The sequence below is a fragment of the Flindersiella endophytica genome, from assembly GCF_054779015.1.
In genome coordinates, this window is record NZ_BAAGYY010000006.1 from 55,866 (window position 1) to 113,536 (window position 57,671).

General features: G+C 69.6%; 51 protein-coding genes (2 of these 51 cut by a window edge). 18 read left to right on the top strand and 33 right to left on the bottom strand.

Annotated features, from left to right (window positions below; genetic code table 11):
- The 6 genes from ACYVF6_RS03870 to hrcA all read right to left on the bottom strand — a co-directional run.
- A protein-coding gene (locus ACYVF6_RS03870) for a hemolysin family protein (protein ID WP_460515782.1) crosses the window boundary here: on the bottom strand, positions 1-1,208 show its 5' portion. It extends 91 nt beyond the left edge of the window; the window shows 1,208 of its 1,299 coding nt (coding positions 1-1,208); its start codon is at positions 1,206-1,208; its stop codon lies beyond the left edge, outside the window.
- Positions 1,208-1,678 (bottom strand): rRNA maturation RNAse YbeY, encoded by a 471-nt coding sequence (gene ybeY, locus ACYVF6_RS03875; protein WP_460515784.1) that lies wholly within the window; start codon positions 1,676-1,678, stop codon positions 1,208-1,210. Before ybeY ends, ACYVF6_RS03870 begins: the two co-directional genes overlap by 1 nt.
- 94 nt (positions 1,679-1,772) lie before the next feature.
- Positions 1,773-2,798: a PhoH family protein gene (locus ACYVF6_RS03880; protein ID WP_460515786.1), complete on the bottom strand. Its 1,026-nt coding sequence runs from the start codon at positions 2,796-2,798 to the stop codon at positions 1,773-1,775.
- A gap of 120 nt (positions 2,799-2,918) precedes the next feature.
- Positions 2,919-3,272 carry a histidine triad nucleotide-binding protein gene (locus tag ACYVF6_RS03885; RefSeq protein WP_460515788.1) on the bottom strand — a complete coding sequence of 118 codons (354 nt, stop codon included), beginning with the start codon at positions 3,270-3,272 and terminating at the stop codon, positions 2,919-2,921.
- Between the two features lie 173 nt (positions 3,273-3,445).
- On the bottom strand, positions 3,446-4,582 hold the full coding sequence (gene dnaJ / locus ACYVF6_RS03890; RefSeq protein WP_460515977.1) for a molecular chaperone DnaJ: 1,137 nt from the start codon (positions 4,580-4,582) through the stop codon (positions 3,446-3,448).
- A gap of 26 nt (positions 4,583-4,608) precedes the next feature.
- Positions 4,609-5,625 carry an HrcA family transcriptional regulator gene (gene hrcA, locus ACYVF6_RS03895; protein WP_460515789.1) on the bottom strand — a complete coding sequence of 339 codons (1,017 nt, stop codon included), beginning with the start codon at positions 5,623-5,625 and terminating at the stop codon, positions 4,609-4,611.
- A 105-nt stretch (positions 5,626-5,730) separates the two neighbouring features.
- Here hrcA and ACYVF6_RS03900 point away from each other — a divergent pair, with 105 nt between their 5' ends.
- Genes ACYVF6_RS03900 through ACYVF6_RS03915 form a run of 4 tightly spaced genes read left to right on the top strand, consistent with a single transcriptional unit; the run spans position 5,731 to position 8,663 of the window.
- A complete protein-coding gene (locus ACYVF6_RS03900; protein ID WP_460515791.1) occupies positions 5,731-6,591 on the top strand; it encodes an MBL fold metallo-hydrolase in 861 nt (286 codons plus the stop codon).
- A gap of 20 nt (positions 6,592-6,611) precedes the next feature.
- Complete coding sequence (locus tag ACYVF6_RS03905) at positions 6,612-7,460, top strand: DUF3097 domain-containing protein (RefSeq protein ID WP_460515793.1); 849 nt, start codon at positions 6,612-6,614, stop codon at positions 7,458-7,460.
- Positions 7,461-7,471: 11 nt separating this feature from the next.
- Positions 7,472-7,840, top strand: a complete 369-nt coding sequence (locus ACYVF6_RS03910) for a DUF4870 domain-containing protein (protein WP_460515795.1) — start codon at positions 7,472-7,474, stop codon at positions 7,838-7,840.
- Positions 7,841-7,883: 43 nt separating this feature from the next.
- Entirely contained in the window at positions 7,884-8,663 is a 780-nt protein-coding gene (locus ACYVF6_RS03915) for an SAM-dependent methyltransferase (RefSeq protein WP_460515797.1), read from the top strand.
- A 167-nt stretch (positions 8,664-8,830) separates the two neighbouring features.
- Here the strand turns inward: ACYVF6_RS03915 and hemW are convergent, their stop codons facing one another.
- Positions 8,831-10,063, bottom strand: coding sequence for a coproporphyrinogen-III oxidase family protein (gene hemW, locus ACYVF6_RS03920; RefSeq protein WP_460515799.1), 1,233 nt, complete (start codon positions 10,061-10,063; stop codon positions 8,831-8,833).
- Between the two features lie 79 nt (positions 10,064-10,142).
- Here hemW and ACYVF6_RS03925 point away from each other — a divergent pair, with 79 nt between their 5' ends.
- The gene (locus ACYVF6_RS03925) at positions 10,143-10,643 is read left to right on the top strand and encodes a hypothetical protein (protein ID WP_460515801.1); all 501 of its coding nucleotides are present in this window, start codon (positions 10,143-10,145) and stop codon (positions 10,641-10,643) included.
- Here ACYVF6_RS03925 and ACYVF6_RS03930 read toward each other — a convergent pair.
- The 5 genes from ACYVF6_RS03930 to ACYVF6_RS03950 form a co-directional block, all read right to left on the bottom strand.
- A complete protein-coding gene (locus ACYVF6_RS03930; protein WP_460515803.1) occupies positions 10,585-12,447 on the bottom strand; it encodes an AMP-dependent synthetase/ligase in 1,863 nt (620 codons plus the stop codon). The two genes, ACYVF6_RS03925 and ACYVF6_RS03930, sit on opposite strands and share 59 nt — an antisense overlap.
- A 118-nt stretch (positions 12,448-12,565) precedes the next feature.
- Positions 12,566-13,414 carry a transglutaminase family protein gene (locus tag ACYVF6_RS03935; RefSeq protein WP_460515805.1) on the bottom strand — a complete coding sequence of 283 codons (849 nt, stop codon included), beginning with the start codon at positions 13,412-13,414 and terminating at the stop codon, positions 12,566-12,568.
- Positions 13,411-14,355 carry an alpha-E domain-containing protein gene (locus ACYVF6_RS03940; RefSeq protein WP_460515806.1) on the bottom strand — a complete coding sequence of 315 codons (945 nt, stop codon included), beginning with the start codon at positions 14,353-14,355 and terminating at the stop codon, positions 13,411-13,413. Before ACYVF6_RS03940 ends, ACYVF6_RS03935 begins: the two co-directional genes overlap by 4 nt.
- Positions 14,349-15,938: a circularly permuted type 2 ATP-grasp protein gene (locus ACYVF6_RS03945; RefSeq protein ID WP_460515808.1), complete on the bottom strand. Its 1,590-nt coding sequence runs from the start codon at positions 15,936-15,938 to the stop codon at positions 14,349-14,351. The genes ACYVF6_RS03940 and ACYVF6_RS03945 overlap by 7 nt, the downstream gene beginning before the upstream one ends.
- A 99-nt stretch (positions 15,939-16,037) precedes the next feature.
- Complete coding sequence (locus tag ACYVF6_RS03950) at positions 16,038-16,640, bottom strand: TetR/AcrR family transcriptional regulator (RefSeq protein ID WP_460515810.1); 603 nt, start codon at positions 16,638-16,640, stop codon at positions 16,038-16,040.
- Between the two features lie 91 nt (positions 16,641-16,731).
- Between ACYVF6_RS03950 and ACYVF6_RS03955 the strand changes: the two genes are divergently transcribed.
- Both ACYVF6_RS03955 and ACYVF6_RS03960 read left to right on the top strand, forming a co-directional pair.
- On the top strand, positions 16,732-17,259 hold the full coding sequence (locus ACYVF6_RS03955; RefSeq protein WP_460515812.1) for a methyltransferase family protein: 528 nt from the start codon (positions 16,732-16,734) through the stop codon (positions 17,257-17,259).
- Positions 17,241-17,933 (top strand): sulfotransferase family protein, encoded by a 693-nt coding sequence (locus ACYVF6_RS03960; protein WP_460515814.1) that lies wholly within the window; start codon positions 17,241-17,243, stop codon positions 17,931-17,933. The genes ACYVF6_RS03955 and ACYVF6_RS03960 overlap by 19 nt, the downstream gene beginning before the upstream one ends.
- On the opposite strand, the gene ACYVF6_RS03965 is transcribed toward ACYVF6_RS03960, so the two are convergent.
- Both ACYVF6_RS03965 and lepA read right to left on the bottom strand, forming a co-directional pair.
- Complete coding sequence (locus ACYVF6_RS03965) at positions 17,909-18,496, bottom strand: CHAP domain-containing protein (RefSeq protein ID WP_460515815.1); 588 nt, start codon at positions 18,494-18,496, stop codon at positions 17,909-17,911. The genes ACYVF6_RS03960 and ACYVF6_RS03965 overlap by 25 nt on opposite strands.
- Positions 18,497-18,601: 105 nt before the next feature.
- Entirely contained in the window at positions 18,602-20,473 is a 1,872-nt protein-coding gene (gene lepA, locus ACYVF6_RS03970; protein WP_460515816.1) for an elongation factor 4, read from the bottom strand.
- A 128-nt stretch (positions 20,474-20,601) separates the two neighbouring features.
- Here lepA and ACYVF6_RS03975 point away from each other — a divergent pair, with 128 nt between their 5' ends.
- The 8 genes from ACYVF6_RS03975 to holA all read left to right on the top strand — a co-directional run bounded on the left by ACYVF6_RS03975 (position 20,602) and on the right by holA (position 27,873).
- Positions 20,602-21,594, top strand: a complete 993-nt coding sequence (locus ACYVF6_RS03975) for an aminoglycoside phosphotransferase family protein (RefSeq protein ID WP_460515818.1) — start codon at positions 20,602-20,604, stop codon at positions 21,592-21,594.
- A 105-nt stretch (positions 21,595-21,699) separates the two neighbouring features.
- A complete protein-coding gene (locus tag ACYVF6_RS03980; RefSeq protein WP_460515819.1) occupies positions 21,700-22,662 on the top strand; it encodes a phosphotransferase family protein in 963 nt (320 codons plus the stop codon).
- A 228-nt stretch (positions 22,663-22,890) separates the two neighbouring features.
- The gene (locus ACYVF6_RS03985) at positions 22,891-23,931 is read left to right on the top strand and encodes an ABC transporter ATP-binding protein (protein ID WP_460515821.1); all 1,041 of its coding nucleotides are present in this window, start codon (positions 22,891-22,893) and stop codon (positions 23,929-23,931) included.
- Complete coding sequence (locus tag ACYVF6_RS03990) at positions 23,921-24,844, top strand: ABC transporter permease (RefSeq protein ID WP_460515822.1); 924 nt, start codon at positions 23,921-23,923, stop codon at positions 24,842-24,844. Before ACYVF6_RS03985 ends, ACYVF6_RS03990 begins: the two co-directional genes overlap by 11 nt.
- A 64-nt stretch (positions 24,845-24,908) precedes the next feature.
- On the top strand, positions 24,909-25,862 hold the full coding sequence (locus ACYVF6_RS03995) for an ABC transporter ATP-binding protein (protein ID WP_460515824.1): 954 nt from the start codon (positions 24,909-24,911) through the stop codon (positions 25,860-25,862).
- Positions 25,859-26,584: an ABC transporter permease subunit gene (locus tag ACYVF6_RS04000; RefSeq protein WP_460515826.1), complete on the top strand. Its 726-nt coding sequence runs from the start codon at positions 25,859-25,861 to the stop codon at positions 26,582-26,584. The genes ACYVF6_RS03995 and ACYVF6_RS04000 overlap by 4 nt, the downstream gene beginning before the upstream one ends.
- A gap of 88 nt (positions 26,585-26,672) precedes the next feature.
- The gene (locus ACYVF6_RS04005; protein WP_460515828.1) at positions 26,673-26,879 is read left to right on the top strand and encodes a hypothetical protein; all 207 of its coding nucleotides are present in this window, start codon (positions 26,673-26,675) and stop codon (positions 26,877-26,879) included.
- Positions 26,863-27,873: a DNA polymerase III subunit delta gene (gene holA / locus ACYVF6_RS04010; RefSeq protein ID WP_460515830.1), complete on the top strand. Its 1,011-nt coding sequence runs from the start codon at positions 26,863-26,865 to the stop codon at positions 27,871-27,873. Before ACYVF6_RS04005 ends, holA begins: the two co-directional genes overlap by 17 nt.
- A 247-nt stretch (positions 27,874-28,120) precedes the next feature.
- On the opposite strand, the gene rpsT is transcribed toward holA, so the two are convergent.
- The 4 genes from rpsT to ACYVF6_RS04030 all read right to left on the bottom strand — a co-directional run bounded on the left by rpsT (position 28,121) and on the right by ACYVF6_RS04030 (position 34,300).
- Positions 28,121-28,381, bottom strand: a complete 261-nt coding sequence (gene rpsT, locus ACYVF6_RS04015; protein ID WP_460515831.1) for a 30S ribosomal protein S20 — start codon at positions 28,379-28,381, stop codon at positions 28,121-28,123.
- 110 nt (positions 28,382-28,491) lie between these two features.
- Complete coding sequence (locus ACYVF6_RS04020) at positions 28,492-30,978, bottom strand: ComEC/Rec2 family competence protein (RefSeq protein WP_460515833.1); 2,487 nt, start codon at positions 30,976-30,978, stop codon at positions 28,492-28,494.
- A 1,160-nt stretch (positions 30,979-32,138) separates the two neighbouring features.
- A complete protein-coding gene (locus ACYVF6_RS04025) occupies positions 32,139-32,801 on the bottom strand; it encodes a helix-hairpin-helix domain-containing protein (protein WP_460515979.1) in 663 nt (220 codons plus the stop codon).
- Positions 32,802-33,445: 644 nt separating this feature from the next.
- On the bottom strand, positions 33,446-34,300 hold the full coding sequence (locus tag ACYVF6_RS04030; RefSeq protein WP_460515835.1) for a DegV family protein: 855 nt from the start codon (positions 34,298-34,300) through the stop codon (positions 33,446-33,448).
- A gap of 86 nt (positions 34,301-34,386) precedes the next feature.
- Here ACYVF6_RS04030 and ACYVF6_RS04035 point away from each other — a divergent pair, with 86 nt between their 5' ends.
- On the top strand, positions 34,387-34,905 hold the full coding sequence (locus ACYVF6_RS04035) for a pyridoxamine 5'-phosphate oxidase family protein (protein WP_460515837.1): 519 nt from the start codon (positions 34,387-34,389) through the stop codon (positions 34,903-34,905).
- Between the two features lie 693 nt (positions 34,906-35,598).
- Here ACYVF6_RS04035 and ACYVF6_RS04040 read toward each other — a convergent pair.
- From ACYVF6_RS04040 to ACYVF6_RS04090, 11 genes are all read right to left on the bottom strand, one after another.
- A complete protein-coding gene (locus ACYVF6_RS04040; RefSeq protein ID WP_460515839.1) occupies positions 35,599-36,744 on the bottom strand; it encodes a hypothetical protein in 1,146 nt (381 codons plus the stop codon).
- Positions 36,741-37,919 (bottom strand): hypothetical protein, encoded by a 1,179-nt coding sequence (locus ACYVF6_RS04045; protein WP_460515841.1) that lies wholly within the window; start codon positions 37,917-37,919, stop codon positions 36,741-36,743. The genes ACYVF6_RS04040 and ACYVF6_RS04045 overlap by 4 nt, the downstream gene beginning before the upstream one ends.
- 139 nt (positions 37,920-38,058) lie before the next feature.
- Complete coding sequence (locus tag ACYVF6_RS04050) at positions 38,059-38,706, bottom strand: response regulator transcription factor (RefSeq protein WP_460515842.1); 648 nt, start codon at positions 38,704-38,706, stop codon at positions 38,059-38,061.
- A gap of 186 nt (positions 38,707-38,892) precedes the next feature.
- Positions 38,893-40,629, bottom strand: a complete 1,737-nt coding sequence (locus ACYVF6_RS04055) for a sensor histidine kinase (RefSeq protein WP_460515844.1) — start codon at positions 40,627-40,629, stop codon at positions 38,893-38,895.
- Between the two features lie 133 nt (positions 40,630-40,762).
- The gene (locus ACYVF6_RS04060) at positions 40,763-41,125 is read right to left on the bottom strand and encodes a DUF779 domain-containing protein (protein WP_460515846.1); all 363 of its coding nucleotides are present in this window, start codon (positions 41,123-41,125) and stop codon (positions 40,763-40,765) included.
- Positions 41,126-41,206: 81 nt separating this feature from the next.
- Positions 41,207-42,493 (bottom strand): GAF domain-containing protein, encoded by a 1,287-nt coding sequence (locus tag ACYVF6_RS04065; RefSeq protein ID WP_460515848.1) that lies wholly within the window; start codon positions 42,491-42,493, stop codon positions 41,207-41,209.
- A 165-nt stretch (positions 42,494-42,658) separates the two neighbouring features.
- On the bottom strand, positions 42,659-44,794 hold the full coding sequence (locus ACYVF6_RS04070; RefSeq protein WP_460515850.1) for a class I tRNA ligase family protein: 2,136 nt from the start codon (positions 44,792-44,794) through the stop codon (positions 42,659-42,661).
- A gap of 130 nt (positions 44,795-44,924) precedes the next feature.
- Positions 44,925-46,025: a hypothetical protein gene (locus tag ACYVF6_RS04075; protein WP_460515852.1), complete on the bottom strand. Its 1,101-nt coding sequence runs from the start codon at positions 46,023-46,025 to the stop codon at positions 44,925-44,927.
- A gap of 77 nt (positions 46,026-46,102) precedes the next feature.
- On the bottom strand, positions 46,103-46,765 hold the full coding sequence (locus tag ACYVF6_RS04080) for a TetR/AcrR family transcriptional regulator (RefSeq protein WP_460515854.1): 663 nt from the start codon (positions 46,763-46,765) through the stop codon (positions 46,103-46,105).
- Positions 46,766-47,099: 334 nt separating this feature from the next.
- A complete protein-coding gene (leuS, locus tag ACYVF6_RS04085; protein WP_460515856.1) occupies positions 47,100-49,583 on the bottom strand; it encodes a leucine--tRNA ligase in 2,484 nt (827 codons plus the stop codon).
- Between the two features lie 212 nt (positions 49,584-49,795).
- The gene (locus tag ACYVF6_RS04090) at positions 49,796-50,179 is read right to left on the bottom strand and encodes a YybH family protein (RefSeq protein ID WP_460515858.1); all 384 of its coding nucleotides are present in this window, start codon (positions 50,177-50,179) and stop codon (positions 49,796-49,798) included.
- 215 nt (positions 50,180-50,394) lie between these two features.
- Here ACYVF6_RS04090 and ACYVF6_RS04095 point away from each other — a divergent pair, with 215 nt between their 5' ends.
- Positions 50,395-53,763, top strand: a complete 3,369-nt coding sequence (locus tag ACYVF6_RS04095) for an AfsR/SARP family transcriptional regulator (protein ID WP_460515860.1) — start codon at positions 50,395-50,397, stop codon at positions 53,761-53,763.
- Between the two features lie 114 nt (positions 53,764-53,877).
- Here ACYVF6_RS04095 and ACYVF6_RS04100 read toward each other — a convergent pair whose 3' ends face one another.
- Both ACYVF6_RS04100 and ACYVF6_RS04105 read right to left on the bottom strand, forming a co-directional pair.
- Positions 53,878-54,108, bottom strand: a complete 231-nt coding sequence (locus ACYVF6_RS04100) for a hypothetical protein (RefSeq protein WP_460515862.1) — start codon at positions 54,106-54,108, stop codon at positions 53,878-53,880.
- 216 nt (positions 54,109-54,324) lie between these two features.
- A complete protein-coding gene (locus tag ACYVF6_RS04105; RefSeq protein WP_460515864.1) occupies positions 54,325-54,591 on the bottom strand; it encodes a hypothetical protein in 267 nt (88 codons plus the stop codon).
- 111 nt (positions 54,592-54,702) lie between these two features.
- Between ACYVF6_RS04105 and ACYVF6_RS04110 the strand changes: the two genes are divergently transcribed.
- Positions 54,703-55,179: a DUF1772 domain-containing protein gene (locus tag ACYVF6_RS04110; protein WP_460515866.1), complete on the top strand. Its 477-nt coding sequence runs from the start codon at positions 54,703-54,705 to the stop codon at positions 55,177-55,179.
- Positions 55,180-55,239: 60 nt separating this feature from the next.
- On the opposite strand, the gene ACYVF6_RS04115 is transcribed toward ACYVF6_RS04110, so the two are convergent.
- Together ACYVF6_RS04115 and ACYVF6_RS04120 are read right to left on the bottom strand one after the other, a co-directional pair.
- Complete coding sequence (locus tag ACYVF6_RS04115) at positions 55,240-56,310, bottom strand: hypothetical protein (RefSeq protein WP_460515868.1); 1,071 nt, start codon at positions 56,308-56,310, stop codon at positions 55,240-55,242.
- 109 nt (positions 56,311-56,419) lie between these two features.
- Positions 56,420-57,671 carry the 3' portion of a cellulase family glycosylhydrolase gene (locus tag ACYVF6_RS04120; protein ID WP_460515870.1) on the bottom strand. It continues 710 nt past the right edge of the window, so only the last 1,252 of its 1,962 coding nucleotides appear in the window; its start codon lies off the right edge, out of view — the gene reads right to left on this strand; the stop codon is at positions 56,420-56,422.

Consider the following 57,671-nt stretch of genomic DNA (forward strand, 5'->3'; position numbering starts at 1 on the left):
CCTTCGGCCAGCAACCGCAGGCCTTCGACGGTGGCCTCGGAGCCCGGGATCGGCACCTTGTCGAGGTACTTCGCGAGCAGGCCGCCCACGCTGTCGACGTCCTCGTCGTCCAGGTCGAGGTCGAACGCCTCGCCCAGCTCGTGGATCGGCAGCCGCGAGCTCACGCGTACCGAGCCGTCGTCGAGCCGTTCGATCGAGCGTGACTCGACGTCGTACTCGTCGGTGATCTCGCCGACGATCTCCTCCAGGATGTCCTCGATCGTCACCAGGCCGGCGGTGCCGCCGTACTCGTCGAGCACGATCGAGAGGTGGATGCGCTGCAGCTGCATCTCGCGCAGCAGCTCGTCGGCGGGCTTGGAGTCGGGAACGTACGCGGCCGGGCGCATGACCTGCTCGACCTTCTCGGTCATCTCCGACTGCCGGTTGTCGTAGACGCGGCGGGTGACGTCCTTGAGGTAGGCGACGCCGACGATGTCGTCGATGTTGTCGCCGATCACCGGGATCCGGGAGAAGCCGCTGCGCAGGGCGAGCGACATCAGCTGACGGAGCGTCTTGTGCTTCTCGATGTAGACGACGTCGGTGCGGGGCACCATGACCTCGCGCACGATCGTGTCGCCGAGCTCGAAGACCGAGTGGATCATCTCGCGTTCGCCGGACTCGATCTGCTGGCTGGCCTCGGCGATGTCGACGAGCTCGCGCAGCTCGGCCTCCGTCGCGAACGGGCCCTCGCGGAAACCCTTGCCCGGCGTGAGCGCGTTGCCCAGCAGGATCAGGAGCTTCGGGAGCGGGCCGAGGACGCGGGTCAGCGCGATCAGCGGCGCGGCGCTGAGCAGGCCGATCGTGTTGGGGTGCTGGCGACCGATCGTGCGCGGGGCGACGCCGACCACGACGTACGAGACGACGACCATGATGCCGGCGGCGGCGAGAACGCCGAGCCACCAGGTCTGGATCCAGTTGAAGACGACCTCGGCGACCAGCACGGTGGCGGTCAGCTCGCAGGCCATCCGGAGCAGGAGCGCGGTGTTGAGGTACTGCGCGCGGTCCTCGACCAGCTGACGCAGCCTTCCCGAGCCGCGCCGGCCGGCGGTGACCTGCTCGTCGGCGCGCGACTTGGAGAACATCGACAGCGCGGCCTCGGCGCACGCCAGCATCCCGGCGACGATCACCAGGACGGCCGCGATGAACAGCAACACCAGCTCGTTCGGCATCAAGCCGGACCGCCTCCCGCGCGCATCGGCTGCCACTCGGCGAGCAGGCGGGCCTGCAGCGCGAACATCTCCTGGTGCTCCTGCGGCTCGGCGTGGTCGTAGCCGAGCAGGTGCAGGATGCCGTGGACGGTCAGCAGGTGCAGCTCGTCGGCGACCGAGTGGCCGGCGTCCTTGGCCTGCTTCTTGGCGACCTGCGGGCACAGCACGACATCGCCCAGCAGTCCGATCGGCGGCTCCTCGCCCTCCCGGCCGGGCCGCAGCTCGTCCATGGGGAACGCGAGCACGTCGGTCGGGCCGGGCTCGTCCATCCACCGTTCGTGGTGCTCGGTCATGGTCGCCTCATCGACCAGGACGATGGACAGCTCGGCCTGCGGGTGCACACGCATCCGGTCGAGGACGAACTGGGCCAGCCTGGACAGCTCCCGCTCGTCGACGTCGAAGCCCGATTCGTTGGCGATGTCGATGCTCATCGCCCTGATTGTCTCGGGTTCGTACTCGACGGGTTCACGAGGGGCTCGACAAGGCCGCGGGGGGTGTGGGGGTCGTCTCCTGTCCCCGCGCCGCTCACGGCCGGCGGCGGGTTCTCGGCACCTCGACCGGCGTGGTGGGCTGGCCGTTGACGTCGGCGCGCTCGGCTTCGTAACGGTCGTAGGCCGCGACGATCCGGCCGACCAGCTTGTGGCGTACGACGTCGTGCGCGGACAAGGAGGTGAAGTGCACGTCGTCGATCCCCTGGAGGATGTCGTGCACGACCTTCAGGCCCGAGGACGTGCCGCCCGGCAGGTCGATCTGCGTCACGTCGCCGGTGACGACCATCTTGGAGCCGAAGCCCAGCCGGGTCAGGAACATCTTCATCTGCTCCGGCGAGGTGTTCTGCGCCTCGTCGAGGATGATGAACGCGTCGTTGAGCGTGCGGCCACGCATGTAGGCCAGCGGAGCGACCTCGATCGTGCCCGCGGTCAGCAGCCGTGGGATCGAGTCGGGGTCGATCATGTCGTGGAGCGCGTCGTAGAGCGGCCGGAGATAGGGGTCGATCTTCTCCGACAGCGTGCCTGGCAGGAAGCCGAGCCGCTCCCCCGCCTCGACCGCCGGCCGGGTGAGGATGATGCGGTTGACCTGCTTGGCCTGCAACGCCTGCACGGCCTTGGCCATCGCGAGGTAGGTCTTGCCGGTGCCCGCGGGGCCGACCGAGAAGATCACGGTGTGCTTGTCGATCGCGTCGACGTAGCGCTTCTGCCCGAGTGTCTTCGGCCGGATCGTACGGCCGCGGTTGGACAGGATGTTGAGCGTGAGCACGTCGGCCGGACGCTCGGACTGGTTGGACCGCAGCATGGCTACGCTGTGCTCCACCGCGTCTGCCGTGAGCCCCTGACCGGAGCGGACGACCACGACCAGCTCGGAGAACAGCCGCTCGACCAGCTCGACCTCCACCGGGTCACCGGTGATCGAGATCTCGTTGCCGCGAACGTGGATCTCAGCGCTGAACGCCTTCTCCACGACCCTCAGGAACTCGTCTCGCGGCCCGAGCAGGCTCACCATCGAAACGCTCGACGGCACTGTCAGCTTTGCGGTGATTGTGCTTTCTGCCATGGGCGGCCGATGCCGGCCTTTACCTCCGTCGACGGGCCAGTTCAATGTGTATGGAAAACCTGCTCAATGGTATCCGTTGATACCCCCGGAGCCCACCGTTTATCGCCCGTGGTAAGGCATCTAGCCGAGCGTGTCGGTGAGCTTACGGCCGCCGAGTACGTGCGCGTGACAGTGCGGCACCACTTGACCACCTTCGTCGCCGGTGTTGAGGACGACGCGGTAGCCGGAGTCGGCGACTCCTTCCTCCGACGCCACCGCAACGCACTCCTCCAGCACCATCTGCAGCGTGGCGGGATCGTTGAACGCGACCGCTCCGACGTCGACCAGGTGCTCCTTGGGTACGACGAGCACGTGCACCGGCGCTTGCGGGTTGGCGTCCCGGAAGGCCAGCGTCTGCTCGGTCTCGCGGATGACGTTCGCCGGGATCTCGCCGGCCACGATGCGGCAGAAGACGCACTCCCCGAACCCGTCCATGACAGCCTCCTCGCTGGAAGCTTATGCCCTCGACCCATGCCAGCGCGGAATGTCCGCGGGGGGCGTGGGGGGTCGTCCCCCCACAGTGACAACGGCTGGGGAACGGCTCGCGCCCACGCGGCGGAGCCGCAAATCGGATACTGCGCGAGCACACTGCTCCTGTCCCCAGCCGCTCAGCGGTCGGACCAGGCTTCCTTGATCCGGCTGAACATCGACTTGCGTGCGCTTGTGAACTGCCCCTTGGCCTTCTCCTCGCCGCGCATCCGGGCGAACTGGTTGAGCAGGTCGCGCTGCGCGGTGTCGAGCTTGGTCGGGGTCTCGACCACCATGTGAACGACGAGGTCACCGCGCGTGGTGCGCGACAGGTGAGGCACGCCCTGGCCCGGCACGCCGATCTCCTGCCCCGACTGGGTTCCGGGCTTGACCTCGACGTCGATGCTCTGCCCGTCGAGCGTCTCGACCGAGAGCGTGGTGCCGAGCGCGGCGACCGTCATGGGCACGGTCACCGAGCAGTGCAGGTCGAAGCCGTGCCGGGTCCACACCTCGTGCGGCACCACGTCGATCTCGACGTAGAGGTCGCCGGCGGGACCACCGCCCGGGCCGACCTCACCCTGACCGGCGAGCTGGATGCGGGTGCCGTCGTCGACGCCGGCGGGGATCTTCACCGTGAGCGTGCGGCGGGACCGGACCCGTCCCTCGCCCACGCACTCGGGACAGGGGTTGGGGATCACCGTGCCGTAGCCCTGGCAGCGCGAGCACGGCCGGGTGGTCATCACCTGGCCGAGGAACGAGCGCTGCACACTGCTCACCTCGCCGCGGCCCTCACAGGCCGGGCAGGTGACGGGGTGGGAGCCGGACGCCGCACCGGCGCCGTTGCAGCTCGGGCAGACCACCGCGGTGTCGACCTGGATCTCCTGGACCGAGCCGAACGCCGCGTCGGCGAGCTCGACCTGCAGCCGCAGCAGGGCGTCCTGGCCCCGGCGGGTGCGCGGCCGCGGTCCACGCGAGCCGGCGCCGCCGAAGAAGGCGTCCATGATGTCGGTGAACGAGAAGCCCTGGCCGAAGCCCGCTCCGCCCGGGCCGGCGCCGGCCGAGGCCAGCGGGTCGCCGCCCAGGTCGTAGACCTCGCGCTTCTTGGGATCGGACAGCACCTCGTAGGCGCGGTTGATCTCCTTGAAGCGCTCCTGCGTCTCGGGGTCGGGGTTGACGTCAGGATGCAGTTTGCGCGCGAGCCTCCGGTACGCCTTCCGGATGTCGTCGGAGGTGGCGTCTCTGGGTACACCGAGGAGCTCGTAGTAGTCCTGGCTCATGCTCTGGGTTGCCTCATGCACCGACTTCATTCTCCTGCGAGGATCTGGCTGACGTATCTGGCGACCGCGCGGACGGCGCCCATAGTGCCCGGATAGTCCATCCGTGTCGGGCCAACGACCCCTAGCGTGCCGACGGCTTCGTCACCTGGACCATATCCGGTTGAGACCACCGATGCCGAGGACAGCTCGACGTAGGGGTTCTCGTGCCCGATTCGTACGCGCACCGCCGAAGGTGCGCTGGCCTCGCCGAGCAGGCGCAGCAGGACGACCTGCTCCTCGAGGGCTTCCAGAATCGAGCGGATGGAGTGATCGAACTCCTGCCCGAACAACGTGAGGTTGCCCGTGCCGCCGACGGCGATCCGCTCGTCTGAACGTTCGACGACCATCTCGACGAACGCGGCGACGACCGCGGCCACCACGGCACGGTCCTCATCGAGGAACTCCTCGGGCAGGTTGACGACTTCCGGCGTCTGGCCGAGGCGCTTGCCGGCGACCCTGCTGTTGAGCCTGGCCCGTAGGTCGCCCAGCAGGTCTTCGCCGACGTCGGAGCGGACGTCTATCACGCGCTGATCGACCCGTCCGGTGCTGGTGATCAGGACCAGCAGCACCCGGGCGGGCGCGAGCGAGACCAGCTCGACGTGGCGTACGTACGAACGGGACAGCGTGGGGTACTGCACGACCGCGACCTGCCGGGTCAGCTGGGCCAGCATCCGCACGGTGCGGCGCACAACGTCGTCGAGGTCGACGGCGCCGTCGAGGAACGCCGAGATCGCCCGCTTCTCGGCCACGCTCAGCGGCTTGACCGTGGTCAGCCGGTCGACGAACAGGCGGTAGCCCTTGTCGGTGGGCACCCGGCCGGCGCTGGTGTGGGGCTGGTGGATGTAGCCCTCGTCCTCCAGCGCCGCCATGTCGTTACGTACGGTGGCCGAGGAGACACCGAGGTTGTGCCGGTCGACGAGCGCCTTGCTGCCGACGGGCTCCTCGGTGTGGACGTAGTCCTCGACGATGGCACGCAGCACCGCGAGCTTGCGTTCGTCGAGCATGAGATCACCTCCCCGGCAGGTTGGCGGGCTACGGGCTTGCCCTCGATTTTGGCACTCACGGGGCCCGAGTGCCAGTCTACGAGGGGCCGGGCCAGACTGGGAGCCATGAGCTGGACCGAACTTGGCAACCGCTGTTACGCACGGCGTTACGAGTCGTTCGACGTTACCGTTGGCGTGATCGCCGGCGCCGACGGGCTACTGGTGATCGACACGCGTGGGTCACTACGGGAGGCCGGCGAGCTGCTGGACGACCTGCGTTCGCTGTCTTCGGCGCCGGTGCGATGGGTGGTCAACACGCACTGGCACTTCGACCACACGTTCGGCAACGGCGCGTTCTCCTCGGCTGTGATCTACGGCCACGAGTCGGTGCCCGGGGTCCTGGATGCCGAGGCGGAGCGGGCGCGGGCCCACCTGTCCGAACGGTCGGAGCAGTGGGCGCGCGACATGGAGTCGCTGGTCGTGGCGCCTCCGACGCGGACGTTCTCCACGCTGGCGGCCATCGACCTGGGCGACCGCGGGGTCGAGCTGGTGCACCCGGGCCTCGGACACACGTCAGGGGACGTGGTGGTGCGCGTGCCGGACGCCGACGTGGTCTTCGCAGGGGATCTGGTCGAGCAGTCGGGGCCGCCGGCCTACGGCGAGGACTCGTTCCCGCTGGACTGGCCGTACACGCTGGAGACGCTCTCCGGCCTCATGACACCGACGACGACGGTCGTGCCGGGGCACGGCGAGCCCTGCGACCTGGAGTTCGTCCGGCTGCAGCATGGTGACGTGCTGGGCGTGGCGGAGCTGATCCGCAAGCTGTACAACTCCGGCGTTCCGGCGGACGAGGCACTGGCCGCCGGCGGGTCCGAGTGGCCCCTGCCGGCCGATCGCCTGGCCGACGCCGTCCAACGTGGCTACGCCCAACTCCGCGACAGCGGCACCGAACCAGGCCCGCGCACCCTCCCCCTCCTGTCGTCCTGAACCCGGTACCGTCACCTTTCGTGGACGGAGATCGCTACGGGAACGACGTGTTGCAGACCGACTGGCGGAAGCCTCCGAAGGGGCGCACCACCGAGGTCGAGGCCGAGATCGATCTGGTGGTCGAGGATCCGAGCAACGACTTCGTGGGCGCGGTCGTCGCGATGGAGCGGGACCAGGTGGTCCTCGAGGACCGGAAGGGCAAGCGGCGCAGCTATCCCTACGGTCCCGGGTTCTGGATCGACGGCAAGCCGGTCGCGCTGACCAAGCCCAAGCCCAGCTCCGCGGCCGCACAGGCGGGTCCGCGGCGTACTGCCTCCGGGTCGATCGCCGTCCAGAACGCCAAGGCGCGCGTCGCGCTCCCCAGCCGGATCTACGTCGAGGGGCGGCACGACGCCGAGCTCGTCGAGAAGGTCTGGGGTGACGACCTGCGCATCGAGGGCGTCGCCGTCGAATACCTCGAAGGCGTCGACGATCTGAAAGCCATCGTCGAGGAGTTCAAGCCGGGCAAGGGAAGGCGGCTCGGCGTACTCGTCGACCACCTCGTCCAGGGCTCGAAGGAGAGCCGGATCGCCGACGACGCCCGCCGCGGGCCGTACGGTGCGCACCTGCTCGTCGTCGGGCATCCGTACGTCGACATCTGGCAGGCCGTCCGCCCCGAACGCGTCGGTCTGAAGGAATGGCCCGACATCCCCCGGAGTGTCAGCTGGAAGCACGGCACCTGCGCCGCCCTGCGCTGGCCGCACGAGGATCAGGCCGACATCGCCCAGGCCTGGAAGCGCATCCTCGCCTCCGTACGCGACTATCGTGATCTCGAACCCGCGCTGCTCGGCCGGGTCGAGGAGCTGATCGACTTCGTCACCTCACCGTAGGGGGAACGAACATGTCGGAACCGCACCACGAAGTCCAGCCGATGCCGTCGGAGACCGAACGCAACTGGGCGCTGGTCTCCCACATCGGCAGCCTGCTCGCGGCCTACATCTTCCTCGGACTGCTCTGCCCGCTGCTGGTCCTGCTCACCAAGGGCAAGGAGTCGTCGTTCGTCCGCGCACATGCCGTGGAGTCGCTGAACTTCCAGATCACGGCGGCGATCGCCGGCGTGATCTCGGCGCTGCTGGTCTACGTCCTGATCGGCATCCTGCTGCTGGTCATCGTCGGCCTGGTCTACATCGTGTTCCTGACCATCGCGACGCTGGAGGCCAGCCGCGGGCGGCTCTACCACTATCCCTTCAGCATCCGGTTCGTACGCTAGACCAGTTGCCGCGACGGCCCGCCGATCGCTAGCGTTCGCGCTGATGCGATCCGAGGAACCGGCCGGGCCGACGGCATACGCGTGGCTCGACTTCAACGCACCGCTGTCCGGCGCCCGTGCGGACCGGCTGGCCAAGACCCTGGCCGCCGGCGGGCCGGGCAACGCACTCGACCTCGGGTGCGGCTGGGGCGAGCTGTTGCTGCGCCTGCTCGCGGCCGCGCCCACCTGCTCCGGCACGGGCGTCGACACCGATCCCTCCTTGCTCGAACGCGCCCGCGGCAACGCCAAAGCCCGCGATCTGGACGACCGGGCCACGTTCGTCGAGGGTCCGGCCGCCGAGCACGAGACGGAGCCGGCCGATGTGGTGATCTGCATCGGCGCCGGCCACGCGTTCGGGGGTACGGCCGAAGCGCTCGCCGCGCTGCACGAACGGACCCGCCCCGGCGGCCGGGTGCTGTTCGGGGACGTCTTCTGGGAGTCCCCGCCCACCGTCGAGCAGGCGGCCAGCCTGGACTCGACGCCGGAGGAGCTCAGCAGCCTGCCCGAGCTCGTGGACCTCGCCATCGCCGCCGGCTTCCGGCCGCTGCGGATCGAGTCCGCCAACCGCGACGAGTGGGAGGCGTTCGAGAGCGGCTACCTCGCCGACTGGGAGCACTGGCTGGTCAGCCACGGCGACCAGCCGGAAGCCAAGCAGATCCGCGCCCAGGCCGACGAGCACCGCGACAACTGGCTGCGCGGCTACCGCACCGTCCTCGGCTTCGCCTACCTCACCCTCGCTCCCGCTCCCGCGCCCGCGCCCGCGCCGGAGGACGCGGAGACCTAGACGATCTATTCCAAGGGGTCGCCGGTCAAGCGCGCGGCGGATGGCGCCGTTCGTGGGGGTGGGCACAGCCGGAGGAGGAGCCAGGAGGGGCCTCCGGCGATCGACGACAACGCAGCCAGCGTGGATGCCAGGCGTCGCGCGTCAGGCGACCCCTTGGAACAGATCGTCTAGTCCCAGCCCAGCAGCCGCCGCACCACGCCGTCGGCCAGCAGGCGGCCGCGCAACGTCAGCACCGCCCGCCCGGACGAAAGCGCCGAAGGCTCCAGCAGGCCCTCGGCCGCCGCTTCCCGCGCCCGCAGCAGTCCCGCACCCGACAACATCTCGACGTCCAGCCCCTCGGCGAGCCGCAGCTCCAGCAACACCCGCTCGACATCCCGTGTGTCGTCGTCCAGAAGCTCACGCGCGTGCGCCGGACTCTCCCCAGCGGCCAGCCGGGAGGCGTAGGCCGCCGGGTGCTTGACGTTCCACCACCGCACGCCGCCCACGTGGCTGTGCGCGCCCGGCCCGACGCCCCACCAGTCGGCGCCGGTCCAGTACAGCAGGTTGTGCCGGCACCGGGCGGCCTGCGAGGTCGCCCAGTTCGACACCTCGTACCAGCCGAAACCCGCCGCGGACAAGGCCGATTCGGCCTGGAGGTAGCGGTCGGCGAGGATGTCGTCGTCGGGCGCGGCCAGCTCTCCGCGCTTGATCCGGGCCGCCAGCTTGGTGCCTTCCTCGACGATCAGCGAGTACGCCGACACATGGTCAGGCCCGGCCTCCACCGCTGCCTCCAGCGAGGCCTGCCAGTCGTCGTCGGACTCCCCCGGCGTGCCGTAGATCAGGTCGAGGTTGACGTGCTCGAAGCCGGCCGCGTGCGCTTCGGCGACGCACTCCTGCGGCCGCCCCGGCGTGTGCCGCCGATCCAGCACCTCGAGGACGTGCGGCCGTACGCTCTGCATCCCGAACGACAGCCGCGTGAACCCCTGCTCGCGAAGCGCGGCGAGGTAGGCCTTGTCGACCGACTCGGGGTTCGCCTCGGTGGTCACCTCGGCGCCCGGGGCCAGACCGAACAGCGAGTCGATCTCGTGCACGATCCGCCCGAGGTCGGAGGCGGTCAGCAGGGTCGGCGTCCCGCCGCCCACGAACACCGTGCTCACTGGTACGCCGGCCGAGCCCAGCACCTGCCGGGCCAGCCGCAGCTCGCCGATCGCCGCCTCAGCGTAGGTCGCCCGCGACGCGCCGGGCTCCGAGCCCAGCTCGGAGGCGGTGTAGGTGTTGAAGTCGCAGTAGCCGCACCGGGTCACGCAGAACGGCACGTGGACGTAGACGCCGAACGGCCGCTCCCCGACGCCGGCCAGCGCGGACTCCGGCAAAGCGCCGGAACGCGGCGCGGGCTCCCCGTCGGGCAGTGTCGATGGCACGGGCCCCAGGCTAACCCCGAGCCAAAGTTCGGTGATCTCCCGGATTGACCCAGCTCAGCTCGCGCTCGACGGTGAAGAGATGCGCACGAAGACGCTGTGGCTGATCACTCTGCTCGCCGCCGCGCTGACGACTGGGCTGGCGTACGCGCACACGCTCGAGCTGCCGCCCAAGCTCGGCTACGGGCCCGACCTCTATCGCGACGTGCAGCACACGATGTACGGCTTCTTCGCCTACGTCGGCGCACCGATCGAGGTCGTCGCCGTGCTCGGCGGCATCGCACTGGCCCTCACCAGCCGGGGCACGCCGCTCGCCCGCTGGACGGTCGCGGGCGCGGCGCTGCTGGCTGCCGGCCTCGCGACCTGGGCTGCCGTCGTCCAGCCGGCAAACGTCGCGATGGCCCGCTGGACCGGCGAGACCCTGCCGGGCACGTGGGAGGCGACCCGAACCCAGTGGGAGCTGGGACACGTCGCCCACTTCACCGTGTTCGGCGCCGGCCTGGTCGTGCTGCTGCTAGGCCTGCTCAGGCATACAACGCTTCCAGCACCTCGGCGTACTGCGCCTCGACGGCCTTCCGCTTGACCTTCAGGCTCGGCGTCATCTCGCCGCCCTCGACGGTCAGGTCGTGGTCGAGGATGACGAACTTCTTGATCGTCTCCCAGCGGTTGAGCTTGACGTTGAGCTCGTCGACCGACTTCTGCACCATCTCGCGGGCCGCGTCGGAGTTGACGATCTCCTCGTACGACTTGCCGGCGAGGTCGTTCTGCTCGGCCCAGACCAGGATGCCGTCCGGGTCGAGCGTGACCAGCGCCGAGACGAACTTGCGGCCCTCGCCGTGGACCAGGAACTGGCTGGCGTACGGGCAGACCGCCTTGAACAGGCCCTCGATCAGCTGCGGCGCGACGTACTTGCCGCCGGATGTCTTGAACAGGTCCTTCTTGCGGTCGGTGATCTGCAGCAGCCCGTCGGAGCCGAGCTCGCCGATGTCGCCGGTGTGGAACCAGCCGTCATCGTCGAGCACTTCGGCGGTGAGCTCGGGCCGGTTGTGGTAGCCGCGCATCACGCCGTGCCCGCGTACGCAGATCTCGCCGTCGTCGGCGATCTTGAGCTCGGTGCCGGGGAACGGCTGCCCGACCGTGCCGAAGCGGTAGCGACCGGGCAGGTTGACGCAGGTCGCCGCGCTGGTCTCGGTGAGGCCGTAGCCCTCCAGGATCAGGATCCCGGCGGCGTGGAACCACTCGGCGATGCCGCTGTTGAGGCCGGCCGCGCCGGAGACGAAGAAGCGCAGCCGGCCGCCGAACCGCTCGCGGATCTTGGAGAACACCAGCCTGTCGGCGAGCTTGTACTGCAGCGCCAGCGCGCCGCCCGGCTCGTTGCCCTTCTGCCGCAGCGCGGACACCTTCAGCCCGACGCCGAACGCCCAGGCGAACAGCTTGGCCTTGACGCCGCCCTCGGACTCGATGCCGGTGACGATCCTCGCGTGGGCCTTCTCGAAGATCCGCGGAGCCGCGGCGACCCAGGCCGGCCTGACGATCGCCATGTTCTCGACGATCTTGTCGACCCGGCCGTCGACGGCGGCGCAGAAGCCGACCGCGAGCTGGGCCGACAGCAGCACCTTGCCGAACGAGTGCGACAACGGCAGCCAGAGGTAGAGCAGGTCGTCCTTGGTGAGGAGGTTGACCGCGTCGATCGCGGCGCCCTCGTAGGTCCAGCAGTCGTGGGTGAGCAGGACGCCCTTGGGCTGGCCGGTGGCACCGGAGGTGTAGATCAGCGTGGCGAGGCTGTCGCCGCTGATCGCCTTGATCGCCTGGTCGACGGCCTCGGGGTTGTCGGCCAGGTGAGCCTCACCGCGCTTCTCGACGTCGGAGAGCGCGTAGATCGGCAGGTCTTCGTTGTCGGGATCGGGGGTGCCGTCGAACGTGATCAGCGCGGTCAGGGCGGGCAGCCCGGCGCGGTGCTCGCGGACCTTCTTGATCTGGGTGTCGTCCTCGGCGAAGACGATCGTGCTCTCGGAGTCGGAGACGATGTAGGCGACCTCTTCGGGCAGCGTCGTGGGGTAGACCGTGGTCGTCGCGGCGCCCGCACACATGATCGCGAAGTCGGCCAGGATCCACTCGTAGCGCGTCGCCGAAGCGATCGCGACCCGCTGCTCGGGCTGGATGCCGAGCGCGATCAGGCCGGCGGCGAGGTGCTTGATCCGGTTGCCGGCTTCGTCCCAGGTGACGGAGGTCCAGTTCTCGTTCTTGTCGGGATAGCGGAACGCTTCCCAGGTGGGGGTGGCGGCCACGCGGTCGACCACCATCTGCGCGACCGTCGCGGAGCGGCTCTCGACCTTGCTCGGATCCGGCCCAGGAAATTCGTGTCCCCAAGTAAGTTCGCTGGTCATCGCGCGCCTCCACCTCTTCGCCACGTCACGCCGACACCGTACGGCAGAACAGTCAAGGTTTGGTAATGAACAACCTTGCTCGACCGGCCAATTTTGCGCAACGATCCTAAGGGCGGGTCTAGGCCAGTCTCGTCAGTTCCACGGTGACCTCGAGGGCGCTGGTGGCGGATCCGGAGTAGAGCCCCTTGAACGGCGCCACGTCGCCGTACTCCCGGCCGCGGCCCACCACGACGTGCCGCACTCCGATCGGCAGCGCGTTCGTCGGGTCGTACGCCGACCAGGCACCATCCCACCACTCGACCCAGGCGTGGCTCTCGCCCGCGACGGTGGCTCCGACCTCCGCCTCCGGCCTGGGGTCGAAGTATCCGGAGACGTAGCGCGCCGGGATGCCCGCCGAGCGCAGCATGGCGATCGTCACGTGCGCGATGTCCTGACAGACGCCCTTGCGCTGTTCCCAGACCTCGCCCACATCCGAGTGCACGCCGGTCGCACCCGGCACGTACTCGATCTCCTCGTGAACGTAGGAGCAGATCGCCAGCGCCGCTTCGCGTGGGCTCAGCGCGTCGACGATCCCGGCCGCCCGCGCGATCATCTCGGCGGTCGCGACCGTACGCGGCGTGGCGTCCAGCCACTCGACGAACCGGCCGCGCACGTCGTCGCCGCGCAGCTCGTCCCACCCGGCACCGGACGACCCGGCCTGCGGCCGGCGATCCTCGGTCTCGACCACGCTGGTGGCCGTGACGCGGAGCCGGTCGTGCGGACGGTGGATGTCGAACGCGTGCACCTGGCTGCCCCAGTAGTCCTGGTACCGCAGCGGCGTCGTCGCCGGGCGGACGTCGAAGCGCGTGTCCAGCGCGCTCTGCCCCGGCTCGGTGAGCGGTGTCATCCGGGCCTCGTTGAACGACGCCACGGCCTGGGTGTCGTAGGCGAACGCCGACTCGTGGCGGATCCGCAGCCGGTACGTCATGCGCTCTCCCGGGCCCAGGCCGGGGTTCGCGTGGTCTGGAAGAACTTCCGGCTCACCAGGTCGCTGACCTCGGAGCAGCAGCGCTCCAGCTCGGTCAGCACGGCCGGCAGGTCGTGGATCAGCTCACCGGGTGCGCGGTACTCCAGCCGGGTCCGCGCCCGCCCGAGCCGGCGCCGGGCGTCGTTGGCCACGCCGGCGCGGGCCGATCCGGGGTCGAGCTCCTCCAGGCACGACTCCGCGGCGGTCAACGCAGCGAACACCGAGCGCGGGAAAAGCCTGTCCAGCAACAAGAACTCCACCACGGCGGCCTCGTCCAGCACACCGCGATACGTGCGCAGGAACGCTTCGTACGCACCGCAGGAGAGCAGCATCGTCGACCACGACGGCCTGCCCTGGCCGGGCGCTCCGGGCAGCACGCGCGTCATCAGCAGCCGCGCGGTCATGTCGACGCGTTCGAGGCTGCGGCCGAGCACCAGGAACGACCACGCCGCGTCCCGGCTCATCGTCGCGTCGACGATGCCGGCCAGCGCGGCGGTACGTTCGCGTACCCAGGTGAAGTACGCGTGCGGGCCGATCCGGTCGGCGCGGCGGCGCGCGTCCGGCAGCGACAGCCAGGTGCTGTTGAGGCTCTGCCAGAACTCACTGGACAGCGTTTCCCTGGCCCCTCGGGCGTTCTCGCGGGCGGCCGCCAGTGCGCCGCTGATCGAGCCGGGGTTGGACGCGTCGAAGCCCAGCAGGTCGAGCACGCGCCGCGCTTCCACCCGGCCGGCAGGCGGTTGCGCTCCCATGACCGCGAGCAGCGAACGACACGCGGCGTCCTCCTCCGCCCACGGGTCCTCGAGCAGCAACTGCAGCTGGACGTCCAGCGTGCGGGCCGTCGAGTCCGCCCGCTCGACGTACCTGCCGATCCAGAACATCGACTCCGCGATCCGGCTCAGCACGGGCGCCTCCCCTGCTGTTGTTGCTGTTGCTGGTCGGACCAGGTGCGGGTCGGACCCTGGTCGGGTGCCTCGACGAACGGGGCGGGGTGTGTGTCGACCAGGCTCGCCACCGCTACGTCGGCCTCGTTGAACTGCTCCTGGCTGGCGACCGGCTCGTCGGCGAGCACCCAGGTATCCTTGGATCCGCCGCCCTGGCTGGAGTTGACGACGAGCTTGCCCTCCGGCAGCGCGACGCGGGTCAGCCCGCCGGGCAGCACCCAGATGTGCTCGCCGTCGTTCACCGCGAACGGGCGCAGGTCGGCGTGCCTCGGGCGGAACCGGTCGCCGACGAACGTGGGGACCGTCGACAGCGAGACCACGCGCTGCGCGATCCAGGCCCGCGGCTCGCGTTCGACCTGGATCCTCAGCCGGGCAAGCGTTTCGTCGTCGGCGTGCGGGCCGATCACCAGACCCTTGCCGCCGGATCCGTCGACCGGTTTGAGGACCAGCTGGTCGAGGCGGTCGAGCACCCACTCCCGTACGTCGGCGTCGCCGAGCCGGTAGGTGTCGATGTTGGGCAGCAGCGGCTCCTCGCCGAGGTAGTAGCGCACCAGCTCGGGAACGTAGGTGTAGATCAGCTTGTCGTCGGCGACGCCGTTGCCCACGGCGTTGGCGAGCGTGACGGTGCCGGCCCTCGCGGCGTTGAGCAGGCCCGCGCAGCCGATTACGGAGTCGGGGCGGAAGTGCACAGGATCGAGGAAGTCGTCGTCGATCCGGCGGTAGATCACGTGGACGGGCCGTTCGCCGCTCGTCGTCTTCATGCGTACCCGGTTGCCCTCGCACACCAGGTCGCGGCCCTCGACCAGCTCGACGCCCATCATGCGGGCCAGCAGCGCGTGCTCGAAGTACGCGGAGTTGTAGACGCCCGGCGTCAGCACGACGACCGACGGATCGGCGACCCCGGCGGGAGCGGCCGCACGCAGCGCGGCAAGCAGCTGTTGCGGGTAGTCCGAAACCGGCAGCACCCGGCCGGCGGCGAACGCCTCGGGGAACACCCGGGTCAGCGCGCGGCGGTTCTCGATGACGTAGCTGACGCCGCTCGGCGTACGCAGGTTGTCCTCCAGCACGCAGAACCGGCCCTGCTCGTCACGGATCAGGTCGACGCCCGACACGTGGACGCGTACACCGTTCGGCGGCTGGATGCCGTGGGCCTCGCGGTGGAAGTGCCGCGAGGTCGCGACCACACGGCGCGGCACGATGCCGTCGTTCAGCACGTCACCGTTGCCGTAGACGTCTTCCAGGAACGCCTCGAGCGCGCGGATGCGCTGCTGCACACCACGTTCGACCCGCGACCACTCCTGGCCGGTCAGCACCCGTGGAACGATGTCAACGGGGAACGGGCGTTCCTCCCCGTCGTAGGCGAACGTCACCCCACGGTCGAGAAACGCGCGGGCGAGCGCCTCGACCCGCGGCTTGAGCTCGTCGCTGCCGAGCGGGCGCAGCGCCGCCAGGATCGGCTCATACGCCTCCCGCGCGGCGCCGGGCTCGGCGAACGTCTCGTCCCAGGCCGCGCCGAGCTGGTAACCCTCGAAGAGATCTGCCATCGCTCTCGGACGGTAGGCGTGCGTTGTTTCGGATGAGTTACTTCACTGTGCCTGTCCACCCCCGCGGCCTCCGGCCGCACGGGCCCACTCGCTCCTACGTTAGTCCGCGGACGGCTCGGTGAGGTAACGCTGGATCGTCGGGCCCAGCCAGCGCACCAGCTCGTCGATGTCAACCGAGGCCAGCGGCTCGATGCGAAGCTGGTAGCGGGCGAACGCGATGCCCATCAGATGGCTGGTGACGAGCTCGACGCGTAGCACCGCGTCCGGAACGCCGAAGTCGGCCGCCAGCCGTTGGGCGATCGGCCCGGCCAGCGAGGCGTGCAGCGTCTGCTTCGCCAGCGGCAGGTTCGCGGCCGACCGCCACAGCGTCAGCAGTGGCTCGAACGCGTCGCCCGTCTCCCAGCCTTCCAGAAAACGCCTGACCAGGCGGTTCCCGATGTCGTCCGGGCTCTCGTCCAGCAGCGTGGACAGCTGGTGCAACGGATGCTCCGGTACGTCGACCACCGAGGCGGTGAACAGGCCGTCCTTGTTGCCGAAGAAGTAGTAGACCATCGCGACGTCGACACCGGCGTCGGCCGCGATCGCCCGCACCGTGGCCTGCTCGTACCCGGCGCGCATGAAGTGGTCGCGCGCGGCGTCAAGGACGCGCTGCTTGTTCTGCTGGCCGGTGCGCCATCGACCGGTTCGCCGGGCTTCCGACATGTGTCACAGCCTACTTCAACACGTGTTGACGTTTGGTGGCGTGCGGCGTACGTTCATTGTTGAACGGATGTTGAAGAAGGAGGCTTCGACAGTGACGGCACGACGGCTCTGGTGGCGGCACCTGCTCTCGGTACTGGTGTTCCCGGCCACGATGACGATCTTCATCCCGGCGGCGATCGCCGCGCTCGGCGGCGTCGACGCACCCGACCTCGGCAGCGCGCCCGGCCTGGCGTTCACCGTCGCAGGCGGTGTGCTCATCGGGCTCGGGCTCTGGATGCTCTGCTGGACGGTGTTCCTGTTCGACCGGGTGGGCGAGGGCACGCTCGGCGTGGGCAACGTGATGGGCCAGCCGGTCAAGCTGGTCGTTCGCGGGCCCTACCGGCACGTCCGCAACCCGATGATGACCGGCGTGTTCAGCATCCAGCTCGGCACCGCGATCGCGACGGCCTCGCCATGGTTGCTCGGCTGGTTCGTCTTGTACTGCACGATCATCGCGATCATGATCCGGAGATGGGAGGAGCCCCATCTCCGCGGGCGGTTCGGCTCCGACTACGAGACCTACCGCAGGCACGTGCCCCGCTGGATTCCACGACTGACCGCATGGGAGGCGAGCAGATGAAGGTGATCGGCGCCGGCTTCGGCCGGACGGGAACGATGTCGCTCAAGGTCGCGCTCGAGCGGCTGGGCTTCGGCCCCTGCTATCACATGTCAGAGATCTTCGAGCACCCCGAGCACGCGGAGCGCTGGGTCGCCGCGGCCAAGGGCGAGATCTCCGACTGGGACGACGTACTCGGCGGCTACGAGGCCACGACCGACTGGCCGGGAGCCAAGTTCTGGCGCGAGTTGATGGACGCCTATCCCGAGGCGAAGGTGCTGCTCAACGTCCGCGACCCGGAGCGTTGGTACACCAGCGTCGAGAACTCCTTCCTCGCGATGCGGCGGCAGATGCCGGAGGGCGAGTTCCAGGTTCCGCCGCCGCAGGCCGAGATGATGCGGCTGATCATGGGTGACACGTTCGGCCATGCCGACGAGCCGATGGGCGGGATCGCTGACAAGGACCATGCCATCGAGGTCTTCCAGCGGCACAACGAGAGCGTGCGGCAGGCCGTGCCGGCCGAGCGGTTGCTGGAGTACGAGGTCAAGCAGGGCTGGGAACCGCTGTGCGCGTTCCTCGAAGTCCCGGTGCCCGCCGAGCCGTTCCCGCATCTGAACGACTCGGCGAGCTTCCAGAAGATGGTGAGCGAACGGCTGAGCGGGACGGCAGGAGATCAGGCGGCGACCGGTGCCACGTAGCCGATGAAGTCGCCGTTGAAGCTGCCCCAGTTGATGTCGTGCTGGGTGATCCGGTTGCTCACGTTGCCGGAGATGATCGAGACGCCGGACGCTCCGACCTCGGCGACCACGCCCAGGTGGTAGGTGCTGCTCGGATCGTTGTCGTCGTCGAACACGGCCACGTCGCCCGGGCGGATGCCGGCCAGCGTCGGGTGCCAGGTGCCGTGTGCCAGGCCGTAGTTGCGGAAACTCTCGGTCGAGGCGTTGAGGCCGCTGACGTTGGCGCCTGCGTACCGCCAGACGTACTTCGCGAAGTCGGCACACCAGGCCTCGCTGCGCCAGCCGTTCGCGCAGCCGGAGCCGGTGCCCCAGTACTTCGCGTAGTAGTTGCAGTTGGATCCCAGCGGGATCTCGACGTTGCGTGAGGTGTCACGGAGCTGCTGGTACGCGATCAGCCGGGCAGCGTCGTGCACGGGCGCCGGCCCGGCGTGCGCCGCCGCGGGTACGAGCAGCATCGAGACGAGCAGGAGGGCGGCGACGGCGGCAGCTGCCGGCGCGGAACGAACGCGGTCAGAGAGTGTCATGACCGCAGCGTGCACGGCATGCGTTGCACGGCGGCTTCACCGCGATGTCACGCCACCCGCAGGCGCGCGCGCCGGACCGGGATCCGAGCTGCCGCCGGCTGGCGGCTACTTCTTGGTCGCCACCTGAGTGGTCTCCCCCGTCGAGAGCGCGGCGATGAACGCCTCCTGCGGCACCTCGACGCGGCCGACCATCTTCATCCGCTTCTTGCCTTCCTTCTGCTTCTCCAGCAGCTTGCGCTTACGGGTGATGTCACCGCCGTAGCACTTGGCGAGCACGTCCTTACGGATGGCGCGAATCGTCTCGCGGGCGATCACCCGGGCGCCGATCGCGGCCTGGATCGGCACCTCGAACTGCTGCCGCGGGATCAGCTCCTTGAGCTTCTGCGCCATCTGCACGCCGTAGGAGTAGGCCTTGTCCTTGTGGACGATCGCGCTGAACGCGTCGACCGGGTCGCCGTGCAGCAGGATGTCGACCTTCACCAGGTCGGCGGTCTGCTCGCCGGTGGCTTCGTAGTCGAGCGAAGCGTAGCCCCTGGTGCGGCTCTTCAGCGCGTCGAAGAAGTCGAACACGATCTCCGCGAGCGGCAGGGTGTAGCGCATCTCGACGCGGTCCTCGGAGAGGTAGTCCATGCCCTGCAGGGCTCCCCTTCGTCCCTGGCAGAGTTCCATCACCGCGCCGATGTAGTCGGACGGGGTGAGGATGGTGGCTCTCACGACCGGCTCGTAGACCTTGTCGATCTTGCCGCTGTTGGGGTACTCGCTCGGGTTGGTGACGACGTGCTCGTCGCCGTCCTCGAGCTCGACGCGGTAGACCACGTTGGGCGCGGTGGAGATCAGGTCGAGGTTGTACTCGCGCTCCAGCCGCTCGCGGACGATCTCCATGTGGAGCAGGCCGAGGAAGCCACAGCGGAAGCCGAAGCCGAGCGCGCCGGACGTCTCGGGCTCGTAGATCAGCGCGGCGTCGTTGAGCTCGAGCTTCTCCAGAGCCTCGCGCAGCTCGGGGTAGTCGTCGCCGTCGATGGGATAGAGGCCGGCGTAGACCATCGGCTTGGGGTGGCGGTAGCCGGCGAGCGCCTCCTTGGCCGGCGCGCGCATGCTCGTCACGGTGTCACCGACGCGGGACTGGCGTACTTCCTTGACGCCCGTGATGATGTAGCCGACCTCGCCGACGCCGAGCGAGGGCGACTTCAGCGGCTCCGGCGAGATCACGCCGACCTCGAGCGTCTCGTGCGTGGCCTTGGTCGACATCATCAGCACGCGCTCGCGGTGACCGATCGAACCGTCGATGACCCGGATGTAGGTGATCACGCCGCGGTAGGTGTCGTAGACGGAGTCGAAGATCAGCGCGCGGCTCGGCATGTTGGCATCGCCCACGGGCGCCGGCACCTGCTGGACGATCTCCTCGAGCAGCGCCTCGACGCCCTCGCCGGTCTTGGCGGAGACCCGGAGGACGTCCTCGGTGTCGCAGCCGATGATCTTGGCCAGCTCGGCGGCGTACTTGTCGGGCTGGGCCGACGGCAGGTCGATCTTGTTGAGCACCGGAATGATGTGCAGGTCGGCGTCGAGCGCGAGGTAGAGGTTGGCGAGCGTCTGCGCCTCGATGCCCTGGGCGGCGTCGACCAGCAGGACCGCACCCTCACAGGCGGCGAGGCTTCGCGAGACCTCGTAGGTGAAGTCGACGTGGCCGGGGGTGTCGATCAGGTTCAGGATGTAGGGCTGCTCCGCCGTCTCGGGCTGGAACGGCAGGCGGACGGCCTGCGACTTGATCGTGATGCCGCGTTCGCGTTCGATGTCCATCCGGTCGAGGTACTGGGCACGCATCGCACGCCCGTCGACCACACCGGTCAGCTGCAACATACGGTCTGCGAGCGTCGACTTACCGTGGTCGATGTGCGCGATGATGCAGAAGTTCCGGATCAGCGCGGGGTCGGTCCGACCCGGCTGCGGAACGTCGGTGGGCAGCTGGCCTGCGGGCACGGATGGATCCATTCGATGTGGTCAGGGAAACGTCCTCCATCATCCCACGCCGCGATCACCTGTGCCGACGCCGTCCGTACTCGTAATCCGATTGCGGCGTCGGTGGCTGGCTTGTCACGATCAGTCGGGTGAGCGAGACGACTGGGGTGCCCCCGACTCTGCCGACTTTGCCGGCGTTGCCGCCGACCAAGGCGATGGGGGTCCGGGCGCCGTACGACGCGCTTTCGGCGCGGGTCGCCACCTGGATCGAGCGGACACTCGGGTCGTCCGTCGTCCGGGCGACGACGCAGCACGGCGGCTTCTCGCCGGGTGTCGCGGCTCGCGTGCTGTGCGCTAACGGGCGGCGGGCGTTCGTCAAGGCGGTCGGCACGTCGCTGAACCCGGACACGCCGCGACTGTTCCGGCAGGAAGTCCTGGTGATGAAGCAGCTGCCGTGGCTGTCCTGCGTACCCCGGCTGTACGCCACCTACGACGACGGCGACTGGGTGGCGCTGGTGATGGAGGACATCGCCGGGCGCCAGCCTTCGCACCCGTGGACGCGGGCGGAGGTGGACCTGGTGTTCGGGGCGCTGGGCGAGCTGACGGCTGCGTTGACGCCGTCGCCGTGGGCGTCGGCTCCGCGGCTGTCGGATCAGACGGGGGCGTTCGGGAGCTGGGCGCTGCTGGCGGAGGATCCGCCGGCGGATCTGGATCCGTGGCTGGTCGACCACCTCGGCGAGCTGGTCGCGTACGGCGAGCGGGGCCTGCGGGTGACGCGCGGCGAGACGCTGGCGCACTGGGACATTCGGGCCGACAACACGCTGCTGACCGACTCGGGGCGGGTCGTGTTCGTGGACTGGGCGTGGGGATGCCTGGCGGCGCCGTGGGTGGACGTGGCGGCGGCGTCGATCGACCTGCCTCTGAGCGGCTCGTCGGTGGACGTCGACCGGCTGCTGGCCGAGCACCCCTTCACACGCGACGTCGACCCGGACGACATCACGTCCTTGATCGCCTCGGTCTGCGGTGCCCTCCAGTCCGCGTCCCGGCGCCCGGTGCCGGCAGGCCTGCCGACCATCCGCGAGTACCAACGCCTCGTCGGCGAGACGCTGCTGCGGCTGGTCAAGCAGCGCACCGGCTGGTAGCCGGGTCCGGCCGATCGACAGTGTGCCCTGGGCGCGCCTGGACGTTGGAGACTGGTGCGGCCCACCACCGATCAACGGGCTTGCGTGAGGGTGGAGGATTGGCGGGTGACTGCTTCCTCGCCGCCCGCGGCCACTTCCGAGCGACCGGGGTGGCTTGAGCTGCCCGAGCAGGTCAGAGCCACCATCGAACAGCGAATCGGCGGTGTGGTCGTCGCCACCGCCAACCAGACTTCCGGCTTCACCCGTTGCTTCGCGTCCCGGCTGGCGATCGGTCCCGACGCGGACTCTCCCGGCGAGGAGACAGCCTTCGTCAAGGCATCGAGCGACCAGGACGATCCGCTGGTCGCCGACTGCTACCGCCTCGAAGCCACCGTCGTCGCAGGTCTCCCCGGCGACAACGAGCTGCCCGTGCCCGCCCTCCGCTGGGCCGGCGACGAGCACGGCTGGGTGGTCCTCTGCTTCGACGACATCCCGGGCCGCCCGCCCCATCGCCCGTGGCAACCGGCCGAGCTGACCAACGTACTGACCACGCTCGCCTCGATGGCGGAGACACTCGCCGCCGCGCCGAGCCTGCCTGCCGTGCCCGACCTCGCCGACTGGCGTACCCAGGACTTCGGCTACTGGCAGTCCCTGTCCACCAACTCCGGCGACGACCGCCTGGCCGACCTCGCGAAGCTCGAGAGCACCGCCGGGGCCGCCCTGGCCGGCACGACGTTCCTCCACGGCGACCTCCGCGACGACAACGTCATCGTCGGCGACGACGGCCGGATCTGGTTCTGCGACTGGAACTGGGCCAGCCGCGGGCCGGAGTGGTACGACCTCGTGATGCTCCTGATCACCGCCCACGGCGACGGCTACGACGCCAACGCCCTGCTCGGCGCCCACCCGCTCGGCGAAAACGCCGACGCCGATGCGGTCGACGCCGTACTCGCGGGTCTCTCCGGTCACTGGAGCCGCGAGTCCGCCCGTTCGCCGCTGCCCGGCGCACCCGTGTACCGCCAGGTCCAGGCCTGGTACGCCGAGGCAGCGCTGTCCTGGCTGGCCTTACGCCGCAACTGGCTCGACTGACCAAGCCGACCCCGGTGGGCCGCCGAGCGAACAGCGGCCACACCCCGGGCCGCACTCGCGCCACAGCCCTCCCAGCCATCGCGGGACCACAGCCGCATCCCTTCGGCGTCCGGCTGGCACCACCGCGTCCAGGGGGTCATCCCTCTGTAGCCCGTAGGGGAAACTTCGGGGTCGACTACGGGCGCGGGCCGAAGCGGCGGGCATGCCCGATCCACTAGCGTCATGGTCGTGTCCGTGATTACTACTGGTGACCTCACCATGCGGTTTCCCGGCGTCACCGCCCTTGACCAGCTCACGGTCAGCGTCGAGCCTGGCGTGACCGGTCTGGTCGGCGCCAACGGCGCGGGCAAGTCGACGCTGATCAAGATCCTGCTCGGCCTGTTGCCCGCGACGTCCGGATCCGCCCAGGTACTCAACCTCGATGTGCGTACCCAGGGCCCCGAGATCCGGCAGCGCGTCGGCTACATGCCCGAGCACGACTGCCTCCCACCCGACGTGTCCGCCGCGGAGTTCGTCGTCCACCTCGGACGGATGTCCGGGCTGCCGATGACCAGCGCACGCGAGCGCACGTCCGACATCCTTCGCCACGTCGGCCTGTACGAGGAGCGCTACCGCCCGATCGGTGGCTACTCCACCGGCATGAAACAGCGGGTGAAGCTCGCGCAGGCCCTCGTCCACGACCCGCAACTGGTCTTCCTCGACGAGCCGACCAACGGCCTCGACCCGGCTGGCCGCGACGAGATGCTCGGGCTGATCCGCCGGATCGGCTCCGACTTCGGCATCTCGGTGCTGGTCACGTCCCATCTGCTCGGCGAGCTGGAACGGATCGCCGGCCAGGTCGTGATCATCGACGGTGGCCGGCTGCTGCGTTCCTCCACCACCGCCGACTTCACCAGGACGACCGAACGCCTCCAGGTCGAGGTGATCTCGTTCGAGCCGGGTGGCGCGCTGGACTCCGGCCGCGACATCCTGGGCAACGCGCTGGCGGAGAAGGGCGTGGTCGTCACCCCGGCCGGCCGGATGCTCGACATCCAGGTCGCCGGCGAGGAGACCGTCGACCTGATCCGCGACCTCACCGCCCAGCTCGGACTCGGGCTGGTGCGGATGGAGCAGCACCGCCACCACATCGACGAGGTCTTCCGCACCGATCCCGTCCCGACCGGCGCGCCCCCGGCACCATCCGGCTCGCCGGCTGGTCCGCCGCCCGGAACCCCAGCTCCCCCGACCCCCTCAGACTCGAGCAAGGAGGCGGCCGCCGGTGCAAACTGACCCGCGTCCCGCGCCGGCCAGTGTCATCCACGACATCGGATACCGGCACTACGAAGGCCTGCGGCTCGGCCGCCCGGCGATCCTGCGCGCGCTGTTCGTACAGAACCTGCGCGCGGCGTACGGCCTCGGCCGGACCGCCAAGTCGAAGGTGATGCCGTTCGCGCTGCTCACCGTCATGCTGCTGCCCGCGCTGATCCTGGAGATCATCCTGATCGTCGCGCGGTCGCAGCCCGAGATGGCCGCGCAGTTCGACAACCAGTTGCTGGACTACGGGCAGTACCCCGCCGTCCTGCAGGCCGCGATCGGGATCTTCCTGGCCGCGCAGGCGCCCGTGCTGTTCTCCCGCGACCTGCGCTTCCGGACGATCACGCTCTACTTCTCCCGCCCGCTGACCCGGCTCGACTACGTGGTGGCGAAGTACTTCGCCCTGGCGGCCGCGCTGCTGATCATGATGGTCGCGCCACTGCTTCTGATGTACGGCGGCGGGCTGCTGGCCAAGCTCCCGGCCGGACCGCAGACCACCGCGCTCCTCAAGGGCCTGATCGGCGTCGTGCTGTTCGCGCTGGTGTTCGCCGGCATCGGTTCGCTGATCTCCTCGCTGACCGCCCGGCGCGGGTTCGGCGTCGCGGCGATCATCACGGTGCTGACCGTGTCGTACGGCGGCGTCAACGCCGTTGCGGGAATCGCGTCGGCGTTCGACAACGAGAAGGTGGCGGGATACCTCGGGCTGTTGTCACCCGTGACGCTCGTCGCCGGCGTGCAGAACATCCTGTTCGACACGCCGTACTCCGGCGCCCAGGCGCCACCCGACGGCGCGTTGGCCGGCGCGGCCTTCGTCCTGGCCCTGCTCGCGTTCATCGGCGGGTGCTTCGGGCTGCTGCTCCTGCGTTACCGGAAGGTGGCCGCGGCATGAGTTGCCCAGCGATCGACCGGCACAAGAAGCCGCCCACGACAAGCAGAAACAGGAGGTGACCGCGGTGAAACTGAGCACGGTCGAGCGCGTAGGAAGCACAGTTGAGATCCGCGGAGTGTCGCGGTGGTACGGCAACCTTGTCGCCGTCAACGACGTGACGATGACGATCGGGCCCGGCGTGACCGGCCTGCTCGGGCCGAACGGCGCGGGCAAGTCCACGTTGATCCACATGATGGGCGGCTTCCTCGGCCCGTCGGCCGGCACCGTGACGCTGGACGGCGAGCCGACCTGGCACAACCACGGGATCTACCGCAAGGTCGGCCTCGTACCCGAGCGTGAGGCGCTCTACGACAACCTCACCGGCTGGAAGTTCGTCCTCGCGAACGCCAAACTGCACGCCCTGCCCGATCCGGACACGGCTGCGCGGGAGGCGATCGCGCTGGTGGAGATGGAGTACGCGCAGGAGCGCAAGGTCGGCACGTACTCCAAGGGCATGAAGCAGCGGATCAAGATGGCGACGGCGCTGGTGCACCGGCCGTCCGTACTCCTGCTCGACGAGCCGTTCAACGGCATGGACCCACGGCAGCGGCTGCATCTGATGGAGCTGCTGCGGCAGATGGGCGAAGGCGGGCGGACGGTGCTGTTCAGCTCGCACATCCTCGAAGAGGTCGAGCAGGTCTCGTCGCAGATCGAGGTGATGGTCGCCGGGCGGCACGCGGCGTCGGGCGACTACCGCGAGATCCGGCGGTTGATGACCGACCGGCCGCACCAGTACGTCATCCGTTCCAGCGACGACCGGAAGCTGGCGGCGGCACTGATCGCCGACGGCTCGTCCGCCAGCGTCTCGCTCGACCCACGCGACCGATGCCTGCGCGTCGAGGCCATCGACTTCATGCGGTTCAGCTGGCTGCTGCCGCAGGTGGCCAAGCAGGCGGACGTACGGCTGTTCGAGGTCTCGCCGACGGATGAGTCGCTGGAGAGTGTCTTCTCGTACCTGATCGGGGCTGGTGGACGATGACTGCTTCTACTTTGGGGACGATCGCGTCTCTTACAGCGAGCAACCTGCTCGGCAAGCGGCGGGTGGCGCTGTTGTTCGTACTGCCGGCGCTGCTGATCCTGCTGGCGGTGACGATCCGCGTCCTGGCCGGCCAGGACGACGGCGTGACGCAGACGCTGCTGCAGTTCTTCGCGCTGTCGCCGGTCGTACCCCTGCTGTGCCTGATCGCCGGCACCGGCGTGATCGGACCGGAGATCGACGATGGGTCGATCATCTATCTACTGGCGAAACCGGTACCCCGCTGGGCGATCGTCGTGACCAAGTTCGTGGTGGCGGTGGGCTGCGTGGCGGTCTTCGCGGCCCTGCCGACGTTCATCGCAGGGCTGGTGATGTCGGGCTTCGACGGGACGATCGCGGTTGGGTTCGCGGCCGCGGCGCTGGTGGCGGGGATCGCGTACAGCGCGCTGTTCCTGCTGCTGGCGGTGATCTCCAGGCATGCGGTGGTCTGGGGACTGGTGTACGCACTGGTGTGGGAGAGCCTGGTCGGCGCGTACGTGCCGGGGGCGAAGAGCATCTCGATCCAACAGTGGGCCCTCTCCGTCGCCGACAAACTGATCGCGGCGGACACCATCGAACCGGCGGTCGGACTCGGGGCCGGCCTACTGCTGATGCTGCTGGTGACGGTGGGATCGGTGCTGCTCGCCGGACAACGCCTGCGGTCTCTGACCCTCGTGGAGGTGTGAGCGCGGGCTCTCCTGCCTGTCTCCCGTGGGCGCGCCGATCGCTGTTGCGGTCGGCGCGCCCACTGCATTCTCCTGCAGGCGCTGGCGCTTGTACGCCGTGCGACGGCTGCGGTCGCTGACGCTCGTGGACATGTGCGCGGGCGTCCTGCTGGGCGCGCCGACCGGTCTGACGGTCGCCGCGCCCGCCGTTCTTCTCGTGGTGCTGGCGATGGGCTGTCCTTCGGGCCGCCGCCAGTCGTACGGCGGGATGTCGGTGGGGCATGGCATGCTGAGCGGCGATGGCTGCTACGCGTAGTTCCCGCGCTCCGAAGGCGCCCGAGTCGTCCCCCGCCGACGGCCTGGGCACGGTGATCCTCGTGCACGGCCCGGAGGAGCTCCTCCGGGAGCGTGCCGTGTCCGCCGTGCTCGCGGCCGTACGCAAGGCCGACCCCGACGCCGACCGCTCCGAGGTCGACGGGGCGTCGCTGGCGCCGGGTGCGCTGATCGAGCTGACCAGCCCGTCCCTGTTCGCGACCCAGCGCGCCGTGATCGTCCGCGGCGCTGAAGGGCTGCCGCCCGAGACCGCCGACGCGCTGGTGGCATACGCCAAGCAACCCCAGCCCGACGTCGCTCTGGTAGTCGTCCACCCTGGTGGGGTCAAGGGCAAGGGCGCGGTCGACAAGCTGCGCAAGGCGGGCGCGCGAGTGGTGACGTGCGAGTCGCTGAAGAGTTGGGACCTGCCGAAGTTCGTCGCCCGCGAAGTCCGCCAAGCCGGCGGCAAAATCGGCGACGACGCCGCGGCTCTGCTGATCGACGCGGTCGGCAGCGACCTGCGCGCACTGGCAGGTGCCGTCTCCCAACTGCTCACCGACACCGGCAACGAGCCCGTCTCCGAAGATCTGGTCCGGCGCTACTTCGCCGGCCGCGCCGAGGTGACCTCCTTCGCGGTGGCCGACTCCGCCATCACAGGCCGCACAGCCCAGGCCCTCGAACAGCTCCGCTGGGCCCTCCGATCAGGAGTGGCCCCAGTGCTCGTGACCTCCGCGATGGCTTCCGGCCTGCGCGGCCTGGTCAAACTGAGCGGCGCCCCCCGCCGCGTCGGCGACGGCGAACTCGCGAAGATCGTCGGAGTCCCACCGTGGAAGCTGAAGAGCCTCCGCGGCCAACTCCGCGGCTGGTCACCAACAGGCCTGGCCACCGCCATCGAAGCCGTAGCCCAAGCCGACGCCGACATCAAAGGCGCCTCCGACGACGCGGGATATGCCTTGGAACGCGCCGTACTCGCGGTCAGCAACGCCCGCTCCTCCTGATCGCGGCCCACCACTCCCCTGGCTCACGCCCGCTCAGCGGTCATCGCCCGCCCCCGCACCCGCCGGACTTGGCCCCTTTGCCTGCGACCTCGTCCGCCCGGCCGTCATCGCCCTACCCACAAGCACAGCCTCATCGCTCTTGCGCGTGCCCTGAACCCGAATTCGGGCATGACAAAGGGCGCCGTGCCGACCGATCGGCGACGACGCCCACAGGCGCACCGTGCGGCTGGGCCGCACGGCTTGGCCGCTAGAGGCTCGCGGCGCGCTTGAAGATGGCGGACTTCTTGTTCGCCGCCTGGTTCGAGTGGATCACGCCTTTGGAGACCGCGACGTCGAGCTTCTGGCCGGCGCGCCGCGCCAGCTCCTGCGCCTTCTCGACCTCGCCGCCGTCAGCGGCCTCACGGAACGCGCGGATCGCCGTCTTCAACGACGTCTTCACCGACTTGTTGCGCAGCCGGCGAGTCTCGTTCTGCTTGATCCGCTTGATCTGGGACTTGATGTTCGCCACGGAGCTAAAGCCTCGATTAGACGTTGGTTTCGGGGATTGCGCGCACACAGTGGCGTACACGCGACGGCACAGCCTATCAGCCCACCAGCGAGCAGCCCAAATCCGCTGCCTCACCTACGCGCCACGCCCACTGCTGCCCGTCGCCGGCTCGCGACACCGAGGCCGTCCTTCGTACGCGCGACGGCGATGTCACCTGCCAGGTCCGTCCTCAACACTGTCGCACCCGCCGCCTCCAGAAGTCGAATCGTGGACGGCGCCGGATGCCCGTAGTCGTTGTCCGCACCCACGCTGACCAGGGCAAGCCGTGCGCCCGTCCCGGACAGTAGGCGCGGGTCCTGGTATTTCGAGCCGTGGTGCGGAACCTTGAGCACGTCCGCGTGCAGGTCCGCGCCGCTCGCCAGCAACGCACGCTGGGCCGCCAGCTCGACGTCCCCGGTCAGCAGGATCCGTACGCCGTGTACCTCTGCCGTGATCACCACGCTCGCGTCGTTCTCGGCGGATCCCTCCCCCGCCAACTCCGCCGGATCGCTGCTGACCTGGGCGGAAGGGGCGAGGGCGGTCCAGCTCACGGCACCTGCCCGGCCGCGCTCCCCGACCGCCGCCACCACGAGCGGCACCTTGGCCGCGGCAGCGGCCGCGCGGGTCCTGGCCAGGGCGTACTTCGGCGCCTGGAACGGCCGCGTGCTGATCTCACCCACGCTCCGGCCGCGTAGTACGCCGGGTAACCCGTCCACGTGATCGGCGTGGAAATGAGTCAGCAGGACGAACGGCACCTCCTTGATGCCCAGGTCGGTGAGACACCGATCGACAAGGGCCGGATCCGGGCCGGTGTCGACCACGACTCCGGCGCCTGGTCCGGCGTTGAGTACGAGCGCATCGCCCTGTCCGACGTCGCACGCGACGATCACCCACCCGGCCGGCGGCCAGCCGCTCAGCCACTGCGGCGTCAGCCGTCCAGGGAACGGCTGGACCAGCCAGAGCACGAGCATCGCCGCCAACGCGAGCGTCAACGCCCGCCTGGCCAGCACCCGTCTGGCGACCAGGACCGCGACGAGGCAGGCGGCGGTGAGCAGCACGACGCCGAACACCGACACCGGCCAGGTCAGGCTCGCGCCCGGTACCCGCGCCGCATGAGTGGCGACCTCGACGATCCAGCGGGCGGCAAGACCAGCGGGCCAGGCCGGAACAGCCGCCGCAGCGGTACTCACACCTCCGACCAGCGTGGCCAGGATCCCCAGCACCGTCGCCGGAACCACGGCGTAGCCGGCCAGCAGGTTCGCCACCACACCGACCACGCTGACCGCGCCGGACAAGACCGCGATCAACGGCGTGCAGGCCAGTTGAGCGGCCAGCGGCACGGCGATCGCCATACCGAGCCATCGCGGCAGCCAACGGCCAATCGCATCCGTCCACGGGCGGGTGAACAGCACGATGCCGGCTGTGGCGCAGACCGACAGGGCGAAGCCGTATGACCGGCCGAGCCACGGATCGTTCAGCAACAACACGATGACAGCGATCGCGAGCGCCGGTATGCCGTGCCTACGTGAGCCGAACGCCGTCCCGACCAGGCCGACCAAACCCATCGCGGCTGCGCGCAGCACGCTCGGATCGGGCCGCGCGAGCAGGACGAAGCCGGCGACGCAGACCAGGCCCAGCAGCGGCAGACCCCACGACCGGACACCCGTACGCCTTGCCGCGCCGAGTACGAAGCCGAGCAGGATCGTCAGATTCGTACCCGAGACGGCTGTCAGGTGGGACAAGCCGGCCGTCCGGAAGTCGTCCGTCAGCGCTTCCGGCATGTTGGACGTGTCACCGACGACGAGGGCCGGCACCAGGCCGCGCTCGTCCGGCGGCAGCCTGGCAACGGCAGCGCGAAGTCCGGCGCGCAGATGTTCGGCAAGGCGGTCGAGCGGCCCCGGCTCGGCCAGTGACCAAGGCGGCGAGCGCGCCGAGAACATCGCGGCCTCACGTTCGGCAGGGTCGGTGCTCGCGAGCCTGCCGACAGCGCGGATCCGCTGACCGACCACAACCTCCTTCCACAACTCTGGGCCGGTGATGATCACCGCCGTGGCCACCTTTGTGGTGATGCCGCGCGCACGTACCCGCTCGACATCCGCGTGCACGACGACATACGTCGACCGGCGGGGCGGCCGGCCCTGCCGCAGCAGCGGATCCGACCGGACGCGCAGGTCGGCGGTGACGACCGCCCCGTCGGCGGCAAGGGAGGGCAGCGGGCCCGCCCTGGAGGCGGCTACCTGAAGACCGCAGACGACCATGCCGGCCGCGATACCGAACATGACCACGGCGACCATCAGGAGACGCTGCCCGTGAGCATCTGCCGCCATCACCGCTACGCCGGCCGCCGCAGAGACGATCGCGACCACGACCGTCACCGTTGTCGGCGCGACGGGTACGACGAGGGCGCACGCCCAGATCGCCAGCGCGAGCGGTACGAGACGGAGGTCCAGTCCGCGAAGCAGGGAAGAAGCCTGCTGCCGGTCGAGCTCATCGGCTGACGCGTGGTCCGGCCTGCGCCACGCAAGCCTGAGCTTCAGCGGCCTCGCCCTCGGCTCGGACGTCAACCGCGCACCGGCCATCGCGGCCTCGGACGACGTATCCCAACCATCTGTCGTGCCGCAGCCATGCGTATCTGGCCCAGTGCCTTCAGGCGGCGCGCCAGCTGCCGCCGCCAGGACACGACGCCATACCCTTCGCAGCAACGACGATCGCGAGTGCGGTGTGGCGGTATCAGATAGCGAAGCCGCCGCAGCAGTGGCTTTGTGACGCATCCGTCGCCCCGAAGTCGACCGCGGCTTGTGCATCGGCCCGGCCGGTGATGCGCCGTACGCGTCCGCCGGGGCGCGGCCGGTCGTCGCCTGCTCGGCAGGCCAGACCGCGCCGGCCTTAGCCGATCGCAAGCCCACAGCCGCCAAAACGCGATGCCACATCCGTCGTAGCGAAGACGATCGCGAGCCTGGCATTGTGGCATCAGGCTGCGAAGCCGCCATAGCCGCAGCGCTGGTGGCGCGGTGCCTCCGTTGCTGCGAAGGCGAAAGCGGGTTGTGCATCGCGCCGGCCGGTGATGCGCCGTACGCGTCCGCCGGCGCGCGGCCGGTCGCCGCCTGCTCGGCAGGCCAGACCGCGCCGGCCTTAGCCGATCGCGAGTGCGGCACTGCGGCATCAGGCTGCGAAGCCACAGCCGACGCCGTCGTGGTGCGACGTATCCGTTGCTGCGAAGGCGAAAGCGGGTTGTGCGTCGCGCCGGCCGGTGATGGGCCGTAGGCATCTGCCGGTGCGCGGCTGCTTGGCGCTGGCTTCGAAGGCCGCTCCTCGTCAGGTGCAGCCGCGGATCGCGGGCCCGAAGCATTCAAGATGCGGCGCCATAGCCCTCGTATCAAAGACGCCGCGGCATCGATTGGCGCAATCGCCCTGGCGCGGTGCCACACCCGTTGCGGCACGGGCGTTGCGGCATCGGAGGGCGCAGCCGCGCCGGCGTTGCGACGCTTCTCATGCTCCGAAGGAGACTGCGCGCGGGACATCGCGGCGGGCGGTGTTGGGTCGGACGCAGCGGTCTCGGCGTGGCGGCTCGCCGCGGGCTCCGTAGGCCGCATCGTTGGTCGTTTGGTCGCTCTGCCGGAGGCGCGGCGGCGCGTTCGTAGGAAGCCGAGGATGCTCGCCCGCAGGTGCTTCGCGGTTGCGCGATATCGCAGCCAGCCGCGGAGGCGCTGACGTGCGGGCTCGTGGCGTTCGGGAGCGGTCATTGGATCGTCACCCGCTGCTCCAACTCGGCGTACTTGCGTTCGCCGATGCCGCTGACTTCCCTCAATTCCTGAACATTGGTGAAACCGCCGCGTTCGTCGCGGGCGTCGATGATGCGCTGGGCGAGTACTGGACCGACGCCGGGTAGGGAGTCGAGTTGCTCGACTGTGGCGGTGTTGAGGTTGACCGGCGTGTCGGTCGCCTTGGTGGGCATGCCGTCGGACGGTTGGGGCGGCGGGCTGCCGCGGGCCTGTGGCGCTTGCGCTACCCCGACCAGCACCTGCTCTCCGTCGACCAGTGGGCGGGCCAGGTTGAGCGTCGCGAGGTCGATACCGGGACGGGCGCCGCCGGCGGCCTCGAGTGCGTCGTAGACCCTCGCCCCGACCGGCAGCCGTACGACACCGGGACGGCGTACTTTGCCGGCGACGTGCACCAGCAGGAACGTCGTGCCCTGCGCGGTGCGCCGGTAGCCGACGGGCACGCTGGTCGAGCTCGGGATCGGCTTGCCCGTCGACAGGAGTGTCGCGCGCACGCTGGTTTGGGCGATCGGCTCGGTCGACGGACGACTTCTCAGCAACAGAACTCCGGCCCCGAGGATCGCGACCAGGAGGACCGCGGCAACGATCAGGACGTGTCCGCGCCGAAGCCGCGCGGGCGTCATCTCCACGTCAGGGATCTCGTCGTTCGGGTCGACAATGCCTGCTGAGAGTCCAGAGTCAGGTGGCTGTCGCGGCGGATCTGCTCCGGAGGCTGCGTCAGGCGGCGAGGCGCGAGGCGGTCCGGCAACGGATGGCACCGGCATGTCATCGAAGCCCGGCCAGTCGAACGGGTCGCCGACCGGGGCGTCGGGCGGCTCGTTGGGCGGCTCGGGCGAGGCTGGTGTGGGAGGCGCCGGCCTGGTCCTACGGCTGGGAGGCGCGGCGGCACCGGGCTGGTGTGGTTCGGTGAGCGCGGGCGCCAATGGCCTGGCGCCTATGCCGGACGGCGGCTTACGCGGAGGGGCGTTGGCGGGTTCGGGCTGAACGGCTTGGCGTGGCGTGGGCTCCACGAGTATCGGCAAGAGCCGCGGGGGTTCGGGCAGGAGGCGGCGTAGCCGGTCGACAGCCTGCGCGGTGTCGTCTGTGTTTGCGTGGGACGCGTGTGAATGAAACATGCGTTCGACGCTATGGGGAGATTGGGGGGAATGGGGGAAGGGATTTGTGGCTGTGGATTTCGCCGATCTGTGGACGAAAAGTGGTCAATGCCAGCGTCGGACGAGCGGAACTGAGAGCCGATTCCCCATAGAAGAAAGGCCGAGCCGGCGAGCTACTTCGGCGCGATCACAACTGCCAGCGTGCCAGGACCGACATGAGCGCCGATCGTCGCCGGTGTCGTACGTATTAGCGGAGACGAGCTGGAGGGGAGCCGATCCCGTAAACGCTCCGCCAGTTCTTCGGCCCGGGCAGCCGAAGCGAGATGATGTACCGCCACCCGAACCCCGTCGCCATTCAGCACGGCGGCGCAAGCGACCGCGAGTCGCTCCAGTTCGGCCAGGGCGCGGCCCGCGGTACGCACCTTCGACAGCACCGCGATCCGCCCGTCGTCCACCTGCAGCAACGGCTTCATCGCCAGCGCCGAGCCCAGCATGGCCCGGGCGGCTCCGATCCGTCCTCCCTTTCGCAAGTACTCCAACGTGTCCACATAGAACAATGTCGTCGTCTCCCCCGCCGTCGCCCGCGCCAGCTCGGCGACCTTGTGCGCGTCAGCGCCGTCGGCGGCTGCGGCGGCCGCAGTGAGGACGGCGAACCCGAGCCCCATCGTCACCTGCCGCGAATCGACAACGGTCACAGGCACCCGAGCGTCGAGACCGGCGAGCCGGGCAGCGTCCTTCGTACCGGACAGGTCGCCGGACAGATGTATGGAGACGATCTCCTTGGCGCCGGACTCGACCGCGGTTCGGTAGGCGGCGAGAAAGTCTGCTGGCGAGGGCCGGGACGTGGTGACTGTGATGCCGGATCGCATCGCCTCGGCGACCTGACGTCCGATGTCTGGATCGGTCTCGGCGTAGGCGGTTCCGCCGACGATCACGCGTAGGGGCACAACCGAAATGCCCAGGCGGGTGACCTCGCCGGCGTCCAGACACGCCGTCGAGTCCGTCACTACGGCAACTCGGCCTCCCATGCCCGAACATTACTCAACGCGTCCGGACTGTCGAGTCTCGTAGGCGTCAGCCAAGGTATGTCGGTGGTCTGCGAGACAGTTATCCCATGTACGAAACCGACGCCGAACTCGAGTGGCTGCAGGCTCTGCTGGACGAGTCGTTGCCGCGCTCGAGTGAGCACCTCCGCGCGATCGTCAAACCTGGCGAGCGGACGATCACCGCACGCCAGCTGGCCGGAGTGATCACTGGCATGTGCACCCTCGCGCTCGCCACCGTGACGGCCAAGGGCGAGCCTCGGATCAGCGCTGTCGACGGGCACTTCCTCCATGGCCGTTGGGTGTTCTCGACAGCCGGGAGCGCGGTGAAGGCGCGTCACTTGCGTTCTCGGCCTGCCGCGAGCGTGGCGCATATCCGAGGTGACGACCTCGGAGTGTTCGCACACGGCGATGTCGAGTTCGTGGAGAAGGACCAGCCTGACTGGTCAGCGATCGACGACCACCTGACCAAGCACTACGGCAGTTCGCCGACGACGTGGGGAGACGACATGGTCTGCCTCCGTTTGCAGCCGCACTGGATGGTGGCCTATGCCTTCAATCCGGCCAAGTTGATCGAGGAGAACGCATGAGGTGCGGACGCTAGGCAGGGCCTAGCAGAGACGGGCATCCGGCCATGGTGACGGTTCGAGCTGCCGACCGCGCGGCGGTGGCGTAGGACTGTCGGACATGGCGCGGCGATCGAGCGCCATGAATACGTGGCCGGATGGCACCCGCCGACGGGGCGTGGGCTGCATACGGTCCTTGCCGAGGCGGCGCGAGCGGCCGCAGGCCTCAGAACGGGTTGGCGTCTGCATGCGACGGCCGGGTTGGCCGTAGGCTCAGGTCGGCGCTTGGTTGCGGTTCTGGTGAGGCTACGGATGGCTCGCTCGGCTCGCCTACTGCGGGCGAGGCCGGGGTCGAGCACCGGACGAATGCCGGGATCGGTTGAGGCCCGGGTCGAGCTCAGGCGGCGTGCTGGACTCGGCGACCGACGAGGCTGAGCCGAAGCCCTGGCATGCACCCAAATCGGTTGCCGACGATGCCCGAGGTGACTCCGGGCGTGCGCCGGAGCCCGTTGCCGACAAGGTGGCGTCGAGCGCCGGCCGTCCACGCGGACCGGTTGCCGGCGACATCGGACTCGACTTTGGGCGCGTGCCTGGCTCGGCTCCCCGCGACGTCGAGCTTGACTCTGGATGTGTGCCTGGATCGGCTCCCTGAGACGCCGGGCTGTGCTCTGGGCGTGTGCCGGAGCCGGATACCGGCGAGGCGAAGTCGAGCGCTGGCTATGCATCCGGATCGGCTGCCGGCGACGCCGGGCTGGACTCCGGGCGTGTGCCTGGCTCGGCTGCTGACGAAGCCGGGGCGGATGCTGCACGTGCGCTCGGCTCGGCTTCGGGATCCGAGGGTGAGTCGATGACGAGATGGCGGTGCAGTGCGGCGATACCGCCGAGTGCGAGGCCGATGCCGACGCCGAGTGTGATTGCTACGAGGAGGCGGTCGAGGTCGGGTGGCCAGGCGAACGGAAGCTGCGATCGGCGGAAGCTGTCGACGTCCGGGAAGCCGGCTACGACGAGCATGGCTCCGATGAGTGTGGCGGCGAACGCCACGAACTGGCGCCGCATGGCCGCGGCCACCACCGCGACCACCGCCAGGGGCCAGGTGACCAGGCCCACGCCGCTCGCGCCTACGAAGAGCCAGAAGAACGGTTGCCCGCTCACCGCGAGCGCTGAGCCGACCGCGTGGATCAGGTTCGCGGCAGTCGCGACGACGATGCAGGCGGCGAGTCCGGCGCGCCACGAACGCGTTCGTGCGACGAGGTAGCCCGGTACTGCGAGGACGAGCATGAGCCCGGCCCATGGCCAAGGGCTCGGGCCCGGCACGTACTCCGTCCGGCCGCGTACGACGAACGTGCCGGCGCCGGTTCGGACGGGCACCTGCCAGGTTCGTGACTCGGTCTCGGCTGAGACTCGCACGGCCGGTACGGCGGCCCGCGCGACTGGCTGTCCGGGAACGCGCACCTCGACCTGCGTGCCGTTGTTGACAGCGACGGCTGTGACGCCGGGCTGCCGCGGCGTGAGGCCGGCGACCGTACTGCGCGCGTTGCTCGGGTTCAGGCCGCCAGCGTGGGCCCAGGCCGGCGCCGCCGTCAGTCCCAGCAGGGCGGTTAGCCCTGCCAGGATGACGGCGAGCCGGGCAAGCGAACGACGGGCTTCGGCGCCCGGCCGCGGTGCGCCCACGCGGCCGCCAGCCCGACCACGCCGCTCGGCGACGGCGGGCCACTGCACGACGCCGTGCCGGTGGGCTCGGGTACTCGACCACCGCGCGCGCACGTTGCTGCCTGCCTTGCTGACCAGTTGGATGACGTTGGCCGTCTGGACTCCGGCGGTTCGCAGCGGTGGGCCGGCAGCGCGGTGGGCGGGTGTGTTCACGCAGAGACCGGGTTTTCCGGCTCGCTGGATGTGGCGGTCTTGCCCTCGCGCAGGGGGGATGGTTCGGTCGGCTGGACGGTCATGGAGTTGGGCAGAAGCACAACCGCCAGTACGAGGGTCAGCAACGCGCTGACGATCGGGGCGCCGGTCCAGAGTTCGGGGACGGCGGGAAGCGAGCCGGCGACGGCGGAGGCGATCCCGATGTAGAGGGCCCAGGTGGCAAGCGAACCGAGCCCGGCGTAGGCCCAGTACGCGTAGCGGCGGTTCGCCGTCGGGCGGAGCCAGAGCGCCATGGCGTCGATGACGAGGCCGGCGGCGACGATGCCGAGCAGCGTCGGGAGGTTCTCGAAGGCTGTCTGCGCACCCGCCATCAGGATGGCCACCGAGAAGATGACGGTCGCCGTGCCGAAGGGCATGCGCCAGCGGCGGGCCAGCAGCAGCAACGGCGTGAAGAGCAGCAGTGTGGTGATCACCAGGCTGGCGGCCAGCGTTCCGGCTCCGCCCTCCGCGTCGCCCGGGCCGCCTTCGACCAGGGAGAAGGCCCAGACGATGCCGCGCGGTCCCCATTCCAGGGCGCTGCCGTACGACAGGAACAGCGACACCAGCGTTTGCGCGAACGCGATCCCCAGCAGCGCCGGCAGCATGCGGCGGAACGACGGGGCCGTCGTGACGCCGGAGGTACACAGGTCCGGCGCGTTCCAGGCCGAGCGCAGCGGTGTCGTGACGATGACCAGCATGCTCACGACCAGCCCCAGGTGGGACGGGCTGAACAGGATGTTGATGGTCGTCTCGATGCCGAGCACGGTGTGCCAGGTCATGTCCACGACGCCGAAGGCACCGAAGGCCGGAATCGCGATCAGCGCCGCGCCGTAGCCCATCGGCACGGCGGCCAGGCCGCGGCGGCCGGCGCGGACACGGGTCCAGACCTGCCACAGGACCCAGCCTGAGACCGCGGCGAAGCCGGAGTAGAACGCCGCGTGCCACGGGGTGAAGAACGTCTCGAGCTGGGAGAGGTTGCTGTGCGCCCACGCGTCGATCATCAGGCCGAGGCCGAACCACACCGACAGCAACGCGGTCACGAGGTCGGTACGAGACGAGACCCACTGCCGGGCCTCGCCGGAGTCGACGAGCAGTCGGGAAATGCCGGTCGTCGGCCGGTCCACCACGCTTGCCATAAGCGAAGGTCCTCTGAGTCGGTGCCGGTCCTAGAGCGAGACCAGCCTGTGACAACACTGTCTCCTGTACACCGCAGGGCGCGTAAGCGTGCCAGCGCGCGATCCGCCTACGTGGTAGCCCCACCGACGGCGACGGCGGTCAGGTCTTGAGGTACCGCAGAACGGCAAGCACGCGCCGATGGTCGTCGGGGCCGGGCGACAGGTTGAGCTTGGCGAAGATGCTGGCGCAGTGCTTCTCCACCGTACGTTCGGCGATCACCAGCCGTTCGGCGATCGCACGATTCGTGCGGCCCTCGGCCATCAACGCCAGTACGTCGCGTTCGCGTTCGGTCAGGTCGCTCAACGGCTCGCCGGGCTGGCGGTGGCGGTCGACCAACTGGTCGACGACGACTGGATCCAAGGCGGATCCGCCGCCGCCCACGCGGCGGATCGCCGCGGCGAACTCCTCGAGGTCGGAGACGCGATCCTTCAGCAGATAGCCGACGCCGGACGTGCCGTGGTCCAGCAGCTCGACGGCGTAGCTGACCCGGACGTACTGCGAGAGAACCAGCACCCCGACGTCGGGGTGCGAGCGGCGCAAGGCGGCGGCCGCTGCCAGGCCTTCGTCGGTGAAGGTCGGGGGCAGCCGGATGTCGACGATAGCGACCTGCGGTTGTTCGCGCGCGACTTCGGAAAGCAGCGCCGACGCGTTGTCGACGCTCGCGACGACGGTGAAGCCGGCCTCGCCAAGCAGCCGAACCATGCCCTCCCGCAGCAATGTCGAGTCTTCGCAGAGTGCTACCCGCACGCCAACACCGCCCGATCATCGTGCCCGCGGGCCGGCAGGCCGCCCAGAACCACGGCGCCTCGCAGCAACCTCGAGACCTCGCAGACCGCTACCCGCATGCCAACACCGTCCCGATCATCGCGCCGGTGCCAAGCGGGCCGTCCAAAAGCATGCCGTTCCGCAGCAATATCGAGTCCTCGCAGAGTGCTACGCGCACGGCAAGGCCGCTCGGATCGTGGTGCCGGCGCCTGGTGGGCTGGTCAAAGCGAACGTTCCGCGCTGTGCCTCCACCCGGTCGGCGAGTCCGCGGAGGCCGGAGCCGAGGGCGGGGTCGGCGCCTCCGCGGCCGTCGTCGCGGACTTCGATGGAGATGCTGTCTCGTACCTGGCTGATCGTGATCCAGGCGCGGGCGGCCTTCGCGTGCTTGGTGAGGTTCGCCAGCGCCTCGTTGACGATGTAGTAGGCCGCGGTCTCCACGGCTGGCGGTACGGTCGCCGGCAGGTCGACCGAGCACTCGACCGGCACCGAGGCGACCGCGGTCAGCTCGCGTACCGCGCCGAGCAGTCCGCGTTCGGTGAGTACGGTCGGGTGGATGCCGTGGCAGAGCGCGCGCAGGTCGTCGAGTGCGGAGAGCACGGTGTTCTTGGCCTCGCCGACCAGCTCCGCCGGCTTCGAGTCGTCGGCGGACAAGGTGGTTTCGGCCAGTCCGAGCGTCATCGCCGCCGACAGCAGGTGCTGTTGTACGCCGTCGTGCAGGTCGCGCTCGAGCCGTCGTCGTTCTGCCTCGGTGGCCTGGAGCACCCGGGACCGCGACGCATCGAGCTGGACGAGTTTGGCGCGCAGCTCCGCGGCCAGCCGTTCGTTCTCGAGTGCCAGCGCGGCGGCAGCGCAGGCCGCGTCGACGAGTTCGGGCTCCTCGAGCAGCGCCGGGTCGTGAATCAGTACGGCGAACCGCGAGCCGGCCCGGTCGACGCGGGTCACCACCTGGTCGGCGTTACGCACCGGAACGTCGACGGGCCGCCCGTCGGCGTCGACGTAGCCGGATCGCTCCGGCATCCAGTAGCCGACGCGCAGGCCGGGATCGTGCAGGGCCGAGGCCAGCGCCTCCTCCAGGTTGCCGGTCGGTCGCTGGTCACGCAGCCGTACGACCAGGTCGGCGACGCCCGCGCGGTCGATCCGGCCGCGCATCCGGCTCAGGAGGTACGCCAGCGGAATCGCCGCGAACGCCCAGAACATGCAGACGTCGAGCGCGACCTCGTACTGCGTCTCGGTGTCGATCACCTCGCCGGCCACGAACAGCCCGATCGCGATCGCGCCCGAGATCAGGACCGGAGCGGCGGCCCGCCGTTGGGTCGAGCTGGACGCCTGCCAGCGGATCAGCGCATGCAGGAGGACGGCCGTGCCCAGCACGACGATGGGTACGACCTGGAGGTCGTCGATGAGCGCGGCGACGGTCACCGGCCACGGCGCCTCCACCAGCGTGCGCAGCTCCGTGGCCGACTTGCCGGGCAGCAGCCCGAGCGAGACGAGGTAGCCGTCGGCCAGGCCGATGGCGACGGCCGAGGTGTAGACCAGACCGACCAGGACGCGTCCGACCAGCGTGCCGACCCGGCCGGTCGGGAACGCCAGCATCAGGTGCGCGATCACGGCGATCCACATCGTGCTGGCCGAGACGGCGTACTCCGTCAGCGGATCGTCCGAACTCATCGCGAGCTGATGCGGCAGCCATGCGATGCCGACCGCGACCATCAGCAGCCCGACCCGGTTGCGCGGCCTGCTCCGCCAGGCGAAGGCGCCCGCGCCGGTGAACGAGGCACCGATCAGCAGCCCGAGCATCACGAACGGGTTGCGGTTGGGCTCGGCGAGCACCAGCGCGAGCAGCACCCAGACGGCCGCGGCCAGGACTGCCACGGTGGTGTTGTCGACCCTCGGCCGATCCGTCATAGCGCCTCCCCTACGCCTCGCCTGATCCGCGAAAGACCGCACCGACAGGCTCGACCGTACCCGCTCATCGATCAGGACCGAGCCCAACGCCGATGCGGTCAGCGCAAGCATTGGAACGCCCAGGGGCGAACCTCTACGTCGCTGGGACGGAGCGGCGGGCTATGAAACGGAGGTCGGCGGCTGCTTCGAGGCTGAAGCCCCAGTAGTCGGCGGAGTCGCCGGGTACTACGTCGATGATGAGCTCGGCGCGGAGCCAGGCCGACAGACGCGAGTCGGGGACCCAGACCGGGGTCTGCTGGTCGGTTTCGTCCGCGCCCTCCTCGACCATGCCGAGGAAGACCGAACGTTCGGACGGCAACGCCTCCCTGCGCGGGCAGCACTGCAGCACCGCGCCGTACTCTCCGGACTCCGACTCGCAGAACATCAACGGACCATGCAGCCGACGCAGATAACGCAGGAGGTCCGCCGCCCTCGTGGACACACCAACCCTGATCACGTGGCAACCTTAGAACACCAAACGTTGCCGAGACGTTGCAAAAAGTGACAAATCCGGATACATCGCCCACCAGGGCGCAAGTCAGGCCAGCTGGCCGTCGAGGAAGCGCAGATGGCTCTCCACCTGGGTGCGCCGGGGCGAGCCGGCGGGGAGCCGGCCTCGGCAGGCCGACCACACCTCCAGGTCGTACCACCCATCCGGGCTCTGGGCGTAGCTGAACAGTACATCCGCGTTGGCGTGTCGCAGGATCGCGTCGCGCAGGCCGCGGCGGACGACGCGGCGCAGCTCCTTGATGTCGGGTGCCTCCGAACGTGGCAGCACCGGTCCGTTGTAGACGGACAGCGCCCGGCGGTGCGCGCCCCGCTCGAGCAGCCGGCGCAGGTCCGCGACGTCGGTGTCGATCGGAACGATCAAGCGGTACGGACGCGAAGCGATCATCGGCCCGTAGCCGTTCGACGGGCTCGTCAGCAGCCTGCGCAGTCTCGCCATCTCCGCGCGGATCGTGACCGGCGAGCAGTCGACCTCGAACAGCCGCACGGCCAGCTCTTCGGCCGTGAGCCCCTCGGGATGCTGCGACAAGATCAGCAGGAGCTCGGTGTGCCGCGGGCTCAGCACCAGCTCGCGGCCGTGTAGCCAGAGACGGCCGTTGTCGCGGCCGAGCACGTCGAGCCGCGCGCCGTCGTGCTGCAGCTCGGGTCTGACCGGCGGATACGACGAACGAAGCGGAAACCGGGGGAAGCCGTTCTCGTGGTGCTTGCCGTTGCCGTTCGAGGCGATGACAGTCGCACCGGCCACCGCCGCTCGTAGCTCGGCCTCGGCGGCCAGCGCGGCCGCGCGTACGACCGTCAGCATGGCCGGCGTGGCGACAGCCGGGCCGCCGGTCACGTCGAGTACACCGAGCAGCCGCCCGGTGCCGGGCTCGCGGATCGGCGCGGCCGTGCAGCTCCACGGCTGGACGGACTCGCGGAAGTGCTCGCTGGCGTAGACCTGCATGGACTGCCCGACAGCGATCGCCGCGCCGACGGCGTTGGTGCCGGCGTACTCCTCGCGCCAGTTGGCGCCCTCGACCAGGTGAATGCCCTCGGCCCGGCTGCGCAGGACGGGGTCACCGTCGACCCAGAGCAGCCGGCCGCTGGCGTCGCTGATCACGACGATCATGCGATCTTGTACGAGGTCGGACAGCAGCAGCTCACGGATCACGGGGATCGCGGCGGCGAGCGGATGCAGCGAGCGGTACTCCTCGAGCTCGTCGTCGAGCAGCTCGACCGGCGGCAGGCCGGCCCCCGGGTCGACACCCGCACGCATCGAGCGGCGCCAGGATTCGAGCACGACCGAACGCACCGCGCGCGTGCACGTGCCCGTCTCCACATAGCGCTCATGTGCGAGCCGAAGCATCCTCGCTCGCCGAGTGGGATCTGTCCCGCTCGGCAGGGCCACCTGCTGTTCCGCCACCTGATCCTCCGTGAGGGAGCCTACGGCAGGTGATCGCCGTACGACACTCGGCAGCACATCACCCGGGCGCGCTCCCCACGTCTAAGCCAATACCACATTTACCAGCCTGGGCGCTCGTACAACGACCCGGCGCACTGGCCTCCCGTCCAGCATCTGCTGTATCGACGAGCTCGCCAACGCGAGCCTGCGCAACTCATCCTCGCTGATCGATGGCGATACATCAATGCGCCCGCGCAGCTTGCCGTCGACCTGAATGACGCAGGTGACCTGTTCTTCCACCAGGTACGCCGGGTCGGCTTCGGGATACGGCTGGTACGCCAGCGAGTCCGCGTGTCCCAGCCGCTGCCACAACTCCTCGGCCAGATGCGGCGCGAACGGTGCCAGCAGCAGGATGAGACTTTCGACGACGTCGCGTGGTGGAGCGCCCTCCAAAGAGGTCAGATGATTAGCGAACTCGATCAGCCGCGCGATCGCCGTGTTGAACGCCAGCTCGTCCAGGTCGGAGCGAACCGTCTCGATCGTCCGGTGCAGCAGCCGCAGCGTGCCGGCGGCCGCGGGTGCTCCGGATACCCGCACGTCGCCGGTGCGCTCGTCGACGACGATCCGCCAGACCCGCTGCAGGAAGCGATGTGACCCGACGATGCCGCTCGGATCCCACGGCCGCGACACCTGCAGCGGCCCCATCGACATCTCGTAGACGCGGAACGAGTCGGCGCCGTACTGGTCGCACATGTCGTCCGGGGAAACACTGTTTCTCAGGCTCTTGCCCATCTTGCCGATCGAGTGCGTGACCGGCTTGCCGTGCCAGGAGAAGACCCCGTCGCGTTCGTCCACCTCGTCGGCCGGAACGTAGACGCCGCGTTCGTCGGCGAAGACATGCGCCAGGATGTCGCCGTTGTTGACCAGCTTGTGGTAGGGCTCGCCGGTCGTCACGTGTCCCAGGTCGTACAGCACCTTGTGCCAGAAACGGGCGTACAGCAGGTGCAGCACGGTGTGCCCGACTCCCCCGACGTACAGGTCGGCGGGCATCCAGTACGACTCGTTCTCCGGCGAGCAGAACGTGTCGGCGTTGCCGGGGTCCAGGTAGCGCATCTCGTACCAGCACGATCCCGCCCACTGCGGCATCGTGTTGGTCTCGCGGCGGTACTCCTTCGGGCCGTCGCCCAGGTCCAGCGTGACCGTCGTCCACTCCGTCAGCCGGCTCAGTGGGGCTTCCGGCGCGGACTCCGAATCGTCCGGGTCGTACGTCGTCGGTGAGAAGTCGTCGGTCTCGGGCAGCTCGACCGGCAGCATGCTGTCCGGCAGTGCGATCGGCCCGTGCTCGTCGTAGACGATCGGGAACGGCTCGCCCCAGTAGCGCTGCCGGCTGAACAGCCAGTCGTGCATGTCGGGGATCCAGTTGCGCTGCTGGGTCTTGACCGGCTCGGGCCAGTCCAGCTGGTCCAGGTCCTCGGCCAGCCGGCCGGCGTACGCGGTGATGCGCAGCATCCACTGCCGCAGGGTCTTGCGGAAGACGGGGTAGTTGCCGCGCTCGCTGCGACCATCGGCGGTGACCTCCTCGTTGGCCAGCACCGTGCCCAGACCCGGACACCAGTTGACCTCGGCCTCGGCGACGTACGCCAGCCGCCGGTCGTCGATCGCCTTGCGTTGCTCGGCTCTGCTCATGCCGGCCCAGGCGCGGCCGTCCGGCGTGGCCCGGATCCCCTGTGCGTACTCGGATTCCAGCTCCGCGATCGGCCTGGCCCGGCGCTGCTCGTCGTCGTACCAGGAGTTGAAGATCTGCAGGAACATCCACTGGGTCCAGCGGTAGTACGACACGTCGGTCGTCGCGATCTCGCGCCGCGGGTCGTACGCCTGCCCCAGCCGCCGCAACTGCGCGCGAATCGTGTCGATGTTTCGCTTGGTGGTGATCGCCGGATGCTGGCCGGTCTGCACGGCGTACTGCTCGGCCGGCAGGCCGAACGCGTCGAAACCGAACGCGTGCAGGACGTTGAAGCCGCGCATGCGCAGGTAGCGGCCGTAGACGTCGGTCGCGACATAGCCCAGCGGATGGCCGACGTGCATCGCGCCGGACGGGCCGATGAACATGTCCAGCACGAAGAACTTCGGCTTGTCGTCGCGGCGCTCGGCGTAGAACGTCTCGTGCTCGCGCCAGTAGCGCTGCCATCGTGCTTCGATCGAGCCGGCGGACACGCCGGTATAGCGATGGGTTTCCATGATGAGTGCTCTCCTCAGCGGGCCGTACGAACCAGGGCGTGACCATCGGCCGCGCCGGCGCGGTGCCCGCCGGGGCACCCTCTACAGTCGGCGCGGCCCGCTAAGAAGAAGCAGAGTCATCCGCACGAGGTCAGGATAGCTCTGCCTTCGACTGGTCGTCCACCGCCTTACGCCGTGGCGCGTACGCGACCAGCAGGGCGGCCAGCAGCACGCCGAAGATCCCTTGCACGACGGGCATGCCGGTGAACAGCTCCGGAATCGGCACGCGGCCCTCCAGGACCATCGCCACCCCGATGTACAGCGTCCAGATCGCCAGCGATGCCAGGCCGGCGAACGTGCAGAAGCGCACGCGCGCGTCCGGGCTCGGCCGCAGCCACCGGATCAGCAGATCGACGACCAGGCCGGCCGCGAGCACCGACAACAGCGTCGTGAGGTTACGGAAGCCCGCGACCACACCGCCGAACAGCAACGGTGGCACGTACAGCAGCGTGACCGAACCGAACGGCGGACGCCAGCGCTGCACCAACAGCAGAACGGGGATGAGCAGTGCGAAGTTCGTGATGAACAGCCGGGCCGCCAGGACGCTGGCCATCGACACGGGTCCGCCCTTGACGGAGATCGCGTCGACGATCGCGGCCGCGTCGCCGCGCAGGGCGGTGCCGTAGCCGGTGAACATCAGCGCGATGCCGGTGCCCAGCCCGAGTCCGACGAGGATCGGGATGAACCGGCGGCCCACCGGATCGGCGGTCGCGGCGCGGGCCCGCAGCAGCGGTGTCGTCATCAGAACGACGATCGAGACCACCAGCGCCAGATGGGACGGGCTGAACAAGACGTTGATCGTCGTCTCGATGCCGATGAACGTATGCCAGAACAGATCGCCGATGCCGCCGAGCGCGAACAGCGGAACGGCCACCACGGCCGCGAGGTAACCGGCCGGGACGGCAGCCCGCCCGCGGCGGCCGGCTCGGAGGTTTCGGTAGACCAGCCAGGCGATCCAGGTCGCGGTCGCGGCGTAACCGGAGTAGAGGACCGCGTGCCAGGGGGTGAAGAAGGTCTCCGGCACGGTCAGGTTCGAATGCGCGTTGGCGTCGACGAAGACGCCGATCGCGGTCCACGTGCAGACCAGAAGCGTGATGAGGTCTTCGCGTGGGGTCGTCAGCGTTCGAGGCTCACCGGAGTCGGCGAGTAGCGTACGCAGGTTGAGTTGTGGCCGTTCGAGTACGTCTGCCACGGAACGTCCCCTCCCCTGTCCGAAATTACTCGAAGGGTAGGTGAGTGGAGGGGGGACTTCCAGGCCTTACGAACCTTTTACGAGTCCTTTCGCAGCTTGCCGGACCGGTTGTAGGCGAGCCGGCCGAGCTTGGCGCGAACGGCGCGCCGGGCGATCGGGCCGAGGTCGTCGATGGCCTCCGCGATCTTGCTGAGGCGTTCGAGCTCGGCGAAGGCGTCCTCGGCGGCGTGCGCGTCGACGAGCTCGAACAACTCGAGCCCGATGAAGCCGGCCGACACGGCGCGGGCGAGCGCCGCGGGATCGAGCAACCCGTCGATCGGGCTGGTGGTGAGCACCCGGCGCAGCACGGCCTCGACCTCGACGGTCCACAGCCGCAGGCCGTCGGCGACGGCTTCGCGCAGGATCGGGTTGGCGTGCGCGGCGGCGACCAACTGGGCGAGCACGGCGACGCTGCGGCTGGCCTTCTCGGCCGAGTGCAGGGTGCGGCCCACGTCGAGCAGCTCGCGCAGGTTGGTGACGGCTTCGAACTTGTCCTTGTAGGCGGCGACTCTTCGGGCGGTCTCGGTACGGCAGGCCTCGGCGAGGAGGTTGTCGACACTGCCGAAGTGGTAGAAGACCAGGGCCTGGTTGGCACCGGAACGAGTGGCGACCATGCGCGCGGAGACACCGGCGACGCCGTGCTCTTTTACGGTTTCGAGCGTGCCGGCGATCAGTCGCTCGCGGGTGTCGGTTGCCGTCATGGGGTCTGCTGCACCTGTGTTCTTCTCATGAGCCGGGCGGCCCGGGCCAAGCTCCTCGCCCAGGGGTTGAGCGATCGCTTGGACGGAGGCTAGCCGAAGTTGAGCAGTTGCTCAAGCGACTGGAGGGCGGGTGGCAGCCGACGTCCGCAATTGGTACTGAGTACCAGCTGGCACTCAGTACCAAATGGAACTCGGTACCAACCGGGACTCAGTACCGGGAGGTACTCGGTACCAAATGGGACCCGGTACCGGGAGGTACTCGGTACCAAATGGGACCCGGTACCGGGAGGTACTCGGTACCAAATGGGACCCGGTACCAAACGGGACTCAGTACCTACTCCGGGACGATGTTGACGAGTTTCGGTGCACGGACGATCACCTTGCGGATGCCGCGGCCGGACAGGGCGTTGGTGACCTTCTCCGACCCCAGCGCCAGCTCGCGCAGCTCGTCTTCGCCGATCGTCGGCGGTACGTCGAACTTGTCGCGCAGCTTGCCGGCGACCTGCACGATCGCGGTCACGGACTCCTGGGCCGCCAGGGCCGCGTCGGCAGTGGGCCAGCCGGCCAGGGCGATCGTCGGCTCGTGGCCGAGGCGTTCCCACATGTCTTCGGCGGTGTACGGCGTCACCACGCTCAGCATGACCGCCAGCGCCTCGACCGCCTCACGGACGGCCGGATCGGCGCCGCCGGGACCGGAGTCGATCGCCTTGCGGATCGCGGAGGTCAGCTCCATCAGCCGGGCCACGCCGACGTTGAACTTGAACGCCTCGACGTTCTCCGTGAACTCCTGGATCGTGCGGTGCGTGACCTTGCGCAGCGCCACGTCGCCGGCAGCGAAGTCGACGCCCGCCTCCGATGAAACGTCGCCCGCCAGCCGCCACGCGCGCTGCAGGAACTTCAGCGACCCGCCCGGCGACATGTCGGCCCAGTCGATGTCCTCCTCCGGCGGGCCGGCGAACACCATCGTCAGCCGGATCGCGTCGACGCCGTAGGTCGCCAGCTGCTCGCCGAGGTCGACACCGTTGCCCAGCGACTTGCTCATCGCCTTGCCCTGGTTGATGACCTGGCCCTGGTTGAGCAGCGCGGTGAACGGCTCGGTGAAGTCGATCGCGCCCATGTCGTGGAGCACCTTGGTGAAGAAGCGGCTGTACAGGAGGTGGAGGATCGCGTGCTCCACGCCGCCGACGTACTGGTCGACCGGCAGCCACCGCTTGACCTGTTCCGGGTCGAACGGGCCGTCGGTGTAGCCGGGCGAGGTGTAGCGGAAGTAGTACCACGACGAGTCGACGAACGTGTCCATCGTGTCGCTGTCGCGGCGGCCCGGGCCTCCGCACTTCGGGCAGGCGACGTTGACCCAATCCGAAGCCGCCGCCAGCGGCGAAACGCCCTTCGGCGACAGGTCGGCACCGGTCAGGTGCGGCAGCTCGATCGGCAGCTGGTCGTCGGGGACGGCCACCTCGCCGCACGACTCGCAGTGGACGATCGGGATCGGGCAGCCCCAGTAGCGCTGGCGGGACAGCAGCCAGTCGCGCAGCCGGAACGTGATCGCGCCCTTGCCGATCTGCTGCTGCTCCAGCCATTCGGTGATCTTGCGGATGCCCTCGGTCTTGCTGAGCCCGTCGATGACGCCGGAGTTGACCAGCTTGCCCTCGCCCGCGGTCGCGACGCCGCTCTCGGCCGGGTCGGCCTCGCCGGTGTCGACGACCATCCGCACGGGGATGCCGTACGTCCGCGCGAAGTCCAGGTCGCGCTGGTCGTGCGCGGGCACCGCCATGATGGCGCCGGTGCCGTAGTCGGCCAGTACGTAGTCGGCAGCCCACACCGGGATCTGCTCGCCGTTGACCGGGTTGGTCGCATGAACGCCGAGGAACACGCCGGTCTTCTCGCGCTCGGTCGACAGCCGCTCGATCTCGGTCTCGCGCTTGACCTCTTCGAGGTAGGCCTCGAACGCCTCCCGCTGCTCCGCGGAGACGATCTCGCTTGCCAGCTTGGACTCCGGCGCCACGACGAAGAACGTCGCGCCGTAGAGCGTGTCCGGGCGCGTCGTGAAAACCGTCACCGGCTCCGAACGGCCCTCGACCTGGAAGTCGACGTAGGCGCCCTCGGAACGGCCGATCCAGTTGCGCTGCATGGTCAACACGCGCTCCGGCCACTTGCCCTCGAGCGGCGCCATGTCGTCAAGCAGGCGTTGCGCGTAGTCGGTGATCTTGAAGTACCACTGGGTCAGCTCGCGCTTGGTGACCGCGCTGCCGCAGCGCTCGCAGTGGCCCTGGATGACCTGCTCGTTGGCGAGCACGGTCTGGTCCTTGGGGCACCAGTTGACGAACGACGCCTTGCGGTAGGCCAGCCCACGCTCGTAGAAACGCAGGAACAGCCACTGCGTCCAGCGGTAGTAGTCGGGGCTGCAGCTCTCGAGCCGCCGCGACCAGTCGAACGAGACGCCGTAGCGCTTGAACGACTCGGCCTGGGTCTCGATGTTGGCGTAGGTCCACTCCGCGGGGTGGGCGTTGCGCCGGATCGCGGCGTTCTCGGCCGGCAGGCCGAAGGCGTCCCAGCCGATCGGGTGGATGACGTTGTAGCCCTGCTGGAACCAGTAGCGGGCCAGCAGGTCGCCGAAGGCGTAGGCCTCGCCGTGACCCATGTGGAGGTCGCCGGAGGGGTAGGGGAACATGTCGAGCAGGTACTTGCGCTCGCGCGTGTCCTCGGTGCCGGTCTCCGGATCGGCGAGCCGGTCGGCACGGAACGGGTCCATGCGCTGCCACACGGGCAGCCACTTGCTCTGGATGGCGGCGAAGTCGTAGGTGCTGGGCTCGCTCATGGTCTCAAGGCTCCGAAACGGATGGCAGGGGCTGAGCAGACTCTAGACAAGGAGAACCCCTCCACCCGGGAGGGGTAGCCGCGCCGACGCGGTGCGAGCTCGATCGCACCCTCTGAAGATCAGCGCGGCCTGGTAAGTACGAGGGCCATCCGCATGCACCCAGGGTAGCGCAACCGGTCTTCACCTGCGGCTGAGCCGCTCAGACCGCCGCCTCAGGTGCTCAGGTGTTCGTACAGCATCCGCCAGTCGCCGTCGCGCCGGGTGATCACGTTGGTGCCGCGGCCCTGACCGGACGCCGGTTCGCCGTCGATCCGGCCCTGCCAGGAGAAGCGGTACGTGCAGACCGCCAGCTCGGCGCTGACGGCGACCCACTCCACGTCGCTGATCTCGTAGACCTCGTCCTGGATGGTCGCGAACGTCTGCTCGATCGCGGCTCGGATCTCCTCGATCCCGCGATTGGGGTTCAGGCTGTCCTCGGAGAACACATAGGTCGCATCGGCGCAGATCAGCGGTGCGATCCGCTCGAAGTCGTGGGTGTTGGTGGCTGCTTCGTAGCGGCGGAGGAACGCTGCGAGCGCGGGCCGCGGGTCTGTCATCCGGCACACGATAGGCGCGAGCATCCCCAGCCCTGGCCGAATTAATTAATACGGGTCACCCGTAATAATTAATTCCAGCCGGGGAGCACCAGCACGCACCCGCTGACCGGTGAAGTAGGTTCGGGACCAAGGCTGTACTCGACCTGTACTCCGACCTGTGCTCCAACCTGGACTCGAACCTGTACTCGGCGGCGGATACCACCGGAGGAGACCGCATGCGCGTCAGATTCCTCGGTCCGCTGGAGGTGCGCCAGGGCGCCCAGTGGGTCCGGCTGGGCGCGCCCAAGCTGCGTTCGCTGCTCGCGGCCCTGTTGCTGCGCCCCGGCGAGGCGGTCTCGGTCGAATGGCTGATCGACCAGCTGTGGCAGGAGCAGCGGCCGCGAGGTGCCGACAACCGCATCCACGGCTACGTCTCACGCCTGCGCCGGCTGCTCGACGACCCCGACGGGCACGTGCTGCGCACCCACTCCCCCGGCTACGAGCTCGCGATCGGCCCTGCCGATCAGGACGCCGGGCGGTTCGAGCAGCTCTCCGGCGACGGCCTCGCCGCGCTGCGAGGCGGTGACGTGCCCGCGGCCAGCCGGCTGCTGCGGGCCGGCCTGGAGCTGTGGCGCGGTCCGGCGTTCACCGACGTGCCGGCGATGCCGCTCGTCCAGGCCGAGGCCGGACGGCTGGAGGAACGCCGTCTCGCCGTACTGGAGGCCCGCATCGACGCCGATCTGCGGCTGGGCGAGGCCGGTGACCTGCCCGCGGAGCTGCAGTCGCTCGTCAGCACGCATCCGATGCGGGAACGCTTCTGGGCCCAGCTGATGCTCGCGCTCTACCGGTGCGGCCGGCCGGCCGACGCGCTGGCCGCGTACCGGCAGCTCTACCGCATGCTGACCGACGAGCTGGGCACCGAGCCGAGCCGCCAGGTGCGCGACCTGCACCAGCAGATCCTGAACGCCGACCCGGCGCTCGACCTGGCACCGAGTCCGGCAACGGCCGGTCGCGAGCCCGACCGCGAGCCCAAGGCTGTGCCCGAGCCGGACCAGGAGCCGGACCCAGCGGACGACGCGGCGGCGGCCGATGCCGACGCCGAACGCCCCATCCCGCGGCAGCTGCCGGCCGACATCGCCGACTTCACCGGACGCGAGGAGGACCTGCTCCGGCTGGACGCGCTGCTCCCCGGCGACGGTGGCAACCCGCCGACCGCGGTCGTGCTGACCGCGATCACCGGCACCGGCGGTGTCGGCAAGACGGCGCTCGCGGTGCACTGGGCGCACGGTGTCGCCGACCGGTTCCCCGACGGGCAGCTCTACGCCAACCTGCGCGGCTACTCCTCCGACTCTCCGCTCGAGCCGCTCGCCGTCCTCACCCTGTTCCTCCGCGCGCTCGGCGTCGAGGCCGGCCAGGTGCCGACCGACGTCGACGAGGCGGCCGCGCTCTACCGCTCGCTGCTCGCCGACCGCAAGGTCCTCGTCCTGCTCGACAACGCCGCGCACACCAGCCAGGTGCGCCCGCTGCTGCCCGGCAGCGCCGGCTGCCTGGTGCTGGTGACGAGCCGCAGCCGGCTGTCCGGCCTGGTGGCCCGCGAGAGCGCGCAGCCGTTCGAGATCGGCCGCTTGCCGATCCGCGACTCTGTCGAGCTGCTGGCGAACGTGCTCGGTCCCGAACTGGTACGCGAGGAGCCGGAGGCCGCCGCGAAGCTGGCCGAGCTGTGCGCCGGGCTGCCGCTCGCGCTCCGGCTGGCCGCGGCCAACCTGCTGTGGGACGACCAGCAGAGCCTGGCCGACCACGTGGTCGAGCTCAGCCGGCAGGACCGGCTCGACCGTCTGCGGGTCGACGACGACTCCTCCTCCGATGCCGTCCGCGCGATCTTCGACCTGTCGTACGTCAAGTTGGACCCCGGCGAGCGCCGGTTCTTCCGGCAGCTGAGCCTGGTGCCGGGCGCCGACTTCTCCGTGGCCGCCGGCGCCGCGCTGGGCGGAGTCACGACGGCCGCGGCCCGGCGCATACTTGACCGGCTGGTCGACGGCCACCTGATCGAGCGCCGCGCGACGGGCTGGTACGCCTTCCACGACCTGATGCGGCTCTACGCCGCCGAGCGCACCGCGGCCGAAGACACCGAGGCCGAACGCGAGGTCGCGCTCGACCGGCTGGTCGACTGGTACACCGGCAACACCTACGCCGCCGTCGCGCTGCTCATCCCGGACGCGCTGCGTCTGCCGCAGTCCCACGAGATCTCCTTCCAGGCCGAGGATTTCGACGATCACCCGAGCGCGCTGGCCTGGCTGGACGCCGAGCGCGCCAACCTGCTGGCCGCCGTCCACGCGCTGGCCGACCGGCCCGGCCCGAGGGTCTGGCTGCTCGCCGACGGGCTGCGGCCCTACCTCCACCTGGCGCGTTTCCTGCCGGAGTGGATGGAGGTTGCCGAACTCTGCCTGCGGGCCGCGAAGCGGCAGGGCGACGCCCACGGCCAGGCCGCCGGGCAGTTCAGCCTGGCGCAGGCGAAGTACCACGCGGGCGACTACGCCGGAGCGCAGCTCGGCAGCGAGCGCGCGCTGGAGCTGGCCCGGGAGGCCGGCTGGGCCGAAGCGGAGCTGAAGTCGCTGAACCTGCTGGCGATCGGGCACCTGCAACAGGGACAGGTCGATCGTTCGGTCGAGTGGCTCGAACGCGCCCTCGTACTGGCGCGCAAGCTCGGAACCAGCGAGGCGATGTTCCTCGGAAACCTGGCGATCGCCTACACCCGTACCGGCCAGCTCGAGCGCGCGATCGACTACCACCGGCAGAACCTCGAGCTCGCGCAGCGGCTTGCCCGGTCGTCCGGATCGCCACGGGACTTCGACGTGGCGATCGGGCACATGGACCTCGGTGAGGTCTACCGCCTGCGCGGCGACCTCACGCTGGCGCGCGAGCATCTGGCGCAGGCGCTGGAGATTCACCGCGAGCTGGGCTCGGAGTTCGGCATCTTCGCCACGTCGTACAGCCTCGCGGTCACCGACCTCGACGCCGGCGCCTTCGAGCAGGCCAAGGCACACGCGGAGACCTGCCTGCGGATCACCGAGGAGACCGCCGAGCACCAGATGGAGATCGACCTGCACCTGCTGTACGGCGACCTGGCCGAGCGCACCGGCGACTTCGCCAACGCCTACCGCGACTACGCGCGGGCGGCGCAGCTCGCCGAGCAGGCCGGCAACCACTACGAGACGGTGATCGGCCAGATCGGCACGGCCGCCGCCCACCTGGGGCTCGGCCGGCTGGACGAGGCGTCGTCGACGGCTCGGACGGCGGCTGCCGCGGCGCAGGCGGCGGGCTACCGCCTGCTGGAAGGGCAGGCGAGGGTGGTGCTGGCCCGCGCCTACGCCGAGGCCGGCGAGCTCGGCGACGCTCGTACGACCGCGGCGCAAGCCCTTGCCCTGCAAGCAGAAACCGGCCACCAACTGGGCGAGGCACACGCGCTACGCCTCCTCGGCGACCTCGCCGAACGCGACGGCGACGCCGACACCGCACGCCAGCACAGGGAACGCGCGTTCACCATCTTCACCGCCGTCGGCGCGCCCGAAGCCGCCGAGCTGGAACCACTGCTGCGAAGGGCCTGACCGTCCACCGCCGTCCCGGTCTGCCGGCAGCGAACAGCTCCCGAAGCACCGCATACAAGGGATCGCTGCCGCAATTCATCATTCACCCAGCCCGCAGACCCACCGACTTCGACCTCACCAGCACCGGATCGGCACAGCGGCGGAACAGCTGCGGCTCGGCGAGCTGGACGAAGCGTCGTCGACGGCCAGCGCGCGTGCCTGCTGGTCGAGGTCGGTGCGGGCCTCCCGGATCGCCACGACGACGTCGCCTCCGAGTGCGGCAGCACTCGGCGCACGATAGATGCGTGGGTCGATCCGCAGCGAGTACGCCGACAACCGCGGCAACCAGCCCGTTCGCCGACCCACCGTACCCCTGGAGCGCGGCCACGGCCACGCAGTACTTGCTCACGCTGACGGAGCTTCGCGCCCTCGTGCCGCAGCTCGTCAGCGCCCCGGGCGTCGAGCCGGTTGATCAGGATCGTCCAGGTCAGCGCGACCGCGAGCGTCAGTGCGACATCGACGAGGAGCAGCATCCAGCCGACGATGCGGGCCCGCGCGCTGATGCCCCGGCCAGGCGAGGGCTCAGTCGTCGAGGCCATCGTCGTCGCCGTCGTCGCCCGGATCGCCAGGATCGCCCGCGTCGTCATCGTCGTCGCTGCCGGGTGGCGTGGGCGGGGGCACCTCGCTGCCGCCGGTCTCCCGCTGCGTCGGCCGGGTGGTCCGGCCAGGGGACGCCGGTGTGGTCTCCGGAGCCGGAGTGGTCGCGGTGTCCTGGGGCACGACGATTCGCTCGCCGAGGTCTGGTGGCTGGTCGGCCGTCGTCGCGATGACGCCGCCGATCACCGGCACGCCGACCAGACCGGCGCCGAAACCGAGTGCGACGAGAGCTGTTCCGCATTCCTCGGAGCTTGCCCGAACCGGGCAAGCCCGAGGTGAGCCGCGGATGAGAAAGTTCTCATCATGCGTGCCACGAGAACGCTCCTGACGCTGGCCCAGCTCGGCCGCGCCCATTGGCTCTTCGGCAACCTGTACGAGGCCGTCGCCCGCATACCGGAGCGGCTGTCTGAGCCTTCCGATGCGAGTGGCGCCGACCCGCGGCCGGCCTCCATGCTCGGAAAGGGCAGCCCGGCGCGCTACTACCTGCCCGGCATCCCGGTCACGTTCGGCGCCACGATCGCCGCGCTGGCCACCGGCTGGAAGGCCCCGGCCGGCGGGCGGGGCTGGCTGATCGCCTCCACCGCGTCCACCCTCGCGGGAGCCGCTGTGACCGTGCACCTGGTGAGGAACGTCAACTCGAAGCTGTTCGTCGCCGGGCCGCCGCTCAGTGCGGAGGAACGGCAGGCGCTGCTGAAGAAGTGGCACCGGCTGAACGCCTGCCGGCTCGCGGCGGCCGCGGCCGGAATGCTCACCGCCGAACGTGCCCGCGGCCGCCGCTGAGGCACAAATGACCGAGCACCCATGGTCATTTGTGCCTCAGCAGCTGCACAAACGGGCTGCTCAGCCCTGGCAGTTCCAGCGGACGACGGCCGTCCCGTTCTCGTCGTAGTCGTTGCCGTAGGCGACGTCGTCGTCGGTCAGCGCGGCCGGGCCGCCCGAGCCCATCACCGGATCGTTGATCGGCAGCGAACGCGGCTCCGCACCGGCGGCCACGAACACCGGTCCGGCAACACCGTCGAGGTATCCGGTCACCGAGCCGTCGGCGTTGATCGCGGTCGGGTTTCCGGTGGCGCCGCCACGGAACGTCGAGACCTCGCCGGTAGCGGCGTCCCAGATCAGGATCGGTGCCGTGCTCCCGCTCACCTGGAGGCCGATAACCCGCCCGGACCGGATCGATGTTCCGTTGGTCTCCGCGCCGGACTCCAGGCCGGCGAGCAGCCGCCAGGTGCCGTCGGGGTACCAGACGATCGCCGAGCGGCCGCTGATGCCGGTGTTCCCGTCGTCGTACCAGACCGTGCCGAGCACCGTGCCGTCCTCGTCGATGTCCTGGACGGTGACAGTGTTGCGGTCGCTCGGCATGCCCAGCACGGTGAGCGAGTTGTCCGCGTTCCACACCGCCGGCAGCGTGCGGCCGGTGGCCGGGTCGTCGACCCGTCCCGCGATCTGGCCGGCCGCGTTGATCGCCGACGCACTGACATCGACGTACGGCGCACGCCCGGGCAGGCTCACGAACTCGCCGTCACGGTAACGCCAGCCGACGTACCGCCCGGTCGCCTCGTCGTAGTCACCACCGGCGATCTCGCCACCGGCGTTGACGTCCGTGGGCCCGAACGCGAGCCCTCGGGTCGCCAGGTCGGACACCACTCCACCGTCCCAGCGCAGCAGGTGGGTGCGATCCTCGGCATCGCGTGCCGTGCCCACCTGGAAGCGGCCGGACGGATCGGCGGACGCGAGACTGGCCGAGGTGTACCCCACCGGAACCGGCAGTTCCGATCGCGGGCACGCCGAACCGGCCTGCGCCGAGACGTCCGGTGCGACCTGCGCGACCGCGGTGGAGACGGGTACGACCGCCCCGAAACCCGCGGCGGCGACCGCCACCGTGGCCAGGCGTACCCGATACGAAAGCTTCATCTGACTCCCTCCCGACAAACCGGACCCGGCGGGCCCGGCAGGGAGATGATGCACTTTCGCGCTCTCACCACGCTCACACCGCGCTATCGGCCGCGTGAGCGCCCTGGAGCTACTGCGCGCGCACCTGGTCGATGTCGAACTGGCCCGGGCTGAACCACACGTAGACCGCGTGCACTTCGCCGAACTCCGCCGAGTCGCACGACATGTCGGTCAGCAGGTCGAACTCGGCGGTGATCGACTGGTTCGGCTCGATCCAGCCGAACGACGACTGGCACCACGTCCAGTTCGGCCCGACCTGGATCGCGACGCTGCGAGACGTTCCGGCCGCACCCGTCTGGATGTCGAACGCGAGCTTCGCCTTGCCGCCGAGGTCGATCCCCTCGGGGTAGGTCCGGCCGAACCAGCCGCCCGCCACGCCGTCGACGTGCAGGCCGAACGATCCGTCGGTGTGGAACGCGGCGGTCTGCTCGACCGTGCCGGCATCGGTCTGCCAATCGCCGGGCGCCCAGCCGTCAACGCCGTCCTCGAACGACGCGATCCGCACCGGCGCGCCCGGCTCCGGCTGCACCGTCACCGAGAGCCCTGCGACGTTCGACAGCCTTCCGCGCCGGTCGAGGACGGTGTACGAGGCGGTGACCCGGCCGTCGAAGCCCGCAGCAGGCGTGAACGTCACGACGCCCGCCGCGCCGGCCGCGAACGTACCGCCGCTAACGGCGATCGAGCCCTGCCGTCCGGCCGCCGCCGGGTCGAGGTCGACACTGCCCGGCCGGATGTCCGTGCCGTAGGCGATGTCGTTCGCCACCACCGGCAACGTCACCGCAGTCTCGAACTCCGTGACCGCCGCGTCGGAGTCGGCGACAGGTGGGAACGTACGGCCCGTGCCACGGATCAGCGAGCCCGCGTTGGTGAGCGTCCGGCACACCGGGCTCGGGCAGTAGACCGTGAAGCCGTCGTAGTCGGGATACGGTGTGCCGTCGTCCTGGACGCCGGACAGGATCCAGTAGAGGAAGCCGGTGCCGCCGGCCGCGATGAACGCGTCGGTCCACTCGCGGTAGACCGGGTTGCGGATCGCCTTGTTCGCGATGCCGAACTCACCCAGCATCACCGGTTTGCCGATCCGCCTGGCGTCGCGGACGTGCCGCGTGATCCAGCCGGTCCCCCAGGCGGCGTCCTTGCCCCAGCCGTCGGGATAGAGGTGGTACGACATCACGTCGACCGCCGGCAGCCGGGTGAGCGCGAGCGAGTCGACGCCCTCGCCGCAGTTGAGCGTCCAGTCCGAACTCGCCGGGTCGTCGCAGTAGAAGCCCTCGTCGCCGACGCTCGCCAGGTGCTTGTGGTCGATCGACTTGATGTGGCGGGTC

Bases quoted from the DNA above. Each gene is read 5' to 3' on its own strand.
- ACYVF6_RS04030 (WP_460515835.1), bottom strand. From the start codon at position 34,300: ATGGGAGGCCGAGTTGCCGTAGTGACGGACTCGACGGCGTGTCTGGAC.
- ACYVF6_RS03960 (WP_460515814.1), top strand. From the start codon at position 17,241: ATGGGAGGCGAGCAGATGAAGGTGATCGGCGCCGGCTTCGGCCGGACG.
- ACYVF6_RS04070 (WP_460515850.1), bottom strand. From the start codon at position 44,794: ATGGAAACCCATCGCTATACCGGCGTGTCCGCCGGCTCGATCGAAGCA.
- ACYVF6_RS04035 (WP_460515837.1), top strand. From the start codon at position 34,387: ATGTACGAAACCGACGCCGAACTCGAGTGGCTGCAGGCTCTGCTGGAC.
- ACYVF6_RS03925 (WP_460515801.1), top strand. From the start codon at position 10,143: ATGCGCACGAAGACGCTGTGGCTGATCACTCTGCTCGCCGCCGCGCTG.
- ybeY (WP_460515784.1), bottom strand. From the start codon at position 1,678: ATGAGCATCGACATCGCCAACGAATCGGGCTTCGACGTCGACGAGCGG.
- ACYVF6_RS03935 (WP_460515805.1), bottom strand. From the start codon at position 13,414: ATGACGTACCGGCTGCGGATCCGCCACGAGTCGGCGTTCGCCTACGAC.
- ACYVF6_RS04055 (WP_460515844.1), bottom strand. From the start codon at position 40,629: ATGACGGATCGGCCGAGGGTCGACAACACCACCGTGGCAGTCCTGGCC.
- ACYVF6_RS04115 (WP_460515868.1), bottom strand. From the start codon at position 56,310: ATGAAGCTTTCGTATCGGGTACGCCTGGCCACGGTGGCGGTCGCCGCC.
- ACYVF6_RS03910 (WP_460515795.1), top strand. From the start codon at position 7,472: ATGTCGGAACCGCACCACGAAGTCCAGCCGATGCCGTCGGAGACCGAA.
- dnaJ (WP_460515977.1), bottom strand. From the start codon at position 4,582: ATGAGCCAGGACTACTACGAGCTCCTCGGTGTACCCAGAGACGCCACC.
- ACYVF6_RS03950 (WP_460515810.1), bottom strand. From the start codon at position 16,640: ATGTCGGAAGCCCGGCGAACCGGTCGATGGCGCACCGGCCAGCAGAAC.
- leuS (WP_460515856.1), bottom strand. From the start codon at position 49,583: ATGAGCGAGCCCAGCACCTACGACTTCGCCGCCATCCAGAGCAAGTGG.
- ACYVF6_RS04045 (WP_460515841.1), bottom strand. From the start codon at position 37,919: ATGGCAAGCGTGGTGGACCGGCCGACGACCGGCATTTCCCGACTGCTC.
- ACYVF6_RS04080 (WP_460515854.1), bottom strand. From the start codon at position 46,765: ATGACGGCAACCGACACCCGCGAGCGACTGATCGCCGGCACGCTCGAA.
- ACYVF6_RS03900 (WP_460515791.1), top strand. From the start codon at position 5,731: ATGAGCTGGACCGAACTTGGCAACCGCTGTTACGCACGGCGTTACGAG.
- ACYVF6_RS03965 (WP_460515815.1), bottom strand. From the start codon at position 18,496: ATGACACTCTCTGACCGCGTTCGTTCCGCGCCGGCAGCTGCCGCCGTC.
- ACYVF6_RS03915 (WP_460515797.1), top strand. From the start codon at position 7,884: ATGCGATCCGAGGAACCGGCCGGGCCGACGGCATACGCGTGGCTCGAC.
- ACYVF6_RS04095 (WP_460515860.1), top strand. From the start codon at position 50,395: ATGCGCGTCAGATTCCTCGGTCCGCTGGAGGTGCGCCAGGGCGCCCAG.
- ACYVF6_RS04025 (WP_460515979.1), bottom strand. From the start codon at position 32,801: ATGACGCCCGCGCGGCTTCGGCGCGGACACGTCCTGATCGTTGCCGCG.
- hrcA (WP_460515789.1), bottom strand. From the start codon at position 5,625: ATGCTCGACGAACGCAAGCTCGCGGTGCTGCGTGCCATCGTCGAGGAC.
- ACYVF6_RS04090 (WP_460515858.1), bottom strand. From the start codon at position 50,179: ATGACAGACCCGCGGCCCGCGCTCGCAGCGTTCCTCCGCCGCTACGAA.
- ACYVF6_RS03885 (WP_460515788.1), bottom strand. From the start codon at position 3,272: ATGGACGGGTTCGGGGAGTGCGTCTTCTGCCGCATCGTGGCCGGCGAG.
- holA (WP_460515830.1), top strand. From the start codon at position 26,863: ATGGCTGCTACGCGTAGTTCCCGCGCTCCGAAGGCGCCCGAGTCGTCC.
- ACYVF6_RS03930 (WP_460515803.1), bottom strand. From the start codon at position 12,447: ATGACCAGCGAACTTACTTGGGGACACGAATTTCCTGGGCCGGATCCG.
- ACYVF6_RS03880 (WP_460515786.1), bottom strand. From the start codon at position 2,798: ATGGCAGAAAGCACAATCACCGCAAAGCTGACAGTGCCGTCGAGCGTT.
- ACYVF6_RS04000 (WP_460515826.1), top strand. From the start codon at position 25,859: ATGACTGCTTCTACTTTGGGGACGATCGCGTCTCTTACAGCGAGCAAC.
- ACYVF6_RS04020 (WP_460515833.1), bottom strand. From the start codon at position 30,978: ATGGCCGGTGCGCGGTTGACGTCCGAGCCGAGGGCGAGGCCGCTGAAG.
- ACYVF6_RS04110 (WP_460515866.1), top strand. From the start codon at position 54,703: ATGCGTGCCACGAGAACGCTCCTGACGCTGGCCCAGCTCGGCCGCGCC.
- ACYVF6_RS03945 (WP_460515808.1), bottom strand. From the start codon at position 15,938: ATGGCAGATCTCTTCGAGGGTTACCAGCTCGGCGCGGCCTGGGACGAG.